Origin of the sequence: Coleofasciculus sp. C1-SOL-03 (assembly GCF_040220555.1) — a bacterium.
Taxonomy (GTDB): Bacteria; Cyanobacteriota; Cyanobacteriia; order Cyanobacteriales; family Coleofasciculaceae; genus Coleofasciculus.
The window spans coordinates 1-41,978 of record NZ_JAVJUO010000126.1; the positions used below are offsets into that span (position 1 = coordinate 1).

The following is a 41,978-nucleotide window of genomic DNA, read 5'->3' on the forward strand; positions in this document are numbered from 1 at the left end:
GGGACAATTGTAGGGGCGGGTTTAGGGACAATTGTAGGGGCGGGTTTAGGGACAATTGTAGGGGCGGGTTTAGGGACAATTGTAGGGGCGGGTTTAGGGACAATTGTAGGGGCGGGTTTAGGGACTAAATTCAGCTATTCACCGATAACCTCTCAACAAAACCCGCCCTCCTCACCGATAACCTCTCAACAAAACCCGCCCTCCTCACCGATAACCTCTCAACAAAACCCGCCCTCCTCACCGATAACCTCTCAACAAAACCCGCCCTGATTGAAAAACCGGGTTACAGATTGACTGAACGATCGCTCAAAAACCCGACTGCAATCCTAAACAAATCAACGCTAGCAACCCACCCGTCAAATAAAACGCCCCCACAATTTGGGTTTCTGACCAACCGCTCAATTCTAAATGATTATGAAACGGTGACATTTTAAACAGCCGTTTGCCGACTCCAGCCTCATCTTTTGTGGCTTTGTAATAAGCAACTTGGGCAATCACTGAGATTGATTCCCAACAGAAAATGCCACTGAGAACAAATAAACACCAGAGATTCTGACTCAATAATCCTACTGCCGCGAGAGCGCCACCTAAAGCCAGGGAACCCGTATCTCCCATAAACACAGCCGCAGGGTGGCGATTATGCACCACAAACCCCAGACAACTGCCACTGAGACAGGCACAGAACACCATTAAACCCGGTGACATTGGGGCAACGATCGCCGCCAGTGCCAAAAGCGCGATCGCACAGGTTCCCCCAGCCAATCCATCCACCCCATCGGTAAGATTCGTGGCATTACTTTCCGCCGCCAAAACAAACAGCGCCAGGGGCCAAAACAGTAATCCTAAGGGTAAAACGATACCAAACGGGAGTGCGATCGCGGTAATACTAATCGGTTGACTTGCTGCCAGCCAAATACAAAATATCAACCCCACGCTGATCTGTAGTGCCAATTTCAGGCGCGGGGAAATGCCTTTATTAGAACGACGACGGATAATTTGCCAATCATCCAACCAGCCAATCATCCCATAAGCCAGGGTCACAACAGATACAACCAGGACATTAACAAACTCTTGCCCTGCCAGTGCCAATCCCGACCAAACTAGAGCAACCACTACTGCCACAGGTACAAAAAACACCCCACCCATGGTTGGGGTTCCAGCTTTTTGTAAATGAGTTTGGGGTCCATCTTCCCGGACAATCTGCCCCATTTTCAGGGTTTGCAGAAATGGGACAACCCAATACCCCAGCGCTGCCGTCACCACGGCACAAACCAACAGAGGTAAGGTCATGGACACTCCGGCGAACAGGGAACGTTCCCCCAACCCATCTAGAATCAATGATCCCAGACTCAAGCCCACAGCCAGTAACGTCAACAGGCTCGAACCCGTTAAATTAAACGATCGCCCAGAAGTTAATTTTGCGTCTATCACGGACAAACTATCCCTTTATCGAACTTCCTCACACACAATCAGACGCATGGCGTCTTGACGATTCCCGTGTGACCCACGGCACTGATGGGAATCGTAACATCAATAGGGTACTTGCAATCAATCCTTCAAGCAAATTTACTTATTGTTGCCCGATGATTCATCATGATCGCTAACGATAGAGCAACTTAATAGCGGAAAACTGCCGCGATCGGTGATTGAGCGGGGACACGCTCGGATTCTACAGCAAAAACTGTGCCACCATTCAAAACCGTATAAACGGCTGCTAAATCCAATAAATCTTGGTCACCAGCCTGGTGTTGCTCATGTAGCTGCACCGTGTTGCTCTGTGGGTCAAAGCTACCCCACTGCTGATGGTCTATGGCGACAAACAACGAATCAATGCGTTGATTATAAGCCGCCGGCACTACTTCTTTCAGGGCATCAGAGGCTTGTTCCTGATTATTTCCAGAAAATTCTCTGAAGCGGTCAATTGCCTCTTTCTCTGCCTGTTGAAACTTCGGCTGTACGATTGCCCAGGCTTGAGTATGGAGATCCTCTGGCTTCAAGAGTTCTGGATTACCTGTAATGCCTTCCTCCAGAAGATGGGGATAGGAATTCACTCGTTTATAAATCGGCAGGAGATAGTCTACACCCGCTAGCACTAGCGGAACCGTATCATCCTGGAGAAACTCTTGCATCCCTTGATTCACTTGGCTTAAAAAACGGATGAGCTGATTTTCTTGATCTTCATCCACACCTCGTCCATGCATAGTTCCCGGATCTGAACCGGGTAATCCACCAGGGGAATAGGTTTCAGAGGACATGAATTGAGTCTGATTTTCCGAATCCTCATACCGAAGCACACTCATCAGACTTTCGGGCAGATTGTCAACATTCTCAGGCTGAATTTCCCGAATGCGATCGCGCGTTCCCACTAAGAGTCGTACCTTCTTTTGACTCAGTGCCAAGATATAGAAATACCCATCACCCGTCAGCAGTGGCATCAGTGGCTTGAGGTGAAATTGGTCACTAACTACGACTAACTCGTCAAAATCAAGGGGTAAACGGTAATAGCGAAAGAAATTGGGGGCAATGAACAGGGCAAGTCCATGATTCTGATGACGCCAAAACTCATCGTGTTCCAACGCTTGAGCGCTGTTGAGCAGTTCTTGGGCATCGGCTGGACGCATACCCTTCTCAACCAACTGGGCTTCGGCTTTTCCCCTGAGATTCTTGAAGCGAATTGGGTCTTGTTGGATTTCCGGACCTGCCGTATGGGTAGGCATAAATATAGAAACACACAATTCTTCTGGCTGTTTAACCAGGGTTTTGAGTTCTTCTCTCGATAGTAATGGCATGAAGTTGAACTCCTATTTTCTCTTCTATTGACAAAAAATCAAACGGACAGACAAGATAGCCAGCTAACCCTAATGGTTAGAGGCTAAATCTCTGACGATTTTTTGGGTTAGGCTGCGCTACAAGCCCAAAAGCCTAAGCTTGCCTCCCTTTATTTCAACGAAGATAGTCTGTTCAATACATCTGCCTTACGATAGGAAAATTATCAGGACTGACGCACTAAGGTTTTGAGACGGGGTGTCGGGTGTGGGGTGTGGGGTGTCGGGTGTGGGGTGTCGGGTGTAGTGGCGTGGCACACCTTAATTGGTGGATTAGAATTGTAGGGGCGCATGGCGTGCGCCCCGTGCGCCCAATTGCACCGTCAAGTTTAAACGCTGCCAAATGTAGGAATTGGGCTATTCGTCGGACGACCGAAACTAGGTAGGTCAACATGAGTGATATTGCGATTCCTGACAGCTAGTCGATAGCTGACACTTTGCAACTCCGCATGAAGTTGGCGATTCTCCCGTTGTAACCGACTCACCTTCTCTCTCACCGGTGCCATGCGTTCAGCAAACTTTTGACGATAAATTTGGGGTAGCTCCTGAACCACCTGCTCTAACATGCGAGACCGATCCGTTAATTCTTGCACAGACTGGCGCAACTGATAAATTTCTTGATCGCGAGTCGTAATCTGCTCTTGGTAAAATCTGACTTGCTGCTCCACATCTTGCAACTGTTCTCGCAAGACTCGCATTTGGGCTTGATGACGCTCAGAAACCTCGGCTGGCGGTTTGAAGTTCGCATTGCCTTTAACCAAGCGAAATAGCTCTTGAGAGAGTTGCTGCACGAGCTGATCTCTCAGATGTAACTCTTCCCGAAGCCGAGACACTTCAGTTTGTAGCGCTGGTAGGGTTTGGGTTTCAGTCGCGTTCACGATAGCTTACAGCTCCAATACAATAAGGATTCCCAATAGCAGAAGACGATGGGCAACGTCGCTCGGTGATGTGATTACCCTGTAGGAGGATGATATCACTACTAGGGTTATGCTTGACACGTTAACTCCAAAATAGTCATTTGTCATTGGTCATTGGTGATTGGGAATGAGTGAGTTCCTCTTGCACCAATTGCGCTAACTTTTGGGCGGCACCTGATTCACCTCGGACTGCCCGTAGGCGCGATCGCATGTCTTCTAGTTTTTGGGGATGCTCTAAATACTCAAGTACCAATTGTGCCACATCCTGGGGTTTCAGTTGACCCACGACTTCTGGAACAATTTCCGCTTTTGCCCAAATATTGGGCCACGCAAATAGGCGTTTTTGTTGCAGAATCAGCCAATTAATCAGTTTGGCAAAGCTCGTTCCTACCCCCGGTAACCGGGCTAACAATCCGGGTAATCCATCCCAAGCCCGCATCGCATCCAGTTGCTGAGTCGGTAATAAGACGATCATTGGTACACCGAGGGAACCTAATTCCGCCGTATTCGCTCCCACTGTGGTTAAGCACAGACAGCATTGGGATAATATCTCATGGGCGGGAAATTCGGTTATAAGTTCTACCGTTACACCACTCGCCATTTTGAGTCTTGAGTGTAGGGGTGGGTTTAGGGAATTTTGTTTCGTGAGTGATGATAACTTGGGTTCAAAACCCGCCTTGAATAATGTAGAGACTTCGCTCAAGGAAACCTGGTTTTGAGTGTAGGGGCGGGTTTCACTACTATCATTCTCTGTTACCCGGCTATTGCTAAACTCGCCCTCATCTTCCCCATCTAGCATCACCAATCTCGCCGCCCCCCATCCTAATTTCTGAATCAGGGGATTTTCTTGGGGATCAGCAAAACGGGCTAGGGTGGGTAAATCCAAGGTTGGTGCAACAGGAATCAAAAAACGGGTTTGAGGTCTAACTTGGTGAATGTGTTCAGCGATAGCTAATCCTAATGGTACTCCCTGAATCAATTTGGCAGGTTTTGACCCTGGAAGTAAACCAATCCATTCAATTGGGGACGTGTTAAGTGTTGACCCTTCGCTTTGCTCGTAGGGAACCTGGTTTTGAGTGAACTCCCTATCTCCTCTGCTTTTTTGCTCCCCCATCTTCCCCTGCTTCCAGACGTGCCATGGCACGTCTCTACATTGCGTCCCCAGCTCCTCTGCTCCCTGGCTCCCTCTCGCCACATCTGCCATTAAATCTCCCACTACCGTTAACTTGTGGCGATATTGTTTCGGGGCTTTGGCAATAATATCGGGTTTCATCACCCCGAACCGATCAATCCAGCGATGCCAACGGGCATCCCATTCGGCATAAACAACAGTACGATATTTTAAGCGAGAACCAATCACGACAGGAAAAAACTGGTCGCCGCCTAAGAATACCACCACGCCGCGATCGCACCAGTCCCAGTTTTCGGCAGTTTTCCCCCAGAATAAAAAGGGAAAGAAATGATCTGCCCCCTGCACTCGGTCTACTTCGGGGTAGGATTGAACAATCTGGGCTTCTTTGCCTGTAGCATTGGGACAAGGAGACAGAATCACCGAGATACGGACAAATGCGCGATCGCATCCTAGCTGCTGGCGCAAGGCTTTGACCACAGGACGTACCCAGGTGGTAACTTCACCCGGACCATTGGAGAGAATTAAAATATCAGTAGCTGGCATCCCATCCAAAATCTAAACTTTAAACTCCACTATAAAATTCGCCAACCTTAGCAAAAATCAGTCAAACAAGTGAGTGCTATTCGTTTCGATCAAGTTCGTCTCCAATTTCCAGGGACGCCCCAACCCGCCGTAAATGGTGTAACCTGCGACATTGATGCAGGTCAACTGGTAGTCATTTTAGGTCCATCGGGGTGTGGTAAAACAACTGTCCTCAAGATGGTCAATCGATTGTATGAACCCACATCCGGTACGATTTATCTGGATGGGGTTAACATCCGCAAAATGAAAGTCACGACGCTGCGTCAGCAAATTGGCTACGTGATTCAGCAGTCGGGCTTATTTCCTCATCAGACGGTGGCAGAAAATGTTGCCGTTGTTCCCAAGCTTCTGGGATGGTCACGCTCAAAATACCAGTCTCGCATTGATGAGTTATTGACGCTGGTCGAACTACCCCCTCAAGTTTACCGGAATCGTTACCCGGCACAGTTATCCGGTGGACAGCAGCAGCGTGTTGGCGTGGCGCGGGCGTTGGCTGGTGATCCGAAGTTAATGCTCATGGATGAACCTTTTGGTGCCATTGACGCGATTACCCGCCAATCTTTGCAAGACGAAATCTTACGAATTCAGCGTCAACTGCACAAAACAATTTTATTTGTTTCCCATGATGTTGAGGAAGCACTGCGCCTGGGGGACAAGATTATGATTTTGCAAAAGGGTAAGATTGTCCAATTTGATACACCGTTAAATATTTTGACGCACCCAGCTAATGATTTTGTCCGGGAGTTAATGGGGGCTGATGATCTGTTGCGTCAATTAAGTTTACAGCAGGTAGAGGCAGCAATGCAGCCCGTTTCTCCAGAGTATCAGCATCAGGAAAATTGTGCGATCGCGCCCCAAGAGAATTTGCGTCAAGCGTTATCCCTACTCTTACAGACAGATAGTCAGAGATTGCCCGTCATGGATGAAGGAAAGGTAATTGGCGTATTAACCCTAGAAACAATTCAACAAGCCGCTAAAATGGGTCAGGGTTAGTCATTATTTCTCTGCCATTAACCACCTGACCCATCAGAGTGACATGATTATAAGGAGTTTATTAGTAAGCGTTGGTTGAAATAGCCTCTGGGTAAAAAGCACTGATCTAAGAAAAATGGATCTTGTTCATCTCCAAATAATCCATTTCCAGGTTGGCTCAGATTACTAAAGGGTGGTACTAATCCCCACTTTTCCGCCAATCCCACCCAATATCCCATTACGATGTGACCAATGTTTGAAATACAGAAAGCATCCCCTGTGCTATTATTGATAGACACTAAACTTGACGATGACTTTATATCTATCAATAGCCAAGCCAACTCTTTTTGAGAAAAGTAATACCCCTGATCGAATGCAATTTTGATAAATTCATCTGGATTCTGAGTCGATAGTAGCTGTTGCTTCAGAGAAGGTGTTTGTTGCGCCAGGGCTAAACAATCCCAGATTTGTTTCTGACTAATCACAAACCAGGCAAGTTCTTCTTGAGTTAACTGATAACCATTATCTCTAGCAATTTGGATAAACTGCTCAATGTGATTAGCTTGTAACAATTGATGACTCAACGGGTTAGGTTGCTCTATAACACGCAAAAAATCACGGATTTTCCCCCAGGTTATCCAATTAAATTCCTGAGACTGTTGAATTTGGTCTTGCCAATAGGGATAATTTTCTTCTGTACAGAAAAAATCCCAAATTTTATAATGCATAGGTAATCTCTACTCAGTCTGACTATTGGTAGAGCAGCCTGTTCAAGATGAGTTTAGCCGAATAAGCTTATTTCATCTGTAGATCATGGCTATTAGAGTAGCATAGATCTGAGCGAAAATCTCATTGTTAACAAACTATTACAGCCGTTCTCATGCAGGTGAGATACACCGGAATGTAGGGACACCATCCTTGCTCCCTTATCGATGTACCGCATTAGAACGTGAAATTGCTATAAGAAATATAGAGGAGCAGAGGTTGTAGAGACGTTCCGGTGGAACGTCTCTTAGCTGGAGAAGAAAAAATTAAATTTAGAGTTCGCGGCGAGCAGTATTGAGGCAAGAGTAGTAATCTGAGAATGAGCTATTCTACTGTCTTCTCTCCATGACTGATGGTGTTGTTGCCAAACTAATGGCATTTCATCCCAAATCTTGCCATCCAGTTCTCTTCCTCCAGCTTTTGGTGTTCTACCTCCCCACTGCTTAAAGAAAAAAGGAACATTATTTTTCTGACATTGATCACGAATACTTTGCGCCCACTCTAACTTCATCGGACGATATCTATTTCCCGATTCGCCACCCACAATAACCCAATGAATATCCGTTAAATTAAGATGTAAATCACCGAGAAGTGGTTCACAAGAGAGAAAACGCACATTGGCTGGAACTTGTCGCAGGGAATCAACCCGATGAACATAGTCCTGATTTTCAACCGATACCCCCATCCAAATATTTTTATGCCATTTTAACTGAGAAGCTAATTCCACTAAACGTTCATGTCGTTTGGTCAAAATTTGATAGATATGCTGCGGAGTTTGACCCATCACATCAAACACGTCTTTGAGAAATCCGATAGGCACGTCTTCGTGAAAAAGATCACTCATAGAGTTGACAAAAATGCGACTTGGCTTGCGCCAACGCAAGGGTTCTTTTATGCGTTCCCGATGCAGGGTTAAATCAAATCCATTGGGAAAATTCTGATGAAACCGTTTAGTTAGTGCTTCTGCATAACAATGGGTACAACCTGGACTAACTTTGTTGCAACCAGTTGTGGGGTTCCATGTTCGGTCTGTCCACTCGATACCTGTATGAGTGCTAGCCATATTCTCAGTCTACCCCTAACATTAATAGTCTTTCCTTTGCTTATTTATAGTACCGATGTATTGTAAACTTGTCCAGAGTTATGTGATTTAACTTTTGCCTGTTAATATTTGATAAGTTGCACCCGTTATAATAAAGGTTTGTAAACTGCTGTAAGGTAGCGGTATTAATCGATAAAAACTTTCATAGATGGTGCGTTAAATTTCAGTCTTTTTATCCTGAAATTTGGCTGAAGCGGTGCTGAAATTTATTTTTTGATCATTAACTGCTATGATTCAATTTGAATTCTAAAGACCTATGTGGCTATTTCAAGACTTTCACCCCCTAGCTGCGATCGCCACAACGCCTACCGCAGCCAAAACCCTACAGCCTCTGTGTCATACAGCCGGGGCGGCGTTGTCGATGAAACTGAAGTTCCCCCAGACAAAAAATCAAAACTGCCTCACCGTGCGGCTTTCCGCGATTTTTTAGACGTTCGGCGAGCGCTCAAACCACTACGGAATAAGGCTTTAGCCTGGGTGTAGTACATCCGCACGGGGGGGACTTCAGTTGAATAAGTTATGGGGAGATGGCGAAGATGAGGGAGATGGCGTTATTTCTGCCTTCTTGTACTAGAAACTATACCGCTCTTCTGCCCAAGGTTCACCTCGGCGGTGGTAACCGTTACGTTCCCAGAACCCTGATTCCTCGTGGTCAAGAAACTCTAAGCCATTAATCCATTTAGCACTTTTCCAAGCGTAAAGGTGGGGAACCACTAAACGCATCGGACCCCCATGTTCTGGGGGTAAAGGTTCACCGAATAGGGTGTGAGCAAAAAAGTTATCCTCGCGCACAAACTCGTCCAATGTCAGATTTGTGGTATAGCCACCATCGCAATGTTGCAGGACATGGGTGGCTTTAGGGTCAAGTTCCACCTGACTCATAAAGTCAGTTACCCTAATCCCCGTCCATTGCACATCCAGTTTTGACCAACGGGTCACACAATGAAAATCCTTAGTGAAATCATGTTGAGGCATTGCCATCATATCTGACCAACGCCAGGTTTTGGGTGTAGCTAAACCCCAAACTCGAAATTCCCAGTCATCAATGTTAACTTCGGGAGTCTCACCGTAAGTCAGCACTGGGAATCCTTTGGTCAGGTATTGACCCGGAGGAACGCGATCGCTCTGTTCTGGTTCTGGTTTGTGGAAAAATTTTCCAATCATAGTTCAACTATAAAAATTAGAGTAAACGACGTGACTTCTCTGACGGTCAATCAAAGATTCGACTGTGGGGCTTCCCGTCGAGGAAAGCTAACGACTTGAACCTAGAGTGTAGAGACGCAGCAGGCTACGTCTCTGACTCCCCCATCTCCCTTCCAGGAACGGAGATGTTCACAAACTCCTGCACCCTACCCTAGGCTTCTTCTTCCTCGTCTTCTTCAGTCGAATAGACAAACGTGGAACGTCCACTCAAAACTGCCTTACCCAGAGAGAGGGCTTTCTCCGCTTCCAAGGATGCTTTGCGTCTCCAGTTCGCTCTGCGTTTGTCTCGTTTTGACTTTGATGTTTTCTTCTTCGGTACAGCCATGATTGTCAGTTAGCGAATTTTGCACAACCTTTCTATTCTATGCCATAAATCCAAGGTCGAGAGGTTGTAGACTCAGTAGTCGGACTTTCATTGAAGTTAACGGTTGAGATCAGGGAACAGGCAACCGTAGGGATTTTAGGGTGTTCAAAAATGCTGAAACCCTCGACTTAGGGTTAATAATTCATCGGCATACATTCCTGTGCTATCTTTGAGACAAACCTCTGTACCGGATGTAATGTAACCAATAATGGCTGATCCGGCTGCCAATTTTTCGACAAATACCTGAGCCAATGGTTCAGGCAAACATAACACCAGTTCAAAGTCTTCACCTCCATACAAAACCCAATCCCAGACTTGTGCTGGAGAAGCCAGTTGAGGCAATATTGAGGGAATGGGAATCGCATTACGTTCCACCACAGCACCCACCCCACTTGCCCGACAGATTTGGGCGATCGCATCGGCTAATCCATCGCTGCTATCCATTGCCGTTAAAGGGACTTTTTTTTGGCTATCATTTGTACAAAACCCGCCCTGATGATTAGGTTGATCAGGAACCGGGTTGTTATTGAGGATTGGAAATTGGGAGGCGATAATCTCCCAGAGTTGGGGTAAGACATCGAGTCTTGGCTGAGGGCGTTGGTGGGCTTGGATGAGAGGCGATCGCTCTTTGTCACTCAAGTCTTTACCGAATTCTGAATTCAGCAATAATTCCAACCCAACTCGTGATCCACCATGAACGCCTGTCACCAGGATCACATCGCCGACTTTAGCATGAGAACGGCGCATAACGTGCTGGGGTAAAACTTGACCGAATGCGGTAATTGATACCGTAATCACCGGAGAATAACAAACATCACCGCCGACAATGGGCGTATTATACGGCTGTAAACACTCAGACATACCTTGGTAGAGTCGTTCAACCCAACTCACCGCCACATTACCGGGAAGACTCAAGCCAACAGTAATCCCCAAAGGCGATGAACCCATTGCCGCTAAATCCGATAAATTCGCCGCCACCGCCCGCCACCCCACATCTTCCGCCGACGTCGTGCGATCGCTAAAATGAATTCCATCCACCAAGACATCCGTTGTCACCACTAATAATTGCCCCGGTTCTGGATTTGGCATTACCGCCGCATCATCACCCACAATATCGGAGGGACAAAAGCGCTGCAATCGTTTTAAAACACCCTGTTCTCCAATATCTCTAACCACATCATTGGTCATTTGTCAATCAATCTATTTCATTATTCATTGCGTCGATGCAGTTTAGGAAAACGATAGTAGGTATCTCCATCCGCATCAACTTCTGGGATCGCATTAAACACCTGAACTTGGTGTTCTAAATACTGCTGTGCGATTTCGGGTTCAACTCTAGCCGCCGCCGCTAACTGAATCAAAGAAATACAGCTATTCTCCGTTTCTAGCAACTGATAAAACGTTTCCTCTAGCTGCTTTTGTTGACTGCGGGTAGCCCGTTGCAGAAACAAGATACCTAAGACACCTAACGTTATGACTAATAGCAAGTCAATAATTGGCATATTCAGGGAATAGGGAATAGAGAACAGGGAACAGGGAACAGGGAACGAACAAACTCAAAACCCTGTCCGACTAGCGAAGCGAAGCAGCAAGTCGGGGCGAGTTGAGTACCATCTGGGTGAGGTCAACAACGATAATGATCAAACCCACCCCGACAAACTAGTACAAGAAGGCAGAAGTCCGAAGGCTCCAGGGCAGAAGGCGATAAGGAACATAAGGTAGCTGCTTTTAAGGAGCTTGTTAACTGGTTAGTATTTGAAGCCGCGCTGCACTAGGTTCAATCTGACTTAAGCAACTTCAGGTTCAACCAAATTCTCAGCCCCCTGAACCACTTTAGCTGACTCAATCGTATCTCCCAGTTCCAGCTTGTCTAATACCTCTTTCCCCTCAACCACATAACCAAAGACAGCATAACGCCCATCCATAACATTAAAACCAGGAGGGGTTAACTCACTATCAAACTTAAAGAAAAAGAACTGAGACGAGCCCCCATTGGGATCATCTCCTGGACGCGCCATGGCGACAGCACCGTAAGCGGAGAAGGGAAGCACAGGCTCATCCAAGTACATCCCCGCCTGTTCTAACGTCAAGCCATAGATAGGTTCTTCTTCTCCCCTGACTAACACTTCTAAGGGAATCGCCCGATATTCGCCAGTTTTGGGGTCGATAAACCCTTCTTCGGGTCCTGGTGGATCACCGGTTTGCACGTAGAAGTCTTCAGTACGGGTAATCGCCAAATCATCATAGAACCCCCGTTGCACTAAATCAACAAAGTTACCTGCCGTAACCGGGGCGCTATAGCCATCAACGACTAAGGTCATCTCCCCTTTATTCGTGGCTATCTCTACCGTGGCGCGACCTTTGAGTTGAGGTAAATTACTATACTCTGAGGGGACTTCAAAAGGAAATCCCTTGACCATCATTCGTTCCAGTTCGCCCACCTTGTCAAGGATTTTGCCTCGCTCAATCCAGATGGCTTCTTTATCCTTGGTTTCCACCGCTTCTCGGAGTGAAATGATATCATCTTTCATCGCGGCGATGATCGCTTCAGCTTGCGGTTTTTGCTCCTCTGGGATGTCCGCCAGCACTTTTTCTGGGCGATTGCTCAAAATGACATCGGCTTTGGTAATATCCCGGTTAATCGGACTCCAGCGCTTTCCCCGTAACTGAATAGCAATATCTTCGAGACTTGCTTGCACATTCCGCACCGCTTGGTTCTCAATAGGCAGAGCATACCGCAGCAGGGCTTTGCCATCGGTAATCGCATTCCCTTGCGCCAAGCGACTTTCTCGGGCAGGTGGTTTTTGATCATTACCAAAATCCCACCAGGCACCGCTTAAACTCACGGAGAGTGTCACCAGTAGCAGCGCCACAAAACTGGTTCTGATCAGGCGTTGACACCAATCGAGCTTGAGAATTTTTAAAGGTCGCATAAACATATTGCCTAAGGCTGAATACCATTAGGGTTGAGGCTAACGTACAGTATTGAAACAGACATTCTTCATATTGCCACAAGGGGTGTCCGTGCCAAAACTGCATCAACTTATAGTTAGGGCTATCTCCCCCATCTTCCCCATCTCCCCCATCTTCCTCATCTCCCCCATCTCCCCCATCTTCCCCATCTCCCCCATCTTCCTCATCTCCCCCGACTCTCCGAATCGAGTATGGGGATGTTCCTGAACAAGGGTAAAATAAAGTGCCGATTGTTAGGGGTGTAGTAGTTCACTCCGGTCTTGGGTTACACTGGCTAACTAATTTCCGTATTTTTCCGTGAAATTAGACACTGTAGATTAGTTTGTTGATAGGAAAGCGGCATACCCCGCCCCGTTTTCCTCTCCAGCGAAACCGTCAAAGGCGATCGCCGGAGACTCCAGCGGGACAAAGGACTAATGATTTCAAGTAACGACTTTCGCACAGGTGTCACGATTGAGTTAGAAGGATCGGTATGGCGGGTGGTGGAGTTTCTCCACGTCAAGCCCGGAAAAGGTTCAGCGTTTGTCCGTTCCAAGCTGAAAAATGTGCAGACGGGAAACGTGATGGAAAGAACCTTTCGGGCTGGGGAAACCGTACCCCAGGCGAACCTAGAAAAACGCACCATGCAGCATACCTACAAAGATGCTGACCAATTTGTCTTCATGGATATGGAAACCTTTGAGGAAAATCGGCTTAATGAAGAGCAAATTGGCGATCGCGTCAAATATCTCACCGAAGGGATGGAAGTCAATGTGGTGATGTGGAATGACCAAGTCCTAGAAGTAGAATTGCCTAACTCCATTGTGCTGGAAGTAGTGGAAACTGATCCGGGTGTCAAAGGTGATACCGCCACAGGTGGCACTAAACCCGCTACAGTGTCTACGGGAGCGCAAGTGATGGTACCATTGTTTATTTCCGTAGGCGAGCGGATTAAAATCGATACTCGTAACGATTCCTATCTGGGTCGTGAGTAAATGAATCGCAACTAATCCATTAACTGTATTATCGGGTGATGGGTGTCAAGGGTTTGAGTTTTGGCTGGTTGAACAGCTATCTATATAGATGTGGAAACCCGAACACCCATGAAAACCCAGCTCAAATGGTGATCAATCCTGCTGGAGGATCAGTAAAACTCAAAGCGTAAATCTTTCGGGAATTTCTACTCTCTAAATTTAGTTGTGCCACTAGACTTCAACCAAATCCGTGAACTGCTAACCGCGATCGCTCAAACCGATATTGCGGAAGTGATATTGAAAAGTGATGACTTTGAACTGACGGTACGTAAAGGATTATCTGTCAGTCCTCCTATCGACTCAACAGTGAGTCGAACCGATAGCGCTGTTGCGTCCAGCTTGGGAACAGCGGTGGCTGGAATGGCTCCCCCGCCGCCTCCCACGCCCACACCTGAACCAGCACCATCGGCTCAAACGGCAACAGCTTCAGCTACACCGTCTCCAGCAGTCGAGTCAAAATGGGAAGAGGTGAAGTCGCCCATGGTTGGCACATTTTATCGGGCACCATCGCCAGATGACGCCCCTTATGTCGAAGTTGGCGATCAGGTTCGCGTCGGTCAAACACTCTGTATCATTGAAGCGATGAAGCTGATGAATGAACTAGAAGCCGAGATATCGGGACAAGTGATGGAAATTTTGGTCGAAAATGGCGAACCGATTGAATATGGTCAACCGTTGATGCGGATCAATACAGGGTAAACGAGCAATGTAAAGGATTAATGATTACTCTATTGTTATCAATTGACCAAAAATAGGCTAAAATTTGATGATCACCTAATTTCGGGTTAGACCGATGCCAAGAGCAAAAACAGTCCCTCAAGAGGTCGTCCAACAAGTTTCTGAGTATTTTAGTATCTTAAGCGAACCCATGCGCCTGCGCCTGCTCAATTTACTCCGCGAAGGTGAAAAATGTGTCCAAGAATTGGTAGAAGCCACAGAGACGAGTCAGGCAAATGTCTCTAAGCACCTGAAAGTGATGCTACAAGCGGGAATACTCAGCCGCCGCACTGAAGGCACATCTGCCTACTATAAGGTAGAAGATGAGCTGATTTTTGACCTATGTAATTTAGTGTGCGATCGCCTAGCGACCCGTATCGAACAACAAGCCCGCCATTTTCGGGACTTTAGCTTAACCAATAAGTAGGGGCTGCTGTAGGGAGTCTTGTGGTGGGGAGAAGTGACAGGGAACAGGGAACAGGCAACAGTTTCAACCCCCTGTTGAGGGCATTAGAGTGGAAAGTTTTGGTTAAAGTCTTGGCGAGTCATTGGTTGATCGACGATCAACCCTTCACCTCCTAAGACTTCTAGTGGTTTCCCTTCCACATCAATCCAAACCTGAGCATCCGGATCTAAGCTGGTGGCTGTGTAGATAATTTGTCCGAGGCGGCTTTGCATCGAAGCACTGCCCCCACCTGTGGTAAAGTCCTCAGATAGATCCAGATGCACTCCGTCAGATTTAACCGCAAGATTCCGTAACTGAGTTCCTTCCGGAATCGCTGATGCTACCGCTTGCTTTTCAGGTCCAGCCAATAATTGCTGGAATGCCATCTCTAACACTTCAGAGGGATTATCACCATTTTCGACAGTAACGGAACTGGGAACCAGTTCAATTTGATTATTAACAGCATCAACCCAATACACTTGCACCTTTTGTTCAGTCGCTGGCGGCGTGTCTTGGGGTGATTGGGAGAGGGTAGGCACTTCCGATTGGGGGGGTGAGGCGGTAATCGTATTCCAAGCCCACCAAGCGCCTCCACCAGCGGCGGCTAACATCGCCACGGAAACACCAGCGATCAAACTTGTGGGAATACGACGTGTATCTTGTGGATTTTGCATAGTTATTACCTGTCCAATCGTTCAATCTGTATAGGATTAAGAAAAAATGTGATAGTTTTTTAGTAGAAATGCTCCCTTGGCTGCTTGAAAAAAGGCAGGTTTAGTGCAGTTAGGGCTTATTTCCAAAATGTTATCGGTAAACTCGCCCTACAGCCCTTATGGGAAACCTCTGAGTAACGATCTAGTCCTCTTGGGCTACATCAGCTCGAACCAATGCAGCTACCTGTAGATCCTGATTATTTATCTCTAATTGTAAGAGTCTGACGGTAATCCCAGCATCTTCCAAGCTACGGAGATTGGCGCGATCGCTTATTCCCTTGGCGAAGCCTTCAACCAGGCGAGACGGTAACGCTTGACCGTCAACGGTTACTCTTGGTTCAATCAGTTGCAAGCGATGTCCGGCTTCAATCCCCAATCCAGATTCCACAACGATGGCTAAGGATTGACGATTCCCTTCCACTGCATCCACTTGGAAACGCAGGCGATTATTTCCCAGTAACTCTAATTGAGGATTGAGAAACTGGTAACGCTGTGCGGTATCTCTAGAGAGACGACTACCGAGTTGTTGTAATTTGGCGGTAACTCGGGGAGACTGAAGCATCTGGTTGAGATCCGATTCAGTTAAAACCAGACGCACCCCCGCTTGTAACGGTTGACGCAAGGAGGCTAAGGGCGACGTTTGACCCTCCTGTCTCAAACGGTTGATATCTAGATTAATCGGATCAGTTTCTACCTCGAGAACATCAATCCGAATCTCAGGTGTCAACCATAACCCTCGACCCGCAATCCGGACTTGTTCGAGTTTCCCTTGCAATGCTCGATAATTCGGCGTATTGTCAATCCGCACATCAAGCTGCTCAACTTTGTCCAATTGAGAACTCAGGACATTTTCCACCACGCGATCGAGGATTAAGCCTGGAGGGGAAACCAGCGTCAGTAATGCCGATAGGAGGATGCTCAAAATTTCCATATTTCCGTTGAGTTGTTTACATTACTTAACATTTAACCCTTAAATCTTTAAACTTTATTGCAGTTTTATTACAGAATCAGAGCAGATTGCCATAGGCATGATACCTTCAATGAGGTGTTGACCAAAAGCACAAGCCCTAGGAAAGGAGGACATTTTGGATTTGCGTTCTGCTCAAACCCCCAACGACTTTGTTCATGAAGATATTAGTGAGTACGTGGCTCAGCTTCAGCTACACATGGCGTTACAAGCCCGGAATTTAGTCCCGACTCTCACCAAGGCAGTAGATAGCCGAGAGCAGTTGTTACAGCAAACCCAAGCCACCTTGGAAAAGCTAGCATCTCGACAGGCGGTTTAGTTGAGTGTTGAGTGTTGAGTGGTGAGTGTTGACCCTTCACTTCGCTCGGTTGTTTGACCAATGACCAATGACAAATGACCAATGACAAATGACCAATGACAAATGACCAATAATTAACGACTCGCCAAAATTAAAGCATCGGCATAGTTTAAAGCCTCTTGCCACACAGCATAGCCGCGTCTGGCGAGATGAATCCCATCCGTGGTTAACTCCCGTTGCATTTGACCCTGATTATTCACAAACAAACGGTGCAGGTTAAGATAGCCTGCACCTTCTTGCTGGGCGATCGCGGCGATGTGTTGATTCAGGTTGCGGATGCGATCGCTGGAAATAGCGCTTAATCGTGTGGGTAAAATAGACTGAACAATAATTTGGGCTTGCGGGTGGTTTTGGCGTAAGCGCTGGATAATTTTACGAGTATTATCGAGAATCACGCGATCGCGAACCCCCTGACGCAAGTCATTCGTGCCAGCCATGACATAGATTGTATCGGGTCGGGTTTGGGAAAAAGCCGAGAGTCGTTCCAGAATTTGGCTAGAGTTTTCCCCAGAAATCCCCTGATTCAGCCAAAATTGACCGCTAGGTAGGTTGGCTGTAGGAAACCAAAGACTCAAGGAATCGCCCACTAAAATAGACAGACGATTATTCCCCTGTCCCCTCGTCATCGCTTTCGCTTCTTCGGCGAGTAACTGTTTCCATTGCGTATGAGTGGGTTTAGCCAGTGTCGCTTTACCCCAAACCGACTGGAAACTATTAGCCGGGAGGCGGGTATAGGTTTGACCTCTATTTAATGCGGCTAATCGTTGGTAATAGAGTTGGGTTCCCGATTTAGGTGAGATAACCGGGGATTGAGGTTTAGGGGAAATAGAGTTAGTAGTCAGCGTTTTAGCGCTGGTAGCACTAAAGTGCCCACTACTAACCGATGAGCTAAACTCAACACCAGGGATTTCCACGCCAGGGATAATCGGTTGAGTGACGACGGAGTGCGATTGATCAGCTTTAGCAGAAGCCAACAAAGCCGACAAATTCTCGAACAGGTTGGGAACCAGTGGCGGTGGTGGGGGTGCAGATACGGGACCTACGGTAAGCAGACTGGCTGCTAGTAAATATGGATCGCTCATGGTACATTCCATTACTCTCTCTTTTTCCTTTGACAGGAATTTGAAGCGAGTATCAGGAATGTAGGGCAGAAGGCAGGAGGCAGAAGGCAGGAGGCAGAAGGCAGGAGGCAGAAGGCAGGAGGCAGAAGGCAGAAGGCAGGAGGCAGGAGGCAGAAGGGTTCTTACTGTTCCCTGTTTCCCCATCTCAAAAAGCAGGGGAAGCAGGGGAAGCAATGTAGAGACGTGCCATGGCACGTCTGGAAGCAGGGGAAGGGAAAGTTATATCTTTGAATGCAACTTGGTATGATATCACTTTTGCATCTCTTGATCTCGCAAAAAAGCAATAATGACGGCTTTTCTAAGGGTTGCCTCGATGGAATTGATAAAGCCTATAGCAACGAATAGATTATTCATTGACAATTGTATAGTTTGTAAAGCGTTGTTGACTTCTGTTTGATTGTCCTCGATCCATTTTTCCAGAAATTTACGCTCGGTTAACGCTTTGTCAATATCATTCTGGGAAAAAATTTGCTGCAATTTAGATGATTTTCTCATGGAGTTGATTTTTTTGCCCAAATCCTCTCCAGATGAGTTCACTTGAGGACGGGTGAATAAGGCAGAAAGTCTTGGCATGATTGATGTGGAACGAACGGTTCACTTAATATATTGACACAGTTGAAAGGTATTTTGAATACAAATATATGCGAGAATAAGCGTAAAATATGCTACGTCAATTATCGTAAATATTGTCAGGCATTATTTTTTCAGAAAAGATATAAATTTCCCAAAAATATGACATGAAAATAAATAAATTTTGCTTCCTAAGCTTTTTTTTAAATTCATACTTTAGAATGAAAAACAAAAAGCAGTACTTCGCTAAGTAGGTCGGTGGAAATAAAGCGAGCTATGTTAAGTTCTGTGAATGTTCCTCAAACCCTTACTGTTCTCTGTTCCCTGATCCTTCCTAATCTCAACCGTTAACTTTAATTGTCCCAACCTACTTATAATGATAGATTGAATAAAAACCTGGAGTGAAATCTACACGATGGCAGCAATGAAATTCAACGTTCCGAGTATTGCTTGTGATGCTTGCGCCAAAACCATCAGCGAAGGGATTCGTACCCACGAACCTGAAGCGAAAGTCGATGTTGATGTGGCAAATAAGACGGTTAGTGTGGAAACTGAGGCATCTCAGGAGTCAATTAAACAAGTCATTACCTCTGTTGGGCATCAAGTGGAATAATATCCAATCTGGCATTATAGAACTCTGTTTTTTATAAATTGTAGAGACGTTGCAGGCAACGTCTCTACATTTGGGAATCTAGTTGAATTACCCAGAGATTCCTGATGCTGTTGGTATTGGGGACTCTGAAGGATATGCTGATTGGCGCGATCGCACTTCCAAATACACCAGCAAGGCATTAATATCGGCTGGATTCACCCCCCCAATGCGCGAGGCTTGACCAATCGTTAGGGGTTTTACCTGAGACAATTTCTCGCGAGATTCCTTGGATAGGGTTTCAATCGCATCATAATCCAGATCCATGGGCAATCGTCGCTGGCTTTGACGGGATACTTGATCAATCTGATTTTGCTGGCGTTGCAGATATCCCGCATATTTGATATCGATTTCCGCACCGTCTCGTTCAGCTTGGTTGAGACTGGAGTTCCCTAATCCGTAGTAATCCAGATTGGTATAGTGGAATTTGGGACGACGTAGCAATTCAGCTAGGGTAATCGAACCCTTAATCCGTTGCTGAGTATCCGACGCGATCGCAACGCCTAATTCCTCATGTTCCTTGATCCGTACTGTCTGGAGTCGTTCCTTCTCCGCCGCAATATTGGCTTGTTTTTCAGTATAAAGTTGCCAACGGCGGTCATCAATTAAGCCAATCTCTCGTCCCCAGGGAGTCAGACGGCGATCGGCATTATCAGAACGCAGGAGTAAGCGATACTCGGAACGACTGGTTAGCATCCGGTAGGGTTCTCGCAAATCTTTCGTACACAAATCATCAATTAATGTACCGATATAGCTTTCTTCACGGGGGAACACCAACATCTCTTGATGTCGCACATAGCGTACTGCATTAATTCCGGCGACAATCCCCTGGGCGGCGGCTTCTTCATATCCTGTTGTTCCATTAATTTGTCCAGCGCAGAATAACCCCTCGATTTTTTTGGTCATTAACGTCGGGAAACACTGGGTTGCAGGGAGATAATCATACTCCACCGCATAAGCTGGACGTAGCATGGTACAGTCTTCTAATCCAGGGAGCGATCGCAACATTTGCAACTGTAGCGTCTCTGGTAATCCTGTCGAGAATCCCTGGATATAGAGTTCGGGAATGTCTCGCCCTTCCGGTTCAATAAAGATCTGGTGGCTTTGCTTATCCGCAAACCGGACAATTTTGTCTTCAATACTGGGACAATAACGGGGTCCCTTTGCATCCACCCAACCTCCATAAACTGGAGACAGATGCAGATTGTCCCGAATCAACTGATGGGTTTGTGCCGTGGTACGGGTAATATAACAATTCATCTGTTCCCGTTCCACCCACACCTCTGGGTCAAAGCTGAACCAAGACACCACGTCATCCCCAGGTTGCGGTTCCATCTTACTGTAATCCACCGATCGCTTATCCACCCGCGCCGGAGTTCCCGTCTTCAGGCGTCCCGTTTCAAACCCCAGTCGGTTCAGGGTTTCCGTCAATCCCACCGCCGCAAATTCCCCAGCGCGTCCAGCGGGCATCGACTTATTCCCCACCCAGATACATCCACCCAGGAACGTTCCTGTGGTTAATACTACTGCAGGGGCGGCAAATGCTACACCAAAATAAGTCTGAACACCAATAACCTCATCGTTCGCACCCAGGACTAAATCCGTCGCCATTCCCTCGCGGATAACCAAATTCTCCTGGTTCTCGACAATCCGTTTCATCACCGCCGCATATTCCCGCTTATCGGTTTGCGCCCGTAACGCCCAAACCGCAGGTCCGCGCGACTGATTTAATACCCGCTTCTGGAGATAGGTTCGGTCTGCCATCTTACCAATTTCTCCCCCCAAGGCGTCTACCTCGTGGGCGAGTTGGGATTTAGCTGGGGCACCCACGGCGGGGTTACAAGGTTGCCAAGCAATTTTATCCAGGTTCAGGGTAAGTAGCATAGTGCGACATCCCAGACGGGCGGCGGCTAGTGCAGCTTCGCAGCCAGAATGTCCAGCACCGACAACGATGACATCAAAAGCGTCTTGGAAATCTACGGCGGAATGTGTGGTCATGGTTAGTGTTTGAGTGACAAGGACTCATGCTTCATTCTACCGAATTCCCATTCAGATACGGTGGTAGAGACGCGCCATGGCGCGTCTCTACTGTTTTACCGTTATCGTCATGCCATGTAGGGGCGCAAGGCTTGCGCCCTTAACTAAGGCTTGCGCCCTTAACTAAGGCTTGCGCCCTTAACTAAGGCTTGCGCCCTTAACTAAGGCTTGCGCCCTTAACTAAGGCTTGCGCCCTTAACTTGATTCTGCGAGAAGTCTCCCGCCATAATCTACGATTTGTCATTTGTAAGGGACTGTGGGCTTCTCCTCCAAGGCTTCCCGGATTGCGCGTTTTATAGTGAGGCGAACGCAAGATTCCTGTCGATTTTATGGGCGCACGCCATGCGCCCCTACAGTTTCTGGATGTAATTCTAATTCATATATGTATGTAGAGACGTTGCATGAAACGTCTCTACAATGATGCCGAAAGTCCGAATCGATGTAGCCTTGATCCCCAATCCGATGACAAAAATCCCTTTTTTTATGGCGATTAAAATAGTAATATTTAAACACGCTAAATCCAATGAAATCAGGGCAAACATGAGAACTTAGGAGTGACTAATATGAGCGAATATGATTCGCCATGGAAAGAAAGCATTTCACTATATTTTCGGGAGTTTTTGAGTTTTTTCTATCCACGCATAGAAGAGGACATCAATTGGGAACCAGGATTTGAATTTTTAGACACTGAGTTACAACAAATCAAGCGAGAGACTCAAACGGGTAGGAGAGATGCGGATAAGTTGGTGAAAGTCTGGCGTCGTAGCGGAGAGGAGCAATGGGTTCTTGTCCATGTAGAGGTGCAATCACAGCGTCAAAGCGAGTTTAGTGAGCGGATGTACCTGTACCACAGCCGGATTTTCGATAGGTATCGCCGCAGTGTGGTGAGCTTGGGAATACTTGGCGATGAACAACCGGGTTGGCGCCCCAGTCGCTATGAGCGTGAATTGTGGGGGTGTCGGGCAATACTGGAATTTCCGGTGGTGAAACTGCTAGATTACAGTATGGATGAGCTGGCTCAAAGTCAAAACCCATTGGCGGCGATAGTACAGGCGCACCTTTCTGCCCAAGTTGCCGGGAAAGATGTTGGGGTTGGATATGAAAGCAAGCTGTCTCTGATTAAGAGTTTATATGAGCGGGGGTATGAGCGAGAGGATATCGTTCAATTATTTCGATTAATCGATTGGTTTATCGCCCTACCGAAGAGAGAAGAGGATCGATTGTGGCAAGAGATACAAACGTTAGAAGAGGAGAGAAAAATGCCTTACATTACCAGCGTTGAACGAATCGGAATCAGGAAAGGACAACAAGGAGCAATTCTTCGTATTCTTGAAGTTCGGTTTGAAAATATTCCGCAGAAATTGAGAGAAGCAATTGGAAAGATAGACAATATTGAGGTACTAGAAACTCTTCTGGTTCAGGCGGTAACAACTCAATCCTTAGAAGCATTTGGAACTGTGGCGAATCAATTGATTACAGAGGCGGGATTGGAATTGGAGGACACAGAATCGAGTGCGGGGGAAGAGGCGAATGAGACGTAAACAAAGAGTTAGGTTTTATTGAGCAAGAATTTGTGCGATCGCTGGTATGGGCGAGAGGATATCGTTCAATTATTTCGATTGTTCGATTTGTTTATTGCCCTACCTAAAACAGAAGAAGATCGATTGTGGCAAGAGATAAAAACGTTAGAAGAGGAGAAAAAATGCCTTATATTACCAGCGTTGAACGAATCGGAATAAGGAAGGGTTTACAACAAGGAAGACAAGCCTCTATTATTCGTATTCTTGAACTTCGTTTTGAGAATATTCCGCAGGAATTTAGGAAATTAATTTGGAAAACAGAGAATCTTGATATACTAGATACTTTTCTGGTTCAGGCAGTGAAAACTCAATCCTTAGAGGCATTTGAATCTGTGGCGAATCAATATGTTACGGAAGAGGGATCGGGATTGGAGAACACAGAGCCGAGTTCGGGTGAAGGGGCAAAAGGAAAATAAATTACACCCTCTCTAATTGTAGAAAATGTACGTGACCCAAACAATCACCTGCAACAATAGTAACTCCATCTTCAGCTACAGCACAGGCTGAAAAAATTCTATCCCCTTTAAAATAGCAAACCATTTGTCCGCTGGTTAAATCCCAAACTTTTAGAGTCTTGTCGCGAGAAACCGAAATAGCTAGCTTGTTATCTGTTGTTACTGCTACGGCAAGAACAGAGTCAGTATGTCCTTTTAATGTTTGTAGTTCTTTGCCATTAACTAAATCCCAAACTTTTAATGTGTGATCGACAGAAGCAGAAACTACTTTTTTCTCATCTACCGTTACTGCTACTGCCATAACTGCTTCTGAGTGACCTTTTAGGGTACATACTTCCCTTATGTTCCAGAAATCTAAGACTTTCAATGTTTTATCAGCAGAAGCAGAAATTGCCCATCGTTTATCTGCTGTAACCGCTACTCCATAAACCCAGTTCGTATGACTTAACGGTAGTGGTAGAAGTATTAAGCCGCTATCTAAATTCCAGACTCTTAAGGTGCAGTCGTCAGAAACTGAAACTGCCCATTTACTATCTGCTGTAACAGCCACTCCATTAACCCGGTCAAAATGACCTCTCAGAGTTCTAACTTCTTGACCCGTGGTTAAATCCCAAACTTTCACAGTAAAGTCTCTAGAGCTAGAAATTGCGAACTTTCCATTTGCTGTAACTGATACTGATTGCACTGCATCCCTATGACACCCTAAGATGTACAGTTGACTGCTACAAACTACATCCCATACCTTCAAAGTACAATCATTAGAAGCAGAAACAGCTTTCTTCCCATCTGCTGTAATAGCTATTGACCTTACCCAATCAGTATGAGCGGCTAACGTAGACAGTTTTTCATCAATATGTAAATCCCACACTTTCAATGTTTTATCAGCAGAAGCAGAAACCAGCCATCGCGTATCTTCTGTAATTGCCACTGATGTAACCGACCAACTATGACCAGTCAAGGTACGTATTTCATGGCCACTCGCTAAATCCCAAACTTTAATTGTACTGTCAGTAGAACCAGAAACAACCAATTTTTCATCTGCTGTCACTGCCACTGCGCGTACTTCACGTTTATGCCCTACCAAAGTATGCAATGTACGACCACTCGCTAAATCCCAGACCTTTAATGTATGATCATCAGATGCGGAAACTATCCATTGCTTATGTGGTGCAATTGCTACCGCCCAGACTTCGCGACTGTGACCTCTAAAGGTGTTTAGTTCATCACCACTAGCTAGATCCCAGACCTTAATTGTGCCGTCAGTAGAAGCAGAAATAGTCAGCTTTCCATCTGCTGTCACTGCTACCGCGCTGACCAAATCTGTATGTCCTACCAAGGTGCGTATCTCATGACCATTAGCTAAATCCCAAACTTTCAGAGTGCAATCACGGGAACCAGAAACTATCCACTGTCCCTCTGTCGTTACTGTAACCGCAACTGCCCTCACTATATCATCGTGTCCCCTTAGAGTTTTCAGGTTCTCACCGCTAGCTAAATCCCAAACTTTCAAAGTACAGTCGTCAGAGGCAGAAACAGCTATCTTTCCATCTGCTGTAATTGCCACTGCCCAAACCGATTCGGTATGACCTGTCAATGTGCTTAGTTCATCACCACTAGCTATATCCCAGACTTTCAATGTATGGTCATAGGAGGCAGAAACAACTAGATTTCTATCGGCTCCATCTGCTGTAACTGCTACTGCACTAATCCAGTCAGTATGTCCTTCTAATGTACGCTGCAAAGAATTGCTAGATGTTGTAAAGCTAGAACTCAAGGGGCGTAGCCAATGGGTAGACTTGCACTGCCTAGCATGTTCTAGCATTTCCTGTATTTCTGGAGCTTCACAGCTAGACAAGTGACCCCAGAGTTGTTCGATTAGTTGCGTCTTATCCTCAGCTAAAATATGTGCCGATAGCCGAAGCGCACCTTGAATTAATTTTATATTATCTACATTAAAATTCACTTTTTTATCAGTGGTTGTGTACTCAGGATTGAAATCAAAATCGTAATCTTCTATTAAGTGCTGTACTCCCAAGGCAGAAATCCAATTCCTGAATATTCTGTATATGCTTGGGCGCATGATGACATAAGTCATCAATCAGATAACTAAGGTAAAGTGGAAACCCATCAGTAATTTTATCGAGTTGGCTCACTAAGCTTGTATCGTCTGCAAATCCTGCTAATTCCCCATTTCCCGCTTCTCGTAACCATTGCGCGATCGCACTCTCAGACAAACGCTCAAGATGTAACGGTTGTTGTTCTCGACCCGCCTTAGTGTTAGTTGTGAAGCGAAACAATAGGTTAGTTTCGGGATTTGCCTGATAATGTTCAAGAAAACAGGCAATAGCGGTTACGGCTTCATCAGTTTTTAGGGTAATAGATTTATCTCTGTGTTTGACTTGTTCAAGTTGTCGCTGCCATTCCTCTGGAGTGGCTGTCAGCGAATGAGAAATAATATCTATATCTTCACCACATTCAAGTTCAAGAGTTTGCCCAGGTTGCAAGTTTAACCAACGCTGAATCGTCAGGTCAACTTGGTAGACGTACCCCCGAATAGTGTTCCAGGCATCTCTATCGCGAACTGTGGTGAAGTCAGGCATAGTTCAAATATACTTCTTTTTAAAGAAGCAGCAATAACTCTATAATACCAAAGCTCTCTTGACAAAACCATCCTGTCTGTCAATTTATGACGAAGAGCGGGTTTTGCCTTTGAGGTTATCGGTAGATACCCACCTTAAACGGCTAAACCCGCCCCTACAATTAACGTATTAATTCTTTGGGTTGTTTCATACAGGTTGGATTATGCCAGATGTTGAGATATATCCCATTTTTGAACTGTAGGGGCGCACCGACGTGCGCCCTGTGCCTGTACCACTTTATACCGCTAGTTGCTGTTTAAGTCACCGCAATCAGCATCAAATATGACCTCAAACTCAGCTCCAGGAATCCACTTACCCAGAAATCGCTGGTGATTTTCTGCTTCCGTGCGGCTGTAGAAACGAGCAACGGTATAATGTTGAGCATTTGGTAACAGCCTAACCAGCATCCAGGGATAATGGGTTTGATTCCAAAAGCCTAGATTCGGGATTAGGGATGACTCTGCTGTTCGACCGCCACCCCGATGCATTAGTATAGAATGAATTTGAGCTAAAAGTTGCTCTCGCGCTGGTGTTCCATCATCGGGTAGTAAACTCCACTCACAGACTGGTGCTGGTAACCACGTTAACCTGTAACACACAGAACTTTTGCTGATGTGCCAAGATAAGCGACGTGGGTATTTATAGCAGTTGAACCCATCTGCTCGTAGAGACACAACAACTCTATCGCCTTCTGCTTGGAGGCGAAGCCATTGAGAATGCTTCATTGCTATAATTTAAGTAATTATTGGTTGAGAAGGGCAATCGCTAAACTGATAAAATAGCGATTCGCCTTTTATTTGTGAAAGGTTTAAATCCTTACGAGCCAGTAATTTCCTGAGAATTTCCTAAGCGTTACCTCCTTACTCTATTCAGATGTTAGGGAGTAAATACTGAATTGTATGCCACTTAAGCGATTAGCTGAGAGTTACAACTCCCAGTATGCTTGCTGTGTGAGAAACTAGCCGTAGAGAAGCAGGGAAACTGGAAGTAAAGGGACTTCCAAAATGTTTCCCCATCATTTTTGTTCTCTGCGACCGGAACAAGTGTCCTATAACTAGAATGGTAGACGATAAAAACTCAAATAGCAACCCCGAATCGGCAACTCTCAAACTGTTACGCCAACGACTGAGTATGACTCAGGAAGAGTTAGCTCAGGAATTAGGAACAACCAGCAGAACAATCCGACGCCACGAGACGGGGGAAAGGCAAATTAGGTTTTCGCTTCCTCAAATCAAGCGACTGATTGAGCTAATGCAAAGAGCCGGAATGTCTGCTGATGATCTTCCTGATGACGTGAAGTGAACTACTCAGGCTTACTTCGTAGAAGCCTGAGCTTCTGATTTCACTGGGAATTGCGTCAGCTTAGACTTACGTCCAAGCTTCGGTCTCACATCCCCTCCTATGCGCTTCGCGCAGGCTACGCCAACAGCAGCAGTCCCAGTCCCTGAGACCGATAGTTGTTGCTGAGCCTGTCGAAGCATTCTGTAGCCTAGCTGGAATAAAATTTATTTACTACCTATTCTGCCAAAAGAAATGGAAAAACAACATTATGCTATCCACGATCAATAACTCAATGGGCAAAATTACAACCATCTTAACCCTTACCAACCGCATAGACCAAGGTTTAGCGGCACGAGGTTCTATTTCTACTGACCAAGTTCGCTCCGTCACACTAGATAATGTGTTAGTGGACACAGGTGCAACAACACTTTGCTTGCCCACAGAGATAATCACGCAATTGGGTTTAGATCTCCTCAAAGAAGTCGATGTCGAAACGGCTAACGGAATCGGCAAAGCCCGAATCTTTCAGGATGCTAAAATTTCCCTCCTTGGACGGGAAGGTACGTTTGAATGTTTAGAACTTCCAGGTGGCAGAAATCCTTTACTCGGAGTTATCCCACTGGAAGCTTTAGGGATTGAATTAGATCTAAAAAATCAACGCCTGAAGCTATTGCCTATCAGTCCAACTGAAACCTATTTAACGATTCTTTAAATAAACCGTAAAAATCCACGACGATAATAGTCGTGGATTTTGCAACTGAGGCTCTCTTCTAGTCCTGCCGAAGCAAGGCTTTTAGTTATCCCAAATCCCAAGGGTTAGGAGGACTTAAAAAACGTTATTCGCTGGCGCTACCCGTAATAATTTTGGGATACAATCATCTTGGGTTAACGACAGGTGGATGAGGCGTAAATGTTAGCTTACAGCTAGTGCTGTCAGAAGTAATACATTGACGAATAGAATAGCGCACGCCCCTTGAAAAGCATAGCGACGCTGTTGTTCACTATTGGGATATTCAGCATAATATACAGGGGTTTCGATTGCGTAGTTGTTCAGTTGTCCGTCTTGGTTGATTGTGGTGTACATCTGAATCTTTCTCCTGTGTGTTTGTTCTCTCTGTTGTTTATAACTTTAACGAAGGTCTTTACAGAAAGGCAATAGATATGCTATCGGATCTTGTTCTGCTTTTTATAAGGTGAGCTTATCAAAAACAAGCCGTATGATATACCTAGGCAATAATACCGACTTAACTCTATCACAGACAGTTTTCCCCTAGACCAGCGCGGCGGAAGTAACTCTCCAGTTAAAAAAGGTGCAAAGCACTACCTGTAGGGGCACGGCCAGGCCGTACCCCTACTGTATGTGGCGTTTGTGCGTAAATCCTGATTGTATAAGCCTTCTCCCCTTCTGCCTCCTGCCTTCTTGCACTAGAACTTCTCCATGCCATTCATCAAAAGACTGGACTTTGCGTCTGTTAAGATAGATCAGCCACAGTTAGATTCACCGTTCTACTGTAAAGATGGACAACACACTGAACAGGCTTCGCTGCGTGAAACGAAATATGGGTTACCGTGTCGAAGATGCCATAAGACACTTATCCAACAACGTGAGTCCGTCAGAAATAGTTAATCAAAAGGAAATTAGAGTAGTTGGATTAAAACGGAGTGGAAATCATGCCATTATCAACTGGATCAGAAAACAACACCACGGTGAAGTATGGCATTTGAATAAGATTCCAGTAAAACGGAATCCATACCGTTTCTTGTATGAACATTATCCCAAAGAAAAATTAAAGCAGGAAGCCAAAGGTAATTTTACCCAAAAAGACTGTTTAATCTATAGCTATGAAGATCATGCGCTTGAGCAAATCACTGACAAGGAGTTTGACCAAAAAAGTGAACTGTACTTGGGCGAAAGTGCAATCAAATACGATGTAATTATCTTAAGAGATCCCTTCAACATGCTGGCAAGCCGACTAAAAAAGGGATATATGAAGGTAAAATGTCCTGATAGAACATTAGTTGAACTGTGGATATCATACGCTCAAGAATTCTTGGGAGAAACGCAGTTGTTTAAAAATAATAAAATCGTGGTTAATTATAACCAATGGTTTATCGATGTGGACTATCGCCAGCAATTAGCCAAGCAACTTAATATCAAGTTTTCTGATACAGGTTTTAATGATGTAAAAGGTCAAGGTGGTGGGAGTTCTTTCGATGGACTTATATTTCGGGGAAAAGCGGCTGAAATGGATGTTCTCAACCGATGGAAAGCCTTTGCTGATCAGCCACAATACCAAAAACTCATCGATAATGCAGAACTTCGAGACTATTCCGAACGAATTTTTGGTCATATTCCAGGAACGGAACGCTATTTCTAATAGATTTCCTTATTGGAGCATCTTACCGGACAGGTGTTCTAGAGTTACCTGCGCCGAAAATTCATGCCAACCATTATCCGCCAAGGGTTTAAGCGGCTTTTTATCTAGTCAGGGAGTAAAGATTAACTCAAACTTTACGAATACCTTGCCAAAAGTTAACCCTTTCACCCCGATAAAGGGAGTAAGATTGATGCAGATTTCTTAGGGGTGGATTATGAATAGATTTCCTGGCTACTCGCATCAATTACAACGGCACATTCGCAATCATACCCTTCATTGGGTTTCGCCAAAATCCGGTCAAACGCACAACAGCAAAAATCAACTCCCAGACTTAAACGTTTCCCCAGAAATCCCAAAATCGCTTGAGTAGGGGAGATAAGAGAAATAGGGTCGGCTGAATAAGTGCTGTGGTAAGGGGGAGCGGGGGAAGCTGGGGGAGCTGGGGGAGCTGGGGGAGCAAGGGTACATTTTCCTGATACATTCCTAGAAACCGGGTTTCTCGTTAGGATGACAACGCCATATCAACCTTTGAGCCAAAGGAACCCGGTTTGTTGACCGATGTCCTAGATACGAAATTCCCTAAACCCGCCCCGACAAACCCGGTTTCACTCTTCAGCGCGTTGGCTCAAAACATCTGTAACTATTCACCCCAATGTCTGGTTAATTCCCGAATATAAGGAAGAATAATCTTCATCCGCTAACCCAGCGTCTTTCGCCTTCTCAACCACCTGGCGTACACCTGCTAAACTACTCGCCTCTAACCCTTCTGCTTTTGCCTCACTAAGGAATAAATTAATATCTTTAAGTAAATGTTTTAGGGGAAAGTTGGGATCAGCAAAATTACTGTCTTGCATCCGATTTAACTTCTTATCAAATGTCGGTGCATACAGCGCACTGTCTCGCAGTAGTTCCATAAACTTTTCTACATCCACCCCCTGACGCTGCACAAATCCAAAACTGAGGGCAAATCCGGCGGTTAAGGCGGCAATTAATTGATTTAATGCTAACTTTGTGGCGGCGGCGGTTCCCACGGGACCCATTAATAGGGGTTCTCCAAAATTTTTGAGTAACTCTTGCCATTTTTGAAACTGATCTTTAGACGCCCCTACCATGACTTGCAGCTTGCCATCTTTGACTTGCGGAATACTCCCTAATACAGGCGCTTCTAAATACTCACCCCCGACGGCTACGATTTGATTTTGAATATCTTGACTTTCTCTGGGGGAAATGGTACCCATCTGAATCACAGTGCGTCCTTTTAATGCATCCTGGCAACTATCAGATAGTGCCACCTGTCGAATCGCATCAGCATCTGCCAACATTAAAATAACGCAATCGGCAGCCGCGATCGCATCTGCCGCCGCATCAGTCGTTTGGGCACCTGAATCCTTTAGAGGGTCTAGCTTAGACGAGGTGCGATTGTACGCCACGACTGGTATTTCCGCATCCAGTAACCGTTGCGCCATGGGTTGTCCCATTAACCCTGTACCGAGAAATCCTACCTTAACCATGTATTTGTCTTTAGGTTGACGACATCAAAACACTCCCTTGCAATCTTGCACCCACTGCTTGACTCTGACACCTATCTGTTGAGGGATTTCTTTATTTCTGAACATAAGACAGATCGAAGGGTAGGAGGGTAGGAGGCAGAAGGTAAAATTATATCGTAAGGTAGGTTGTAGGGGCGGGTTTAGACATTTAATTGACGGGTATACCGATAACTTATCAACAAAACCCGCCCTCTTGTGGTTTAGATTTAAGACATAAAACATTTACCCTTTCCACCAACGCTCCTCTTGCACAAGTGTATGCATTTGCCAATTCGGATCAGGTTGAGGATAATCTAAGCGGTAATGTCCGCCACGACTTTCGGTGCGAAACAGAGCGCTTTTCAAAATTAAGTAAGCTATATCTAATAAATTAGAGGTTTCTCCCCACGTTCGCACCAGATAATCGGCATTCGGGGCATCAAGTTGAACCGTATTCTGTGGTGTAACCTGCCGTAACTGTTGGCTTAAGGGCAATGCAGCCAATTCAGACTGCCAACCTTCCACCTGCGCGATCGCACGCTCTAGCTGCTGGGCGGATCGACAAATTCCCGCACTTTGCCACACTAATCGTTTTAACGTCTTCTGTATGGCAAGCATTTTATCCGTTTTCGTCGCTTCATCGGATAAGGTTAACAGGGACATAGACACCGAGTCCTGAGTCAAGACAGATTGATTTGGTGTTAATTGCCTCAACTGAGCGCCAAATACAATACATTCCAATAGTGAATTACTGGCTAGACGGTTGGCACCGTGAACACCCGTACTTGCCGTTTCACCCACAGCATACAAATGAGGAATAGAAGTACAGGTCATTAAATCCGTGACAATTCCCCCCATCCAATAATGAGCAGCAGGGGCGACGGGAATCATCTCCCGAAATACGTCAACGCCCCATTGCTGACAAACTTGGATAATATTCGGAAATCGGTGGCGAATCCGATCCTCAGGAATGGGGCGCAAATCTAAATAGACATGACTGGTAGCCGGATCAGCCGTCGTTTTCTGTAAATGACTAAAAATCGCCCGACTCACCACATCTCTGGGCGCAAGTTCGCCATCAGGATGATATTCAAACGCAAAACGGTGTCCCTGATCATCCACCAGATGCGCCCCTTCTCCCCGCACCGCTTCGCTGATCAGAAAATGAGGCGCCCCCGGTTTGGTTAAAGCCGTGGGATGAAATTGGACAAATTCCAAGTCTCTGAGAATCGCCCCCGCCCGCCATGCGATCGCCACCCCATCTCCGGTACTGACATCGGGATTCGTCGTCTGGGCAAAAACTTGACCGCCGCCTCCCGTAGCCAGGACAACCGCCCCCGCCCGTATCCAACTAATTTGACCATGGTACATGAGTTGGACACCCTGACAATAACCCGTTTCAGGATTCAGCCATACCGACAAGGCAAATGCCTGCTGAAGCACCGTAATATTCGCCCGACGCAATACTAGGGCGGTGAGCGTACTAACCACAGCCCGTCCTGTAGTATCCGCCGCATGGAGAACCCGGGGACGGGAATGAGCCGCCTCTAAGGTTAACGCTAACTGCTCCCCCCGTCGATCAAACGTCACCCCCATCTCCACTAACGAGCGAATGCGATCGGGCGCTTGTTGAGCCAGGAACTCCACAGCACTGGTATCACAAAGCCCCGCCCCAGCCCGAAGTGTATCCTCAACATGCAACGTCGGCGAATCTCCTGGGGCAATAGCTGCTGCAATACCGCCCTGCGCCCAGTCACTAGCACCGATGGATAGAGTATCTTTGGTGATCAGTGCAACATTTAAGCGATCGGGTAGACAAAGGGCGGCATAAAGTCCAGCTGCACCAGCGCCTACGACGATAACATCAAATTGGGTTGGCTGATGAAATTGTGATTGTGAATTGTCAGGAACAGAAATCATTCTCGGAATTAATTACTAGGGAACAGGGAACAGGGAACGGGGAACAGGTGATCCCCAATCCGCTTTTGACACCCCATTTATAGCTTGGGTACTTTTTCCTTGCAGTTTTCTGTCTTCTACCATCTACCTTGCTTGTGTAAAAAATAACCCACCCCCCAACAGGAGTGGGTTGAACTAGGAATTTCCGGAATTATGCGAGTTTAGTAGACGCCGGGATTAAAGCGGTCATCACCTTCTGTGTAAACTGCCGCCGGATCGGTCACCGTAAAATTGTCCAGGTTATCTTTCAGGATCTGTTTTTGCCGATCAGTCAATCCGGGAATTTCCAGCACTTCCTCTACATCGTCGTAGGGAGCATTCTGGATGATCAATGAGGCTAACGTCGGGAACATCCCCCGATACTTGCGAAACGCTCGGATATGAGTATTGTTCAAATCAAGCTTTTGACCAAACTCCGTTTCCAGCTTGGCATCGGCTGGATTGCGTAGCTCCTCATCAGCAAGTAACATCGGCGTCCCACTCTGGATCGCGTTACTCAAAGACACGCCCGGAGTCCAGGACATTGGTGCTGCGATCGCGCTTTGGGAGAAACCCAACCATCCCCAGCAGCTCACTAACAGTCCCCATACCATTAACACACGAACCAATCGTTTCATTAACTCTCCTCCTTACTCAGACACATTGAAGACCAAGACAGAACTGCCCCTCTTCGATTACCTTAACTTTTGTTTTCTATCCTCTCATCTTATCTATCCCTACCTCAAGAGTTTAGGCGCTTATCCCCCCAGAATTATGAAAAATGCTAAATAGTTCTAAAAGTCTACCGGAAAACCGGGGTTTTGTGGGAAGATTAAAAATTGTCTCTGTTGACGAAAGAATCAGGAAATTAGCTATGGCTCTGCGATTAGGCGATACTGTCCCCAACTTCACGCAATCCTCTAGTGAAGGCGAGATCAACTTCTATGACTGGGCAGGGGATAGCTGGGTCGTGTTATTCTCTCACCCGGCTGACTATACACCCGTTTGCACCACAGAGTTAGGCGAGGTTGCCAAGCTCAAACCCGAATTCGACAAGCGCAATGCTAAAGTCATCGCCCTGAGTGTGGACGATGCGGAGTCTCATCAGGGTTGGATTCAAGACATCAACGAAACCCAGAATACGACCGTCAACTACCCAGTTTTGGCAGATGCGGATAAAAAGGTGTCTGATCTGTACGACATGATTCATCCCAACGCTAATGCTAGTGTGACGGTACGCACAGTCTTCGTCATTGATCCCCAGAAAAAACTGCGCCTGACCATCACCTATCCTCCCAGCACCGGTCGCAACTTTGATGAAATCTTGCGGGTGATTGACTCCCTACAGCTTACGGATCACCATCAGGTCGCCACTCCCGTGAATTGGAAAGAAGGAGATGACTGTGTAATTGTCCCCTCTCTGAAAGACCCAGACGTCTTAAAAGAAAAATTCCCCAAAGGTTACACCGAAGTCAAGCCTTACCTGCGGATGACCCCGCAACCCAACAAGTAGAGACGTAAGGTGGGGAACGTCTGGGAGATGGGCTGTGTAGAGACGTAGCATGCTACGTCTCTACATTGGCGGGTTTAGTTACATCTGGGTAAGGTAAGAAACGATAACGGTGAAACCCGCCCCTACATAAAACTTTACATTCCCCCGTGTTTCCAACCGGGAGAGGATGTAAACCTAAAAATTAGAGCAGAATACTCCTAGAGCAAATGGATATTAAAGACGGCTTTGTCGGCACAGTAGGGAATACCCCTCTAATTCGGTTAAATAGCTTCAGCGAAGAAACAGGCTGTGAAATCCTGGGAAAAGCTGAGTTTCTTAATCCTGGCGGTTCTGTCAAAGACCGCGCCGCCCTCTATATTATTCAAGATGCTGAAGATAAAGGGTTACTCAAGCCCGGTGGTACAGTTGTTGAGGGAACGGCGGGTAATACGGGTATTGGTTTAGCGCATATTTGTAATGCTAAGGGATATAAGTGCCTAATTATCATTCCCGAAACTCAATCCCAAGAGAAAATGGATGCATTAAGGACGCTAGGTGCCCAAGTGCGTCCGGTTCCGGCTGTGCCGTATAAAAACCCCAATAATTACGTTAAGCTATCGGGACGAACTGCCGAAGAGATGGAGAATGCGATTTGGGCAAATCAGTTTGATAATTTAGCCAATCGGCACGCCCATTATGAAACCACGGGACCCGAAATTTGGCAACAAACCGACGGTAAAGTGGACGCTTGGGTGGCGGCTACCGGGACAGGGGGAACATTCGCTGGGGTGTCTATGTTTCTGAAAGAAAAGAATCCCCAGGTTAAATCGATTGTGGCTGACCCCATGGGGAGTGGGTTGTACAGTTACGTGAAGACGGGCGAAATTAACACAGAGGGCAATTCGATTACTGAAGGAATTGGTAACAGCCGAATTACCGCCAATATGCAAGGGGTTCCCATTGATGATGCGATTCAAATTGATGATAAAGAAGCCGTGCGGGTAATTTACCAACTGCTGGAAAAAGATGGTTTATTCATGGGCGGTTCTGTGGGAATTAATGTTGGTGCAGCCGTCGCCTTAGCCAAAGAAATGGGACCCGGACACACGATTGTGACGGTGCTTTGTGATAGCGGTTCGCGTTATCAATCGCGGCTTTATAATCGGGAGTGGTTGGCGCAAAAGGGGCTGTTACCGGAACGTTAGCAGTTAGCGGTATCATCATCACATCTGTAGAGACGTTGCATGCAACGTCTCTAAAATGGCTGTTCCCTCCCCTCACCACCTTTGATCCTCAGTATTCCTCTTTCTCTAGACAGGAGTTGATCAGTAAGCAATCATTTTGTCTCTTGGGTGAAGCGTTGCACCGTCAATTGGATAGCTAAAGCCACCAAGCCAACAGCCACGAGACTAAAGACAGCCGTGGCGAGAGTACTGATTCCCACAACTAAGGTACGAACCGCGATCGCAATATTAATCGCCGTCACATTCCCAGAGGGTAGAGGCTTATTCGCTAAGGATTGGGCAATAGCGGTTGTCAGCCAGTATCCCGCGATCGCCAGAGAACCGGATATCAAGGCTGAAATCAAGCAGCGCAAGGGAGTCGGCGGCGTTTGTTCGGTAGTTGTGGGTTGATTATCGGGATTAGTGGTCATAAGTCGGATGTCCTTTTGTCATTGATCTTAGTGCGAATGTCACTGAATTAACACAGGTTCCTCGTTGCGCTGTCTTCGCCAGCCGACGCTTTAGCCATTACTTTCTGTGGCTAAATCAAACTCAACTTTGTCATAAATATCTGCCAGCGTTATTTGGAATGAGAAAGAGTTGAGAGAAACGATTTCATCAGCATCATCATACTCATAAAATATCCAGCGTTTTCGCTCAGTTTTGAAATAGTGTTCAATGTGCATCGTGTATTGGTCAATTAAGAGATATTCTTGAAAGCTGGGAATAGTTCGATAGGCGGCAAATTTTGCATCTTTGTCATAGCTTCGGGTGGATTCTGACAACACTTCAGCAATAATTAAGGGATTAGTAATCGTGTCTCGCCGTCCTTCTTGTAATTGCAATTCTCCCTGAACGACCATGACATCAGGATAAGTATAAATCCGTTTTCGAGGAATCCAGAGGCGTTGATCGGTGACAAATACTCGATAAGGTTGACGCTTGAGGGCAAAATTCAGCGCACCGCTTAGATTGAGAGCAATTTGATTATGATTAGGAGTTCCGCCAGTCATCAGGACAATTTCGCCATTAATGAATTCATGTCGGTTTTCTGAGTTAACTTCAAACTCTAGGTATTCTTCGGGTGTGTAAATCTTTTTATCTTCGGCTTGCATAACCATTTTAGTTAATCTCCCAAGCTTTGAGGTTTAATTATGCCTACTTTCTTACGTCCGTAGCCTGTGATCACCAAGCAATTAATCGGCAGCTTTAACTGGCTATAGAAAAAGCTGACTCAGCCGCTTTTGGTAACTGGATCGGCACAAAATAAATACTGGGATACAGATAATCTTCGCCTGATTCGTCAATCACTCGAATCATTTGATGTTGGGTCGCATTAGCATCAGGAATAACCTGATAAATTTTACGGACTTCTAGTGAAGCTGGGTAATCTTGATTGCTAATGCAAACAACAAATTGATTTTCTTTATTAGCAGACTGCATAACTACTCCGATAAGATGAATTTAATTATAATCTCAAATCGCATTACTGTAAGAGCGTAACTGATCTTTTATATAATCTGGCGGCACTGTCCAAATGACTTGATTGCGTTTTCTTAATCCTATCCCACAACAGCGATCGCCTACATCGACAGCACCGGAAAACTTAGGTTTACTGGGTCGCATGGCAACAACGGCTTGTCTGTTGGAGTCTTTCCGCAATGCACCGAGTCCATCAGAGGTACTCGACTGCCAAAGTAAGTTAAATTCTGTTCGTAGTGTTAGACGACACCGGAAACGTTCTAGCAATTTAGTCCCAGACGCCTTTGGCAATAAGATAATTGGTGTAGTCGTAAAAAAAACTCTGGCGATGAGATATGTTATCCGCCCCGTAGAGGTAACTGATGAACCTTTTTTGTGGGACATGCTATATCTGGCACTCTATGTTCCACCCGACGCTACACCTTTACCGCGAGAGGTGATTTATCAGCCGGAATTAGCTAAGTATGTTCAAGATTGGGGACAACAGGATGATATCGGGTTTATCGCTATGCTTAAGGACAGTCAACTACCTGTTGGTGCGGCGTGGTTACGACTATTTAAGAGTAGCAATAAAGGGTTTGGATATGTCAACGATGAAACACCAGAACTAACCATCGCTGTTTTGCCGGACTATCGCGGTCAAGGTATTGGCTCTCAACTCCTTACCCAGTTAGTTGAAACAGCGCAACCGTGCTACTCTGCCGTTTCTTTAAGTGTATCTCCAGATAATCCCGCCTTGCGATTGTATCGCCGCTTTGGGTTTGAAGTTGTTGGTCAAGGGGGAAATTCGTTGACTCTGACTAAAAATTTTATTTCCCCTAAAAATTCTATAAATTAAAATTAGACTATTTTCGTGAAATTAAGAATGGTTGTCTGCCCATTCTGTTCTTAAAATTCCATACCAATACTCCCTTGCCCATTCACCTTTAAACCAAACATTTTCAATGAACTGAGCCTCACAGCGCATACCGATTCACTTTTTCCACCGCGCTGTACTCCCTTGGCTGCGCTAGGCTGATTAAAGTTATTTCGATTCCCCGGTTGTGATCAGCAGACGACAAGGATCGATAATTGAGACCGATAGCCGGAGTGCGATCGCCTTCCCATCGAGGACATCTCTCAAACGTCAGTAACGAGGTTACCGTGCAGCTAAAACAAGTGATTATCGCCCACAAAGCCAGAGACTCCCAAGGTCAAGCTTGGGCGGAAAAATGCGCTCGGCAATTGGAACAACGGGGTTGTCATGTCCTGATTGGACCGAGTAGTGCTAAGGATAATCCCTATCCTGTGTTTTTGGCATCCGTGATGCACAACATTGATCTGGCGGTGGTGCTGGGAGGAGATGGCGCCGCCTTAGCCGCCGCACGACACCTCGCCCCCGCCGGTATCCCGATTTTGGCGATTAATATTGGTGGACATCTGGGATTTCTGACCGAACCCTTTGAAGCGTTCAAAGATACCGAACGGATATGGGATCGGATTAGGGAAGATCGCTATGCTGTGCAGCGACGCATGATGATCGAAGCCTTTTTGTTTGAAGGGGATTCCCGCCAGGATAGCTTTGCCACACGTACTAATCTCGAACCAATCAGCGATCGCTATTTGGCGCTGAATGAAATGTGCATCAAACCCGCCTCAGCCGATCGCATGATTACCTCGATTCTGGAAATGGAAATCGACGGGGAAGTGGTTGATCAGTATCAAGGGGATGGATTGATTGTCTCCACACCCACGGGTTCCACCTGCTATACCTTATCCGCCAACGGTCCAATTCTCCATGATGGCATGGAAGCGATCGGGGTGACACCGATTTGTCCCTTAAGTCTATCCAGTCGCCCCTTAGTCCTACCTGCGGGTTCTGTTGTCAGCATTTGGCCCCTCGGCGATTATGAACTCAACACCAAGCTGTGGATGGATGGGGTGATGGCAACCCCGATTTGGCCCGGACAACGGGTGGATGTGCGTAAGGCAGATTGCTATGCTAAGTTTATTGTTCTCCGCGAAAATAGTTCTTACTACAAAACCTTACGGGAAAAACTCCAGTGGGCGGGGGCGAGATTTCATTACAGTAATAATCACCGACATTGATTGATGGAGGGTTGGCTGAATAAGGAGTTTCAGTTGGATGTAGGGGCGGGTTTTACTACTATCGTTTCTGACCTAACCCAGATGTGACTAAACCCGCCCCGATCGAATTTTGAGACTAATACCAAATCCGCCTTTATTATCCCCTTTTGCAACGGCGATTGAAATCGCTGTTACACTTGCCAAAGTCCGCAAGGTAAGGACTAGGTTATAATGAAGGTAGCTAACCTGGATTTTATATAACGTTTGGGCAAGAATGTGTGTCTTCTAAGCAAGATCCCCGACTTCTTCAAGAAGTCGGGGATCTATCTGTGTATCTCACGAAAAGCGCTGTATGATTATTGAAACGCCCGACTATAAATTCTAGAATAAATCCCATTAAATTTTTCATTGGGAATCAGACCTAGGCGATCGGTTGCCAATTCGGGTTTGAGTCGTTTAACCTGATACATATCAATTTCGCCTTTATTTTTAGCCGCAATTTTACCCCGATAGTCACACTGGAAAAAATCCTTAACTTGATCAAACGCCGCTTGGGAAATATTAATCGTTCCCGGAATCGCAGATGATTCCATCCGGGATGCTGTATTCACCGTATCCCCCCATACATCATAAGTAAACTTCTTCCGCCCAATCACACCCGCGAGTAAGGAACCCGAATGAATACCAATCCGAATCTGCCAATAGGGTTCATTTTTCTGCCTCTTTTCAATTTGTCGCCAGTGAATAAAAGTCTGGATTTGTAAAGCGGCTAGAACCGTATCAATCGCATGAGTTGATTTGGCGATGGGAATACCAGAGACTGCCATATAACTATCACCAATTGTTTTTAATTTTTCCAGTTCATACACTTCACTGACTAAATCAAAAAATGAAAAACAATAATCTAATTCCTGAACTAGCGCTTCCGGTGAGAGTTGTTCAGCAATTTGAGTGAAGTCTTTAAAATCAGTAAATAAAACCGTGGCACAGTCATAATGAACAGGTTTTACTTTTCCCGTTTCCTTTAACTCATAGGCAATCGGTTCAGGGAGAATATTTAACAAGAGTTGATCAGACTTACGTCGTTCTCCTTCCAAACTTGAGTAAAGCAGATTCATTTCTGCCAATAGGGCGTTCATTTCCTGGAAACATCTGGCATTGCGAATCGCACTGGCTAATTGCACCGCTAGTAAATAACCAATGCGTAAATCTTCCTGGGAATAGCCAGAGGGGTGGCTGGTGGCAAAATTTAGCGAACCGATAACTTGATCATCTCTAGCTAGGGGCAGAATGATTTTAGAAGGATAGGCAGATAAAAAGGTATCGCTGGAATCCGGGGGATTAAGTTGAGATTGTCCAGTTTTGAGAGCGCGACTAATCGGATTATTCCCAGCAATGGGGCAATTCTGGCAGGAACTTGGCGAACCAAACAAGGTGACTAAGCGAAACGTACCATCATCGCTTTTGAGACAAACGCTGCAATGCTGAAAGTCTAATAACCATTTGGCTTGTTGACTGACAATTTGTAAAATTTCGTCTAAATTTAAGGAAGAGTTAATCGCATTGGAAATTTCATTAACGGCGGCAATCCGGGACGAAAGCCCCTGAATTTGAGTCAGTAATTGTCGGGTAGTTTGCAGGAGTTGTTCCCGATCCTGAGCTTCGATTTGATGATTACTACTAGAAAATAAAGAAAAACTCATCTGACTCATCCCTCATCTGATCATGGGGGAAGCCTCTACTTATCTACATGTCTTACTTCTCCATTATTATTCATGATCGAGAATTGGGGGAGTTGAAAACCATCTGTCGATCATTCTTGATGAAGCGTCCCCTATCCTAAGCCGAGTCTGGATGGAAGTCAGATGTTTATAGGGTGTCTATTTCTAGAGCGATCGCGTCAGTATATTGGTTGATAGCCGTAAATACGTTAGCCGTGGCAATGAGTTCAAAGATTTCGGATTCATCCAATCCTAACTCGTGCAGATGTTTATAATCAGCATCACTGAGTTGCTGGGGTTTCGTCGCTGCTAGCAAGCCAAAATGAATCACAGCTTTTTCACGTTCCGGTAAGGGACAGTTATCGAAGTCACTGACTAGCATTTGCAGTACCTGTTCGCTAATTCCCAATGCGGATAAGCTGTGCAGGTGAACCTTTAGCGCATAATCGCTACCATTCGCCTGGGAAATCGCCACACCAATCATTTCCTTAATCGTGCGAGGAATCGTTCCTTTTAAAATAGTGCCGCGAAATTGATGCCAGGTGGTGGCTAAAAATTCGGGGCGAATCGCCATGGATTTAAATAAATTGGGAACCATCCCCAATCCCAATTCGGTGCTAATTTCATCTTGACACTCCCCCGGTTGAAAACGCGGGGGATTCTTCGTTCATCCAAACACCTTAGAGTATTGACTTTCATCAATACTGCTATAGGGCGAGTTGTCCCGAAGCGTTTATCCAGTAGTCCTGGAATGTTCCTGTATGCCCT

45 protein-coding genes and 1 pseudogene are annotated in these 41,978 nt (G+C 45.9%); 17 read left to right on the forward strand and 29 right to left on the reverse strand.

Annotated features, from left to right (window positions below; genetic code table 11):
• Nucleotides 1-270, forward strand: a 270-nt coding sequence (locus RIE73_RS19435; protein WP_446402747.1) for a hypothetical protein, incomplete at its 5' end; no start/stop codon positions are given.
• A gap of 36 nt (nt 271-306) precedes the next feature.
• Here RIE73_RS19435 and mraY read toward each other — a convergent pair.
• The 4 genes from mraY to RIE73_RS19455 form a co-directional block, all read right to left on the reverse strand.
• Entirely contained in the window at nt 307-1,428 is a 1,122-nt protein-coding gene (gene mraY, locus RIE73_RS19440; protein ID WP_446402782.1) for a phospho-N-acetylmuramoyl-pentapeptide-transferase, read from the reverse strand.
• 188 nt (nt 1,429-1,616) lie between these two features.
• A complete protein-coding gene (locus RIE73_RS19445; protein WP_446402748.1) occupies nt 1,617-2,789 on the reverse strand; it encodes a baeRF3 domain-containing protein in 1,173 nt (390 codons plus the stop codon).
• Nucleotides 2,790-3,154: 365 nt separating this feature from the next.
• Nucleotides 3,155-3,703: an Npun_F5560 family protein gene (locus RIE73_RS19450; RefSeq protein WP_446391172.1), complete on the reverse strand. Its 549-nt coding sequence runs from the start codon at nt 3,701-3,703 to the stop codon at nt 3,155-3,157.
• Nucleotides 3,704-3,839: 136 nt separating this feature from the next.
• Complete coding sequence (locus RIE73_RS19455; RefSeq protein WP_446402749.1) at nt 3,840-5,417, reverse strand: lipid-A-disaccharide synthase; 1,578 nt, start codon at nt 5,415-5,417, stop codon at nt 3,840-3,842.
• Between the two features lie 69 nt (nt 5,418-5,486).
• On the opposite strand from RIE73_RS19455, the gene RIE73_RS19460 reads away from it, so the two are divergent.
• Nucleotides 5,487-6,449, forward strand: coding sequence for an ABC transporter ATP-binding protein (locus tag RIE73_RS19460; protein ID WP_446402750.1), 963 nt, complete (start codon nt 5,487-5,489; stop codon nt 6,447-6,449).
• 47 nt (nt 6,450-6,496) lie between these two features.
• On the opposite strand, the gene RIE73_RS19465 is transcribed toward RIE73_RS19460, so the two are convergent.
• A complete protein-coding gene (locus tag RIE73_RS19465) occupies nt 6,497-7,156 on the reverse strand; it encodes a Nif11-like leader peptide family natural product precursor (RefSeq protein ID WP_446402751.1) in 660 nt (219 codons plus the stop codon).
• A 284-nt stretch (nt 7,157-7,440) separates the two neighbouring features.
• Nucleotides 7,441-8,256 (reverse strand): DUF5131 family protein, encoded by an 816-nt coding sequence (locus tag RIE73_RS19470; RefSeq protein ID WP_446402752.1) that lies wholly within the window; start codon nt 8,254-8,256, stop codon nt 7,441-7,443.
• Between the two features lie 295 nt (nt 8,257-8,551).
• Here RIE73_RS19470 and RIE73_RS19475 point away from each other — a divergent pair, with 295 nt between their 5' ends.
• Complete coding sequence (locus RIE73_RS19475; RefSeq protein WP_446394984.1) at nt 8,552-8,725, forward strand: hypothetical protein; 174 nt, start codon at nt 8,552-8,554, stop codon at nt 8,723-8,725.
• Nucleotides 8,726-8,865: 140 nt separating this feature from the next.
• Here the strand turns inward: RIE73_RS19475 and RIE73_RS19480 are convergent, their stop codons facing one another.
• The 5 genes from RIE73_RS19480 to RIE73_RS19500 all read right to left on the reverse strand — a co-directional run bounded on the left by RIE73_RS19480 (nt 8,866) and on the right by RIE73_RS19500 (nt 12,795).
• A complete protein-coding gene (locus RIE73_RS19480; RefSeq protein WP_446402753.1) occupies nt 8,866-9,459 on the reverse strand; it encodes a sulfite oxidase-like oxidoreductase in 594 nt (197 codons plus the stop codon).
• A 190-nt stretch (nt 9,460-9,649) separates the two neighbouring features.
• Nucleotides 9,650-9,823 carry a 50S ribosomal protein L32 gene (gene rpmF / locus RIE73_RS19485; RefSeq protein WP_446402754.1) on the reverse strand — a complete coding sequence of 58 codons (174 nt, stop codon included), beginning with the start codon at nt 9,821-9,823 and terminating at the stop codon, nt 9,650-9,652.
• Nucleotides 9,824-9,967: 144 nt separating this feature from the next.
• Nucleotides 9,968-11,050 (reverse strand): thiamine-phosphate kinase, encoded by a 1,083-nt coding sequence (thiL, locus tag RIE73_RS19490; protein ID WP_446402755.1) that lies wholly within the window; start codon nt 11,048-11,050, stop codon nt 9,968-9,970.
• 20 nt (nt 11,051-11,070) lie between these two features.
• Complete coding sequence (locus RIE73_RS19495) at nt 11,071-11,364, reverse strand: hypothetical protein (RefSeq protein WP_446402756.1); 294 nt, start codon at nt 11,362-11,364, stop codon at nt 11,071-11,073.
• A gap of 285 nt (nt 11,365-11,649) precedes the next feature.
• Nucleotides 11,650-12,795, reverse strand: a complete 1,146-nt coding sequence (locus RIE73_RS19500; RefSeq protein WP_446402757.1) for a peptidylprolyl isomerase — start codon at nt 12,793-12,795, stop codon at nt 11,650-11,652.
• A 456-nt stretch (nt 12,796-13,251) separates the two neighbouring features.
• On the opposite strand from RIE73_RS19500, the gene efp reads away from it, so the two are divergent.
• From efp to RIE73_RS19515, 3 genes are all read left to right on the forward strand, one after another.
• Nucleotides 13,252-13,809, forward strand: a complete 558-nt coding sequence (gene efp / locus RIE73_RS19505) for an elongation factor P (RefSeq protein WP_446402758.1) — start codon at nt 13,252-13,254, stop codon at nt 13,807-13,809.
• A 204-nt stretch (nt 13,810-14,013) separates the two neighbouring features.
• On the forward strand, nt 14,014-14,547 hold the full coding sequence (gene accB, locus RIE73_RS19510) for an acetyl-CoA carboxylase biotin carboxyl carrier protein (RefSeq protein ID WP_446402759.1): 534 nt from the start codon (nt 14,014-14,016) through the stop codon (nt 14,545-14,547).
• A 94-nt stretch (nt 14,548-14,641) separates the two neighbouring features.
• On the forward strand, nt 14,642-14,992 hold the full coding sequence (locus RIE73_RS19515; protein ID WP_446402760.1) for an ArsR/SmtB family transcription factor: 351 nt from the start codon (nt 14,642-14,644) through the stop codon (nt 14,990-14,992).
• 83 nt (nt 14,993-15,075) lie between these two features.
• Here RIE73_RS19515 and RIE73_RS19520 read toward each other — a convergent pair whose 3' ends face one another.
• A complete protein-coding gene (locus RIE73_RS19520; RefSeq protein WP_446402761.1) occupies nt 15,076-15,684 on the reverse strand; it encodes a GerMN domain-containing protein in 609 nt (202 codons plus the stop codon).
• 181 nt (nt 15,685-15,865) lie between these two features.
• A complete protein-coding gene (locus tag RIE73_RS19525) occupies nt 15,866-16,654 on the reverse strand; it encodes an LmeA family phospholipid-binding protein (protein ID WP_446402762.1) in 789 nt (262 codons plus the stop codon).
• A gap of 154 nt (nt 16,655-16,808) precedes the next feature.
• Between RIE73_RS19525 and RIE73_RS19530 the strand changes: the two genes are divergently transcribed.
• A complete protein-coding gene (locus RIE73_RS19530; protein ID WP_006103978.1) occupies nt 16,809-17,009 on the forward strand; it encodes a hypothetical protein in 201 nt (66 codons plus the stop codon).
• Between the two features lie 113 nt (nt 17,010-17,122).
• On the opposite strand, the gene RIE73_RS19535 is transcribed toward RIE73_RS19530, so the two are convergent.
• On the reverse strand, nt 17,123-18,130 hold the full coding sequence (locus tag RIE73_RS19535; protein WP_446402763.1) for a GDSL-type esterase/lipase family protein: 1,008 nt from the start codon (nt 18,128-18,130) through the stop codon (nt 17,123-17,125).
• 288 nt (nt 18,131-18,418) lie between these two features.
• Nucleotides 18,419-18,742 (reverse strand): hypothetical protein, encoded by a 324-nt coding sequence (locus tag RIE73_RS19540; RefSeq protein WP_446402764.1) that lies wholly within the window; start codon nt 18,740-18,742, stop codon nt 18,419-18,421.
• Between the two features lie 421 nt (nt 18,743-19,163).
• On the opposite strand from RIE73_RS19540, the gene RIE73_RS19545 reads away from it, so the two are divergent.
• Nucleotides 19,164-19,352, forward strand: a complete 189-nt coding sequence (locus RIE73_RS19545) for a heavy-metal-associated domain-containing protein (protein ID WP_006103988.1) — start codon at nt 19,164-19,166, stop codon at nt 19,350-19,352.
• A gap of 87 nt (nt 19,353-19,439) precedes the next feature.
• Here the strand turns inward: RIE73_RS19545 and mnmG are convergent, their stop codons facing one another.
• The gene (mnmG, locus tag RIE73_RS19550) at nt 19,440-21,386 is read right to left on the reverse strand and encodes a tRNA uridine-5-carboxymethylaminomethyl(34) synthesis enzyme MnmG (RefSeq protein WP_446402765.1); all 1,947 of its coding nucleotides are present in this window, start codon (nt 21,384-21,386) and stop codon (nt 19,440-19,442) included.
• 602 nt (nt 21,387-21,988) lie between these two features.
• Between mnmG and RIE73_RS19555 the strand changes: the two genes are divergently transcribed.
• Both RIE73_RS19555 and RIE73_RS19560 read left to right on the forward strand, forming a co-directional pair.
• A complete protein-coding gene (locus RIE73_RS19555; protein ID WP_446402783.1) occupies nt 21,989-22,966 on the forward strand; it encodes a transposase in 978 nt (325 codons plus the stop codon).
• Between the two features lie 125 nt (nt 22,967-23,091).
• Nucleotides 23,092-23,421, forward strand: a complete 330-nt coding sequence (locus RIE73_RS19560; RefSeq protein ID WP_446402766.1) for a hypothetical protein — start codon at nt 23,092-23,094, stop codon at nt 23,419-23,421.
• 1 nt (nt 23,422) lies between these two features.
• Here RIE73_RS19560 and RIE73_RS19565 read toward each other — a convergent pair whose 3' ends face one another.
• The 3 genes from RIE73_RS19565 to RIE73_RS19575 all read right to left on the reverse strand — a co-directional run bounded on the left by RIE73_RS19565 (nt 23,423) and on the right by RIE73_RS19575 (nt 26,824).
• On the reverse strand, nt 23,423-25,495 hold the full coding sequence (locus RIE73_RS19565; RefSeq protein ID WP_446402767.1) for a WD40 repeat domain-containing protein: 2,073 nt from the start codon (nt 25,493-25,495) through the stop codon (nt 23,423-23,425).
• Nucleotides 25,458-26,060, reverse strand: a complete 603-nt coding sequence (locus RIE73_RS19570) for a hypothetical protein (protein ID WP_446402768.1) — start codon at nt 26,058-26,060, stop codon at nt 25,458-25,460. The genes RIE73_RS19565 and RIE73_RS19570 overlap by 38 nt, the downstream gene beginning before the upstream one ends.
• A gap of 284 nt (nt 26,061-26,344) precedes the next feature.
• A complete protein-coding gene (locus tag RIE73_RS19575) occupies nt 26,345-26,824 on the reverse strand; it encodes a hypothetical protein (protein WP_446402769.1) in 480 nt (159 codons plus the stop codon).
• Nucleotides 26,825-27,158: 334 nt separating this feature from the next.
• On the opposite strand from RIE73_RS19575, the gene RIE73_RS19580 reads away from it, so the two are divergent.
• Nucleotides 27,159-27,401: a helix-turn-helix domain-containing protein gene (locus RIE73_RS19580; RefSeq protein ID WP_446402770.1), complete on the forward strand. Its 243-nt coding sequence runs from the start codon at nt 27,159-27,161 to the stop codon at nt 27,399-27,401.
• An 11-nt stretch (nt 27,402-27,412) separates the two neighbouring features.
• Here the strand turns inward: RIE73_RS19580 and RIE73_RS19585 are convergent.
• Nucleotides 27,413-27,562: pseudogene (locus tag RIE73_RS19585) on the reverse strand (RNA-guided endonuclease TnpB family protein); the annotation flags it as partial.
• Between the two features lie 86 nt (nt 27,563-27,648).
• On the opposite strand from RIE73_RS19585, the gene RIE73_RS19590 reads away from it, so the two are divergent.
• Nucleotides 27,649-28,092, forward strand: a complete 444-nt coding sequence (locus RIE73_RS19590; RefSeq protein WP_446395702.1) for a retroviral-like aspartic protease family protein — start codon at nt 27,649-27,651, stop codon at nt 28,090-28,092.
• A 201-nt stretch (nt 28,093-28,293) separates the two neighbouring features.
• On the opposite strand, the gene psb34 is transcribed toward RIE73_RS19590, so the two are convergent.
• Entirely contained in the window at nt 28,294-28,464 is a 171-nt protein-coding gene (psb34, locus tag RIE73_RS19595) for a photosystem II assembly protein Psb34 (RefSeq protein ID WP_006103939.1), read from the reverse strand.
• Nucleotides 28,465-28,939: 475 nt separating this feature from the next.
• Here psb34 and RIE73_RS19600 point away from each other — a divergent pair, with 475 nt between their 5' ends.
• Nucleotides 28,940-29,758: a hypothetical protein gene (locus tag RIE73_RS19600; protein ID WP_446402771.1), complete on the forward strand. Its 819-nt coding sequence runs from the start codon at nt 28,940-28,942 to the stop codon at nt 29,756-29,758.
• Between the two features lie 644 nt (nt 29,759-30,402).
• Here the strand turns inward: RIE73_RS19600 and RIE73_RS19605 are convergent.
• The 3 genes from RIE73_RS19605 to psbU all read right to left on the reverse strand — a co-directional run bounded on the left by RIE73_RS19605 (nt 30,403) and on the right by psbU (nt 33,863).
• The gene (locus RIE73_RS19605) at nt 30,403-31,269 is read right to left on the reverse strand and encodes an NAD(P)-dependent oxidoreductase (protein ID WP_446402772.1); all 867 of its coding nucleotides are present in this window, start codon (nt 31,267-31,269) and stop codon (nt 30,403-30,405) included.
• A 261-nt stretch (nt 31,270-31,530) separates the two neighbouring features.
• A complete protein-coding gene (nadB, locus tag RIE73_RS19610; RefSeq protein WP_446402773.1) occupies nt 31,531-33,207 on the reverse strand; it encodes an L-aspartate oxidase in 1,677 nt (558 codons plus the stop codon).
• Between the two features lie 200 nt (nt 33,208-33,407).
• The gene (gene psbU / locus RIE73_RS19615; protein WP_446402774.1) at nt 33,408-33,863 is read right to left on the reverse strand and encodes a photosystem II complex extrinsic protein PsbU; all 456 of its coding nucleotides are present in this window, start codon (nt 33,861-33,863) and stop codon (nt 33,408-33,410) included.
• Between the two features lie 236 nt (nt 33,864-34,099).
• Between psbU and RIE73_RS19620 the strand changes: the two genes are divergently transcribed.
• On the forward strand, nt 34,100-34,738 hold the full coding sequence (locus RIE73_RS19620; RefSeq protein WP_446386931.1) for a peroxiredoxin: 639 nt from the start codon (nt 34,100-34,102) through the stop codon (nt 34,736-34,738).
• A 206-nt stretch (nt 34,739-34,944) separates the two neighbouring features.
• On the forward strand, nt 34,945-35,922 hold the full coding sequence (locus tag RIE73_RS19625) for a cysteine synthase A (protein WP_446402775.1): 978 nt from the start codon (nt 34,945-34,947) through the stop codon (nt 35,920-35,922).
• A 131-nt stretch (nt 35,923-36,053) separates the two neighbouring features.
• Here the strand turns inward: RIE73_RS19625 and RIE73_RS19630 are convergent, their stop codons facing one another.
• The 3 genes from RIE73_RS19630 to RIE73_RS19640 form a co-directional block, all read right to left on the reverse strand.
• Nucleotides 36,054-36,371, reverse strand: a complete 318-nt coding sequence (locus RIE73_RS19630; RefSeq protein ID WP_446402776.1) for a DUF3082 domain-containing protein — start codon at nt 36,369-36,371, stop codon at nt 36,054-36,056.
• A 90-nt stretch (nt 36,372-36,461) separates the two neighbouring features.
• Nucleotides 36,462-37,061, reverse strand: a complete 600-nt coding sequence (locus RIE73_RS19635) for a Uma2 family endonuclease (protein WP_446402777.1) — start codon at nt 37,059-37,061, stop codon at nt 36,462-36,464.
• Nucleotides 37,062-37,149: 88 nt separating this feature from the next.
• Nucleotides 37,150-37,383 carry a hypothetical protein gene (locus RIE73_RS19640; protein ID WP_446402778.1) on the reverse strand — a complete coding sequence of 78 codons (234 nt, stop codon included), beginning with the start codon at nt 37,381-37,383 and terminating at the stop codon, nt 37,150-37,152.
• Nucleotides 37,384-37,486: 103 nt separating this feature from the next.
• On the opposite strand from RIE73_RS19640, the gene RIE73_RS19645 reads away from it, so the two are divergent.
• Both RIE73_RS19645 and RIE73_RS19650 read left to right on the forward strand, forming a co-directional pair.
• Nucleotides 37,487-38,260 carry an N-acetyltransferase family protein gene (locus RIE73_RS19645; protein ID WP_446402779.1) on the forward strand — a complete coding sequence of 258 codons (774 nt, stop codon included), beginning with the start codon at nt 37,487-37,489 and terminating at the stop codon, nt 38,258-38,260.
• 305 nt (nt 38,261-38,565) lie between these two features.
• Entirely contained in the window at nt 38,566-39,510 is a 945-nt protein-coding gene (locus RIE73_RS19650) for an NAD(+) kinase (protein WP_446402784.1), read from the forward strand.
• A 335-nt stretch (nt 39,511-39,845) separates the two neighbouring features.
• Here the strand turns inward: RIE73_RS19650 and RIE73_RS19655 are convergent, their stop codons facing one another.
• Nucleotides 39,846-41,192 (reverse strand): adenylate/guanylate cyclase domain-containing protein, encoded by a 1,347-nt coding sequence (locus RIE73_RS19655; protein WP_446402780.1) that lies wholly within the window; start codon nt 41,190-41,192, stop codon nt 39,846-39,848.
• A 166-nt stretch (nt 41,193-41,358) separates the two neighbouring features.
• Nucleotides 41,359-41,808 (reverse strand): carboxymuconolactone decarboxylase family protein, encoded by a 450-nt coding sequence (locus RIE73_RS19660; RefSeq protein WP_446402781.1) that lies wholly within the window; start codon nt 41,806-41,808, stop codon nt 41,359-41,361.
• Nucleotides 41,809-41,978 lie beyond the last annotated feature (170 nt).

Bases quoted from the DNA above. Each gene is read 5' to 3' on its own strand.
- RIE73_RS19660 (WP_446402781.1), bottom strand. From the start codon at position 41,808: ATGGTTCCCAATTTATTTAAATCCATGGCGATTCGCCCCGAATTTTTA.
- RIE73_RS19635 (WP_446402777.1), bottom strand. From the start codon at position 37,061: ATGGTTATGCAAGCCGAAGATAAAAAGATTTACACACCCGAAGAATAC.
- RIE73_RS19640 (WP_446402778.1), bottom strand. From the start codon at position 37,383: ATGCAGTCTGCTAATAAAGAAAATCAATTTGTTGTTTGCATTAGCAAT.
- RIE73_RS19470 (WP_446402752.1), bottom strand. From the start codon at position 8,256: ATGGCTAGCACTCATACAGGTATCGAGTGGACAGACCGAACATGGAAC.
- RIE73_RS19515 (WP_446402760.1), top strand. From the start codon at position 14,642: ATGCCAAGAGCAAAAACAGTCCCTCAAGAGGTCGTCCAACAAGTTTCT.
- RIE73_RS19545 (WP_006103988.1), top strand. From the start codon at position 19,164: ATGAAATTCAACGTTCCGAGTATTGCTTGTGATGCTTGCGCCAAAACC.
- RIE73_RS19655 (WP_446402780.1), bottom strand. From the start codon at position 41,192: ATGAGTTTTTCTTTATTTTCTAGTAGTAATCATCAAATCGAAGCTCAG.
- RIE73_RS19520 (WP_446402761.1), bottom strand. From the start codon at position 15,684: ATGCAAAATCCACAAGATACACGTCGTATTCCCACAAGTTTGATCGCT.
- mnmG (WP_446402765.1), bottom strand. From the start codon at position 21,386: ATGACCACACATTCCGCCGTAGATTTCCAAGACGCTTTTGATGTCATC.
- RIE73_RS19570 (WP_446402768.1), bottom strand. From the start codon at position 26,060: ATGCCTGACTTCACCACAGTTCGCGATAGAGATGCCTGGAACACTATT.
- RIE73_RS19555 (WP_446402783.1), top strand. From the start codon at position 21,989: ATGAGCGAATATGATTCGCCATGGAAAGAAAGCATTTCACTATATTTT.
- RIE73_RS19480 (WP_446402753.1), bottom strand. From the start codon at position 9,459: ATGATTGGAAAATTTTTCCACAAACCAGAACCAGAACAGAGCGATCGC.
- nadB (WP_446402773.1), bottom strand. From the start codon at position 33,207: ATGATTTCTGTTCCTGACAATTCACAATCACAATTTCATCAGCCAACC.
- RIE73_RS19535 (WP_446402763.1), bottom strand. From the start codon at position 18,130: ATGAGCGATCCATATTTACTAGCAGCCAGTCTGCTTACCGTAGGTCCC.
- RIE73_RS19475 (WP_446394984.1), top strand. From the start codon at position 8,552: ATGTGGCTATTTCAAGACTTTCACCCCCTAGCTGCGATCGCCACAACG.
- RIE73_RS19525 (WP_446402762.1), bottom strand. From the start codon at position 16,654: ATGGAAATTTTGAGCATCCTCCTATCGGCATTACTGACGCTGGTTTCC.
- RIE73_RS19605 (WP_446402772.1), bottom strand. From the start codon at position 31,269: ATGGTTAAGGTAGGATTTCTCGGTACAGGGTTAATGGGACAACCCATG.
- psb34 (WP_006103939.1), bottom strand. From the start codon at position 28,464: ATGTACACCACAATCAACCAAGACGGACAACTGAACAACTACGCAATC.
- RIE73_RS19465 (WP_446402751.1), bottom strand. From the start codon at position 7,156: ATGCATTATAAAATTTGGGATTTTTTCTGTACAGAAGAAAATTATCCC.
- RIE73_RS19500 (WP_446402757.1), bottom strand. From the start codon at position 12,795: ATGCGACCTTTAAAAATTCTCAAGCTCGATTGGTGTCAACGCCTGATC.
- RIE73_RS19620 (WP_446386931.1), top strand. From the start codon at position 34,100: ATGGCTCTGCGATTAGGCGATACTGTCCCCAACTTCACGCAATCCTCT.
- psbU (WP_446402774.1), bottom strand. From the start codon at position 33,863: ATGAAACGATTGGTTCGTGTGTTAATGGTATGGGGACTGTTAGTGAGC.
- RIE73_RS19495 (WP_446402756.1), bottom strand. From the start codon at position 11,364: ATGCCAATTATTGACTTGCTATTAGTCATAACGTTAGGTGTCTTAGGT.
- RIE73_RS19600 (WP_446402771.1), top strand. From the start codon at position 28,940: ATGGGTTACCGTGTCGAAGATGCCATAAGACACTTATCCAACAACGTG.
- RIE73_RS19580 (WP_446402770.1), top strand. From the start codon at position 27,159: ATGGTAGACGATAAAAACTCAAATAGCAACCCCGAATCGGCAACTCTC.
- RIE73_RS19575 (WP_446402769.1), bottom strand. From the start codon at position 26,824: ATGAAGCATTCTCAATGGCTTCGCCTCCAAGCAGAAGGCGATAGAGTT.
- RIE73_RS19590 (WP_446395702.1), top strand. From the start codon at position 27,649: ATGCTATCCACGATCAATAACTCAATGGGCAAAATTACAACCATCTTA.
- thiL (WP_446402755.1), bottom strand. From the start codon at position 11,050: ATGACCAATGATGTGGTTAGAGATATTGGAGAACAGGGTGTTTTAAAA.
- RIE73_RS19445 (WP_446402748.1), bottom strand. From the start codon at position 2,789: ATGCCATTACTATCGAGAGAAGAACTCAAAACCCTGGTTAAACAGCCA.
- rpmF (WP_446402754.1), bottom strand. From the start codon at position 9,823: ATGGCTGTACCGAAGAAGAAAACATCAAAGTCAAAACGAGACAAACGC.
- RIE73_RS19455 (WP_446402749.1), bottom strand. From the start codon at position 5,417: ATGCCAGCTACTGATATTTTAATTCTCTCCAATGGTCCGGGTGAAGTT.
- efp (WP_446402758.1), top strand. From the start codon at position 13,252: ATGATTTCAAGTAACGACTTTCGCACAGGTGTCACGATTGAGTTAGAA.
- RIE73_RS19540 (WP_446402764.1), bottom strand. From the start codon at position 18,742: ATGCCAAGACTTTCTGCCTTATTCACCCGTCCTCAAGTGAACTCATCT.
- RIE73_RS19625 (WP_446402775.1), top strand. From the start codon at position 34,945: ATGGATATTAAAGACGGCTTTGTCGGCACAGTAGGGAATACCCCTCTA.
- RIE73_RS19630 (WP_446402776.1), bottom strand. From the start codon at position 36,371: ATGACCACTAATCCCGATAATCAACCCACAACTACCGAACAAACGCCG.